Raw genomic sequence first — 51,888 nt, forward strand, 5'->3', positions numbered from 1 at the left:
CGACCGCCGCGCCGTCCCGGCTCGAAACCGCCACCGAGCCGGCCGGTCCGGACCGCGGTGCCCCCGACGACGACGCCCTGTTCTGACACCACCGAGACTGGGAGGACCCGATGCCCGCGCACGTCACACCTTCCCCGGAGCCGGGCCTACCGCCGCCGGCCGGGCCGGCGCAACTGGTCGACCACGTCACCTCCTGGATCCGGCAACGGCCCTGGCTGGCGCTTGTTGCGGTGACTGCTCTGGTCGCCTGGTTAGTGGTCTCCTCGATTGCGGCGCGGCGTCGGCAGTTGCGGATGGCCCACGGCGCACAGCAAATCATCGTCACCACTCCGCCGCAGGTTGAGCCGGCCGGTGCCGCCCAGTTCTGGATGACCGTTTACGGCACCCTGCACCGGGTCTGGTGGCGGCGACTGCTGGCCGGCACACCGCACCTGGCCTACGAATACCGGTGGACCGGCCGAGCCCTGACCATCGTGGTCTGGGTCCCCGGCACCGTGCCCGTACCGGCGCTTGCCGCAGCCGCCCGGGCCGCCTGGCCCGCGGCCACCGTCACCACCCAGGCCGCCACCGCCCCCATTCCCGACACTGTGACCGCCGCCGACGGCGGTGCGTTGCTGCCGGTGCTGGCCGAGGCGTATCCGCTGCGTACCGACCACGCCACCGACCCGCTGCGCCAGGTCATCGGCGCCGGTACCGGGCTGCACCACCACGAATACGCCTGCGTGCAGATCCTCGCCCGCCCTGCCACACCGCGGAGGGTGGCCCGGCTACGACGAGCCTCTGTGCGGCTCCGCGCCCCCGCTGGGGCGGTACATGGCCTGCTCGACCTCGCCACCCCCGGATTGTCCGGGACCAGGCCGCGGACACCGGCAGCGGCGCCGTCGCGGCTCGACCCGGCCGGTGAACGGGACCTGCGGGCCAGCATCGACAAGGCCACCGGCGGCCCGCACTGGGAAGCATCCATCCGGTATGCGGCAGCCACCGGCAGCAGCCGCGGCGCCGACAGCGACAACCTCGCGGTGCGACTGTCTGGCATCGCCGGTCGCCTCGCCGGCGCCTACTCCGTGTACACCGGACCCAACCGGCTCCGCCGGGTCCGTGTGCGTCACCCGGTGGCGATGCTCGCCGGCCGCCGGCTGAGCCACGGCTTCCTGCTGTCCACACCGGAGTTGGCCGCTCTGGCCGGGTTGCCGGCCGACGTCGCCGTACCCGGTCTCGCCCGCGCCCGGGCCAAAGCCGTCCCCGCCCCGGTGCAGATACCGACCGGCGGTCGGAACACGGTGCCGCTCGGCCGTGCCGTCGTCGGCGGACATGCTGTCGCCCTGCCCGTGGTCGACGGCCGCTACCACTGCCATCTCATCGGCTCCACCGGCTCGGGCAAGACCACCGTTCAGCTGAACCTGGCCCTCTCCCACGTCAACGCCGGCCGTGGTGTCGTGGTGATCGACCCGAAAGGTGACCTCGTCACCGACATCCTTGACCGGTTGCCGTTCGAGGCCGCCGACCGGCTCGTCCTGCTGGACCCGGAACAGGATCCGCCACCGGCGTTCAACCCGCTCGAAGGCGACGACGACGACCTGGTCGTCGACAACATCGTCTCCATCTTCGGGAAGATCTTCTCCCAGCACTGGGGGCCGCGGATCGACGACATCCTGCGCTCGGCGCTGTTGACGCTGATGGGTCGCGCCCACCCGATGCTCACCATGGTCCCGCCACTGCTGACCGACAAGCAGGGCCGCGCCGCGGTCACCGCCGACCTGCACGACCCCGCCGGGCTCGGCGGATTCTGGACCTGGTTCGACTCTCTCCCCGAAGGCGTACGGGCTCAGGCCAGCGGACCCGTCCTGGGCCGGCTGCGCAAGATGCTCACCCGCAAGTTCGTCCGCCGGGTGGTCGGCCAACCCACCTCGTCGTTCAGCATGTCCGACATCCTCGACGGCAGCATCCTGCTCTGCCGCCTGCCCAAAGGTGTCCTCGGCGACGAGACCGCCCGGCTCCTCGGTTCGTTCGTCGTCGCCTCGGTCTGGCAGGCCGCCACCGCCCGCAGCAAACAACCCGAAGCCACCCGCCGCGACGCCGTCCTCATCGTCGACGAGTGTCAGAACTTCCTGAATTTGCCGCGCTCCATCGACGAAATCTGCGCCGAAGCCCGTGGCTACCACCTCGGCCTCGTCCTGGCCCACCAGGACCTCACCCAACTGCCACGCGAGACCGCAGCGGCGATCTCGGCGAACTGCCGCAACAAGATCGTGTTCAACTGCTCGCCCGAAGACGCCCGCGTCCTGGCCCGCCACACCTGGCCCGAAATGGACGAGCACGACCTGTCCCACCTCGACCGGTACACCGCCGCCGCTCGCCTCGTCATCGACGGCGCGGAAACCTCGGCATTCAGCCTCGTCACCAACCCGCCACCCGACATCGTCGGCCACACGCTGGAAATCCGGGCCCGCTGCGCGCAGCTGACCCAGGCCAAACTCCCCACCACCCAGCCCGCAAACGCCCAACGAGCCGGACTGCCCGCAGACGGCAGCCAACGCCGGCGCCGCCCCGCCCCCGGCGACCGGGACCGCAGCGGGCAAGGCCCGACCCTCCGGTCCGTTCCTCCGCGGCACAGGTAGCAGCAGCCCCGACCGCGGGATCCACGATCGGGTCGGCAGCCGGGTCGGTCACACACCGCCGACCCCACCGCCAACCCCGGCAGCGGTGAACCAGCAGCAAGGAGCAGCCGATGAGCGAACCGCGTCCACCGCGACATCCCCCTGCGGGGAAATCCCCGGCGCTGTCAACCGGCGCGTCGCCGGCATCGCGGTCGACATCGCTTCGCTCCGCCTCCGCATCGCCGGTGTCGGCCGCCTCGCAGCCGGCCGCGCTGGACGTGCTGGCGGTCCAGTCCCGGCTCACCGCCCGGGACCGGACGATCATCGACTGGCTCGACCGGCACGGGGTCCTGACAACCGGACAGATCACCGGCGCGCTGTTCAGCAGCCCCGTCACCGCCAGCCATCGCCTGGCGAAGCTGCGCGCGATGGCCGTCGTCGACCGGTTCCGCCACCCGGCACCCGCCGGCGGATTCGGGCCCTGGCACTGGGTGATCGGACTCCTCGGCGCCCGGATCGCTGCCGCCAGCCGCGGCGCCAAGCCGCCCACACGCGCCGCGCTGCAAGCGCGGCATGACAAGCTGACGGTCAGCCCAAAGCTGCCGCATCTGTTGGGCACCAACCAGTTCTTCATCAACCTCTACGTGCACACCCTGTCGCACCCGCATACCCGGCTCGTGCGGTGGTGGTCCGAGCGCGACACCGCCCGCCGGTACAACGCACGCATCCACCCAGACGGGCACGCGCTGTGGCGCGACCAGGACATCGTCATCGGCATATTCGTCGAGTACGACCGTGGCACCGAAGACCTGTGGCGGCTGGTGCGCAAACTCGCCGCGTACGACCAGATCGCCGCCGAAGGGGGCGTCTGCTACCCGGTGTTGTTCTGGCTGCACAGCACCCGCCGAGAGGCCGCCCTGCACGCCGAGTTCGCCCGCCGCCGCCCAATCGGCCCCGTGCCCGTGGCCACCGCCGTGCATGACCCGGCGGGGCCGGGGCCGGCCGGCTCTGTGTGGGCCCTGGTCGGCGCGCCTGAGCCTCGGCGTTGCCTCGCGGAGCTCCCCTTCGATCACGGCGATCCGCTCCAACTCGCCCCCAACCTGTGCGACCCTGACCTCGATCCTGAGCTCGGGCAAGATCTGCAAGCCGGTTAACACCGGACTCGGCAGACGACCACCGCATTTGACAGCCCGGTGGTTCTGTTCACGAGTCGCCGCCAGACGTCGCTGAATTCGCGCGTCCGTCGAGACTTGCCGATCTAGATGTCGCGAATTCGGCCCACCGTTGGCCCAGCGGCGGCGCCTGTCGTGGAGACGGCACTCCGCTCACGCAATCGTCGTGATCGCCGCGGAAGCCGCACAGCTCGCATGGTTGCCGACGCAGGTGCGAAGACGTTCCTGTTCACCAGCTTGCGGCGGCTCAGTCGAAGTCAGCCGGCCTACTCACCAAACGAGTTCATTCAGCTGGCGGGATCAGGCGGAAGTTCACGAAGCTGGACGCCCTGCTGCAGCAAGGGCTGTTGACACCGGCCGAGTTCGAGGCGTAGAGAGCGAGACTCCCACGGCATGGCAGCACGACATGATGATTTCAGGCCCGCAACTTGCCAGTACAGCCACGGGCATAGTCGCCGCGTGGTGACATCCTCGAGGATCACTCCCAGTCTAGGTATCCATCCTCGTCAATGACGGGTACCAGTCCGGCGAACTGGCTGCCTGACTGCAGAGCAGTCGCGATCCCTGGGACGATCGTTGCGAGGTTGGGCCAGGACGGCCGCAGTCGGCTGCGCCCTTCGGTCGGGTCGAAGTGGAAGACCTGCCCGGTGATGTGCGGTCCGTGGTCTACGACCAGTTCGAATCCGGTGTAGTCGGAGGCTACTGGGATCCAGGTCGGTTCCCACCAACCCTGCATGTCTTCTTCGTCACGGATCTGGGTCGCAAGCGTTGTGAGTCGTTGCCACGTTCCAGCTATCTGGGTGGTGCTGTTGATCGGAAAGCCGGGGCTCAAAGGGAAGCCTCGGTCGTGGCGGCCGCTGCCGTTATGCCATCGGAGCAGTGCTGTCACGTCCGGGTGAAGCTGGAGACCGACGGTGTTCTCCAGCGCCGCGATGTGGTCTGGACCGGCTGGTGGACCCAGATCGGCGAAGGTCGCGGGTGCGTGGTGGCGTAGCCATTCGTCGATTTGGTTGAGGTTGTCGTCGATCGCCACCTGTGTGCCATCCCGCCTAGTGTCTGAACTGTTCGCAAAGCCCAAGGCGCGGCCGGCTTGATCGTGGTGCCCGGGCGCGCCCATTACTGCTGCGGTTACTGCCCCGCGCACTACCGTAGCGTCGACGGTTCCTGCGAGAGGCACGACGAGGTCGCTCCCAAGGCAACGGACCTCTCTTGACACTCGGAGATGTAACCACCCCGGATCCCGCTCTCTCCGCAGTTTCACACGAAATCACATGCGGTCACACCAGCGCTGTGGAGCTGGAATTTGCCGGCCGTCGCTTCTACCGTCGAAGGCTCACAACCCTTTCCCGATAAGCGCCACCCTGGCACGCCCGCTCGCGCAGCGCATGGGCACGTCGGCGCCGTACACAGGCCCACCCGCCACCTCCGGCCGGTCGGCCGCGGCACCACTCCGACGCCCCCCTTCTACGCCGCCCGCATCCGCCGACCTGCCCCACGCGCCGGACCGATCCGGTGCACACCACAGCCCAACACATGGGCACCCCGGCACAGGATCACCTGTGTCTCCACTCCAACGCCCGTCCTGGGCACCTGTCGCAACTCCGCGCCCGGCGCCGCTGCGCGCTCGACATCACCGGAGGACCACGTGATCATCGTTGAACCCGACGGAGAGCCGACTCACGTATCGGCATCCACCGGCTGGCCAGATGGCTGCGCCGTCGCCCACAAGCATCGCCTGTATTGGTCGTCCCGCGCCCGTCGCGCCGCGTCACGTCTGCGTGAAGCGCTGACCGGGCTCAGCATCCGTGCCGTCTCGGCACCGCTCCGCCTGTCCTGGCGACTAGACGTCACAGTCGGAGTCGACGCCGAAATCGACGCCGCCGACGGCGATTCGGCGCGAGCCGCCCTCCAGCGGTTCCTCCACGCCCCACAGACCCGCATCGTCATGTACGCCCCCGACCGCGGACCGACCGGCTGGCGCGAACTGGCCAACGGATCCGTGGACAAGATCCACCCGATCGTCGCCGAACCCGACGACATTTACGATCCGCCGACCATCTGGATGGTCAGCACCACCGTCACGTCCAGCATGACTGCGGCCCCACACGACGCCGCTCACGTCGACCGTGACAGCGACGTCGACATCACACCGTTCGTCGTCCCGTCGCCGATCCGCCACGTCATCGCCAGCAATCAGACAATCCGGCGAACCCCTGTGCGCCGGATCCCCCACCCGGTAGCAGCGGCGCCGATGTCGCTGCCGCACATGCCTGCCTTGGAGGTCGTTGATGTACGTCAACCTGACGCCGCACCCGCTTCACATTTACCCGCTCGACACGCCTGACCGCATTGAACCCGGCAGCGTCGCCGCGGCGCGGATCATTCCGCCATCGTCGGCGCATCCGCCTGCACGGCTTGGCCAGACCGTCCTCGACTCCTGCTTTCGCCACGACGGCATCGTGGTCGAAGACGTCGCGTTCGGCCCCGAGGCCGGGCACACCGCCGCCCTGCCGGATCCAGTGGCCGGGACCTGGTACATCGAGTCACTGGTCGTCGGCCTCAGCGCCTCCACACGCGACGACCTACTCGTCCCACACGCGTACGTACGCGACCTGGAGGGCTCCATCATCGGACCTCGCAAGCTTGCCCGCCCCAGCCGATTCCTTCGGCCAGAACCAACGGCCGAAGCCTCGGCACAGCCGACCGCCATCGCGATGGATCCGCTGACCGATCCCATCCATGGCCCGTACACCGACGCTGATCGCGACGACCTGTTCATCGAGGTCCTACCGGACCGGTGGGGCCGAAACTTCGTTTGCGCGACGTCGCGATCGACCGGAATCCAGGACGCCATCGGAACCCGCTGGGGGCGACGCCGTGCCACCACGGCCGCTCGCCGATACGCCGCCCGATGGCAGCTCCAGTTCGGTCCGCCCGCCCCGCCGGCACCCGCCTTTGACGCCAGCTTGTTGACGGAGAGCCGGACTCTGCACACCGACGACGAGAGACGACTCCGTGACGACAAATCAACTCTCTGACAACAAGAAGGGAGCCATGCGATGGCGACTCATCAACCCAGCGAACACGACCACATCACTCTGGACAGCGGTGACGCCGAGCCAGTCGGACTGCTGTACGTCGGTGACGTGCAGGCTCTGCGTCGCGCCGAGACCGTCGCGTTCCACAGTGGCGACGGGAGCTCGTGGATCGACGCCGGGCTGTTCTCGGCGCCGGTCGGGATACCGCGGATCTACACCGCGACGGAACAACGGCTGTTCCCCGACGCCGATGCGCTCGACCGGCGTCGCCGGATCCCGGTCGTTGGCGACATCGCCGGCTTCGACGAGCGGCAACGCTGGCATGAACACCACCTCCCCACCGCGACGGCGTACGCCACAATCGGGGCCGCCCGGCTCGACGAGGTGTGGCGCTCGATCTCCGCATTCGTGCGCGTCGGCGACATGGTCCGCCTGCACTGGCGCGCCGACAACACCAGCGACGGACTCGTCGATCCCGAGTGGCACCGCGACGAGTTGAGCATCGGAGTCCACCGCGGCCGACGCCGGTGGATGTTCCTCCTCGACGTCCAGATCCGTCCCGACCCGGCTCGGATGATCACCCGAACGCCGACCTGACTCCACCCCCGGCGCGGCCCACCAGGCGCGCCGCACACATCAGCCCCTTGGCCACACCACGACGGTGTGGCCGTTTCCATATGGAGGTAACGATCATGAGAGACCGAAGAGCAACCGGGACAACCCGGCCGGTCGACTGGAGCCGGTTCGACACTGCCGTTCACCGGGCGGCTCAGGCCAACTGTCGGCACGTGATTGCCTGCGCTGTCGATGCCGCCACGCGCCAAGCCGTGGCTGAAGACATCGACTACGCGCGCCGGGTCGGCGACGTCCGCGTACTGCCGCTACTGATCGCCCGACTCGGCGGACCCTCCACCCTGGCTCCGGTCCAGCCCTCGCCCGACGAGCCGGTCGGGAAGAACGACACAGACGGTGCGGCTCGTGTGTAGCCGCGCCACGCACCGATCACCAGGCTGACCGTCCGCTCCGGACGGCACCGCCGTCTCACGGCCGCTGCCCGGCCCACCTCGCGTCGCGTTCACGCACACACGCCCGGGCACGGCTACAAGGCCGCGCCCGGGCTCGACTCCGTTGTCACGGAAGGAGCCCATCCATGGGCCTGATGCATCAACCCACCGACCTTGCCGCCAAGCAGGAGCTCAGTCCGGACCATCCCCCCTCAGCCGCCATCGCGCCGGCGACGGGATCTCAGCCTCACATCGCGGTGGTCGGCGGATCGCTGACCGGGCCGGTGCTCGCGCTGCTGCTGTTGCAGGCCGGCCTGGAGAACGTCGCCGTCTATGAGGCCAACCCGGATCTGGCCGCCGCGACCGGTGGCGTGCTCTCGTTGGAGCACACCGCACTGGACGTGCTGGACCGCCTCGACATCCCTCAGCACGAGTACGTGAAGGAGGGGTTCGAGACCATCACCCAGTTCCGTGGCTACGGCCCGGCCGGTGGGCGGCGTCGGCAGCGGACCTATCCGGGCCGGTTCACCACGTGGACCCTGCTGCACCGTGCCCTGGCGGCTCGGCTGCCGGCCGAGGTGGCCCACCACGGACGGCGGATCAGCGCGATGACCGCCGAGGCGGGCCGGCCGGTGCTGCACTTCAAGGACGGCGACCGGGCATCGGCCGACCTGGTGGCGTTCTGCGACGGCCGCTCGTCGGTCGGCCGGCGACTGCTGGACCCCGCACGACCGCTGCACTACGCCGGGTACGTCGCCCACCGTGGTACCGCCACCGTCCGGCCGGCCGACCTGCACGACTTTCAGCGCTGGGAGCCGTGCCCCGGCGTGCAGTTCAATATCGCGCCGGTCCCCGGCGGCGCCGACTGGATCTTCTTCCTCAACGCCACCGCCGTCCAGTACACCGCCTGGTTCGGTGCCCCACCACGCCAGCGGGCCTTCGCTACCGCACAGCACGTCAGCCCGGCCGCCCGAGCCTACGTCGACCAGCAGGCCGCCACGCACCTGCCGGCGCCGCTCGCCGACCTGGTCCACAGCACCGCCGGCCGGGCGGCAGCGCCGGTGCTGGACATCGCCCCGCCCACCGGCATGGCCTGGCCCATCGGCGATGGATACGCCTGCCTACTCGGCGACGCCCTAGCGCCGCCCCGCGCACACACCGCACGCGGAGCCGTCAACGGCATCGAACAAGCCGACGGCCTCGCCGCCGCACTGCGCCAGCACATCCACCACGGCGCCGACCTGACCGGCGCACTGCTCGGATGGCGGCGCCGACACCTGCTCACCGCAGTCGACACCGTCCGGCAGGGACCGGTCATCGGCGCCCGGCTCGGCCTCGGCACCGCGTCGTAGCCGCTGCCTCTCACGGCCTGCTGACATCGCCGCGGCGCGCCCTGCACTGAAGGAATCACGGTAGTCAGCGCATCTGCACCACCGCACAGCACATCCGCAAGCATCCCGGGTCAGGACCAGCCCCACGCCACAACCCGGGAGCGACCCGGACTCGCGTGTGGTTGGTCCGGCCCGGCCACTGTGGCTGGAGGAAGCCATGTTCGAGCCGTCCACACAGATCGCGTCCATTCTCACCGCCATCGCATCGAACCCGAACGCCGGTGCGGGAATGCGATTGACACAGCAGCGAGAGTCCGAATTCGCAAGCCCGGTGCAGGCACAGCTTGCCGGTATCGCCGCGGACCCACAGGATCGCACGGTCGCCGACCGGGTCCTGGACGCCTCCTGGTCCGACGCAGCCGGCCAGCTGGCGCTGCTGCGCGCCACCGGCACCGACCGCGAGGTCATCATCGGTAGCGGGTTCCACGCCGCTGTGTACTGCGCGGTCCGCGTCTTGAGCGGATATCCGAAGCCACTCGTCCTCGAGCGTGGTCCGCGCATCGGCGGTGCCTTCGCCGTCACCGATTGGCCCACCTTCTACCTCAACTCCCGCAACCGGAGGGGATCCGCGGGCCTTGCCGGCGACCACGGGGCGAGCCTGAACTACCTGCCTGGCGCGCCGATCCAGGCGGCGAACCTGTCCATGTCGGAGTACCAGACGAACACGGACATGGCGTTTCTCATCCGGCTGACGTTGGCGCAGTTCGCCGATGTGGTGTCCAATGCACGGGTTGTGTCGGTGATCGGTACCGGCGCCGCGGTGCAGATCGAGATCACCGACCGCGACCCGCTATTCGCCGGACGGGTGATCGACGCGCGAGGCCTCGGTGACCCGTCCGGTCAGGACGTCGCCAACGGCTCCACGATTCTCACCTTCGACCAGTTCATGCGGCGCATGGCCGGTGTGTGGCCCCTGCGTGGGCTACGGCGCGTCGCAGTCATCGGCGGCGGCGACTCGGCCAAGTGCGCCGTCGAGTCGTTGCTGGGCATCGCGCCACAACCGCCGATGGCCACCGCCGCGCTGGACAGCGTGGACCGTATCGACTGGTACTCGTACGAGGTTCCGATCACCTGCAAGCAGTGGCGCCGGGAGAGCCGTGGCCGCTACCAGGCAATCGGTCGCTACCTCCGGCCGGACCGGATGGGCGTGCGTCGGCTCACCGTGATCGGCGCCCGGCCACAGCCCATCGCGCTGCCCGGCCTGGGCCTCATCGAGGGCCGCACCTACGACCTTGTCATCGTCTGCACCGGAAACCGAGAGACGACCATCGACGGACTCGCCTTCGACTCGTTCACCGAGTACGGAACCCCGGACAGGACAGTCGTCGCACGCAAGCACGAGAACATGCCCGTGTTCCGCATCGGACCCCATGCACGACTGCCATTCACGCCGCAGGAGCGCGTGAGCGGAATCGCGAACATCCCGGCCAACGCGGTCGCGATGTTCCGGACCGCAACCAAGACAGCCGCGTTGGCGGCGACCCTTCCCGCCGTGACCCAGGGCTGACGCAACCCCCGCAATCGCGCCGACGAGCTACGGTCTGGGGCCGGTAACCCGGACCCTCCAACCATTCAAATCGATCCCTCCGGGACCTGATCGGCCGCGCGCCGTCCCCGGGATCACCCCGGATGGCGCGCGGCCCAGCGGTGTCCCGGCGAGTCCTCGTGAAGGAGGACCCGTGCGCCGCACGGGACCAACCTTCTACCTCGCGATCGCGCAGGCGTCGCGATGACCACGACCGATACCACCACTGCCAGCGCTGGGCGCGATCCGGTGACGTTCGCCGAGCACGAGGTGCTCGACGCGCTCAACTACGCCGCGAACGACATTCTCGACGCGGTCGACGCCGGCGACGAAGGGCTGCGCGACGACATCAACCTCATGGTCAACGCGACCATCGCGTACCTGCGCGGCGACGCTTCCGACCTGGACGACGTCGCTGAACGCAGCTACGGCGAGAAACTCGACACCATCCTCGACTGGATCCGGGCGGCGACCCGATGACCTGGTGGGACGAGCAGTCCGACGAACGCCGTACCGCACTGGCCGAGGCCCTCAAGACGGAGCGGGGTCGGCGGGTATCTGCGGTACGCCGACGGGTCGGTGGGTTTCGTCGCCTGGCTCCTGGTCGCCGACCGGACCTGCGTGCGTCATCTCGGCGTGTCCATCTTCGACCTGTCGGACTGGGCATGGCGCGACGCCTACGACGCCGGTGATCCACCAGGCGCGGCGGTCCGCGAGACTGTGGCGGCCGACGACATGTTCGGGACGCTGCTCGGCGGAACGAAATGACCCTCCAGAGGATGCTGCACGTCGTTCAGTACTCCGGCGGTATTGGCTCGCGGGCCGTTGCGACGCACGTGGTGCCTGTCGGGCCAGCGCGAGACGCCAGGTTTGATGTCACGAGATTGCTAACAGTCACCATACTGAGAGTCATGGCAACGTCACCTGAAGATCCGGTCCCCATCCCCGCGCCCCGCAATGGCATCTGCCGAAGCTGCGGCGGCTCCGGCTACGCGGACGACGGACCGCGTCGCACGACCTGCCCCAACTGCGGCATGGAGCTCGGTCCCCGCATGCGGTACTCGGTCCACGGCACCGACAGTGCCGACGTGATCAAGGTTATGAAGGAGATCGAGCGGCAGCGGCTCGCCACCCAGAGTCCATGGCGCGCCGGGCTGTTCTACCTGACTTGCCTCTCCGTCGTGACTGCCCTAGTGCTGGTCGTGGCGCGACTTGTCGATTGGTGGATTTTGCCGATCGTTATGGTCACGGCTCTAGTCTCCGTGGTGGTCCTCGGCGCCCTGCAACTGCGACAGGACGGAAAGATCACCGAGCGGGGTCTGATCAGTTTGATCGCCGCGTCGTTCAGGACGGCAAAGTCCGTTCTGCCGCAGTCACAGGGCACGCCGCCCCCGCAGATCTGACGCAGGAAGTTGTCGGCACCTCAGGTCGTCGTCGAACTCGGCGCTAGGGTAGTCATACCCCCTCCGCGATGACGCTCAGTATGTGAACCCCCGAGACGAGGCAGCCGCCTATCGCGGGTCGAGCGCCCCACACTACCGATGGCCGCTTGAGCTGCGGATAGACCGGGGCTGCGTTGGCTTACTACACCAGTCAGGCTTAGCTGGCGCGAGGCGACCGCACGCTCTGTCTCATGAGACACCTAGATTATGGAAAACGGCGGCATCGGCAGCTGGGCGGCGACTCAGCGGGTCATTGCCGGCCACGGTGCCTCGAACTTGGTCCCGCTCATGCGAAATGCCTAGTCACTGTGGAAGACCGGCTAGTAAATTGGATCGCTTGCTAGGTCAGAGTGTTGCACCGTCCATCCGAAACCATATTGATCCACGAGGCGCCTGATCACTTTCAAGAACCACCCTGGCGCCTCCGGTGAAACGAAGACCTGCTCAAAAGCCTTCGACAGGTCAACCTTCTCGCGAAGGAACGTGGGCGTGTCCTGCACGTCCAGCATAGCGACCATTAGCCTGTACTCCTGTTCGTGCTGGAAACTGAGGCGCTTGTGCATATACGGCAATAGAAGGTTCCGCTCGGAGATAAACTGCACCGAATAGTCGGTGTATTCGACAGGAAATCCGTGGACCTTCTGATCGCCCACTAGGCCGGCAAGCAGGTCGGCCTTCCTAGCCTTGACCGCTATGCCGCGACCTTCACGGTCATAAACGCTCCACATTGCGGCGGACTCTGAATCGGCAATATGCCAGCAATTCAGAAATACATGCGTTCGCGCATAGGATGCAATCCGAGGGAATTGGTCTTCCATAGTCGCGTAGTGCTCGCCGTAGATATCTGGACGAAGCGCAGTGTTGGTCGGACCATATGCCCCTTCCCACTTGTCCTGCATTTGATCGACCCGCGCCAGGTGCAATTCCGACGTCTGAAGTAGGTCGACGAAGCGCGCAAGATCCATGTATCGCCAGAGGGTTGCGTCGTCGCTAAGGGTGTCTTCCAGGTCCGGATGAGTCTCGTGCACGGGTAAAAAATACAGCAATCCGCTCGGAAGGGGGAAAGCTACCCATACGGGTGACGCACTTACCTCGCCGCAATCCGCGCGTCCTCGGCTCCCGCTGGTAGCCCAGCGAGGGTCATGGACACAACGTTGTTGCGACGGCTGGTGTGCTGGTGCACGAACTACGCCTGCTGCCGCAAGGACTTCGTCTGTAGAGCGACAACAGCGATGACTGTCGAACCGTGGTAGTCGGCGACGATCAGAACGAATCACCAGCCCGTCTCTCGTAGCGCCGCCGTGCAGCCCAGACGAACCAGGACGGAGCACGCTCTGTGCCCACCGGCTGACTTCGGTCACCACCGCGGTCGGCGGCCATGCTCATCGAGCGTGCGTCCCCTCCGTTGGCGCCGGTGTCTCAGGAGACATCCAGATTCTGGAGAACGGCGGCATCGGTAGCTGGGCAGCGACTCAACGGGTCATCGCCGCACACGGCACCGCGAACCTGGTCCTGCTGATCGCGGACACCCGGGTCGAAGATCCGGACCTGTGGCGGTTCGTGCACGACAGCACCGCCCGCATCGGAGTCGACCCGACCCTCGTGGCGGACGGACGGACCCCGTTCGAGGTGTTCCACGACCAGCGGTTCCTGGGAAACTCCCGGCTGGCGCCGTGTTCGGCGATCCTCAAACAGCGTCCGGCCCGGGCCTGGCTGACGGCGCACACGGATCCGGCGGACACGATGCTGTACGTGGGCATCGACTGGTCGGAAGCCCGCCGAACGCCGGCCATCGTCAACGGGTGGTCGCCGTGGCCGGTGCGGTTCCCGATGTGCGAGCCACCCCATCTGTCCAAACAGGACATGCTCGACGCTGCCCGCGCCGCCGGGCTCACCCCACCACGGCTCTACGAGCTGGGGTTCAGCCACAACAACTGTGGAGGCGTGTGCGTCAGGGGTGGGCAGAAGCACTGGCTGAACCTCCTGAACGTCTTTCCTGACAGGTACGCCGAGGCCGAACGCCGCGAGCTGGAGCTCCGCGCCGAACTCGGCGACGTGGCCATCCTCCGCGAACGCCGCGGCGGGGTGACCCGGCCGCTGGCCCTTACCGAGCTTCGCCGCCGGCACGAGGCCGCCGCCATTTCCTGAACCACCGCCTGACCAAACCGTGCCGCGACGCGCCTCGGACCCGCCGGCACTGCCGGGCGGCGACGATCCGGTGCGGCAGTTCCGTAGGAGGCGTCATGCCCAACATTCGTGACCTGCTCGACCTGTCCACCGCCCACCTACCACCGCACGTCTGCGACCGGCTCAGCGCACAGCCAGGCGTGATCGCCTACCACACCATTCACGGCTGGCTGCTCCAGGTACCCGACGACCCCGACCAGGCGTCAACCACCAACTGCGAACCCGTCCCCGACGTGGTGCTCGCCATCCAGCGCTATGCCCGCGCGTTGGGTTGCGACTACGTGTTGTTGGACGGCGAGGCCGACAAGGTCGACCACCTACCGACATGGACCCGGTGACCGGTGACCAATCAGAGCTGACCGGCGTGGCATTCGCGCCGCCGATGGTCCCCGCGTCATGCCGTTACGGCTGCTGCCTGTGGCGGGGTGCGGCCCACCGCCCGGAGTCCCGATCGCCACCCAGCCGGGTGATGTTCGCGCACCGAAAACAAGGAGGAATTACGTGCACCACAACGTCAACGAGTCCGCGAACCGGGACCGGGATTCGCCACCGGCACAGGAGAAGGTCGCGATCCCGCCGATTCCGGTGCGTCTCGCGCACCGTCCCACCCTCGGCGGCCTCGTCGTCCCGTTCATCACCCCACGCACCTACGACGGGCGGTACCTGTTCGGCGGCGTCGACCCGCGGCGGCAAAGGCAATGCCTGATCCGCCGGCTGTGCAGCGTATGTGGAGACGCGCTGCTCGCTCGGCCCGTCGACCGGCTCGTGCTGCTGATGCGGTTGTCCGACCTGCCCTTCCGGCGCACCAGCGAACCCGCCCTGGATCCGGTCTGCGCCGCCTACACCCAAGCCGCCTGCCCGATGGTGGCCGGCCAGCTTTCCAACTACCGGTCCGTCCCGATGCGGCTCGGCGTCGGGATGGCCCCGGCGGCCGACCAAGCCGCCCGGCTCGGCGCGACGGCCGAGCCCTGGTTCGCGGTCTGGCTGCCCCGTTACGACACCGTCATCGAGCCGCGAAACGGGCAACCAGCCGCCTCATACGCAGGTATCCGGCCGCTGCGCATCCGACCCATCACCTGGCGGCACGTTGTGCCGTGGTGACCGGCACCGCCGAGCGGCGCCGCGGCCGCGCGGCTTGTCGCAATGTCGACGCCGAGACGAACCGATCCCTCGCCCGCGACTGAAGGCGAACGTCACGGTGTCGGCGTCCCAACTGACCGTCTGTCACCGGCTACGCCATGTCCTCACCCCGGAAGGCGCAGACATCCGTCGCCGGCTCCAGCGACGACGCGCCAATCGCGCCGGGGTCACACGAAATTCTTGAGGGGAACTGTGATGTCAACAAGCTCCAACCGCCACGTGCTGTGGCTGGACAGTCCGGCCGAGTTGCTCGCCCTGGTTCCGTACGTGATCGGCTACCACCCCACCTCCAGCCTCGTCGTAGTCGCCTTGGCCGACCAGCGCGTGCTCGTCGTCGCCCGCCTTGATCTGCCCACCACCGACGAAGAGACGCAAGAGGTGCTGGCCTCGGTCCACCGTGCCGCCGACGTGGCCAGCGAGGAGGGCGCGACCGCCGCGATTCTGATCGGCTACGGCCCCGACGATCTCGTACGGCCCTGCATCGAGGCGATCACCGACCTGTTGACGCCACGATCGTTGCCCGTCATCGAGGCGCTGCGAGTCGCCGACGGACGGTACTGGTCCTACCGGTGCGACAACCCGGCCTGCTGCCCGCTCGAGGGAGCACCGTTCGACCCATCCACCAGTGCTGCCGCGGCAACTGCGACCGCCGCCGGAATGGTCGCCCTGCCCGACCGCGCGGCGGTGGCCGATCGGCTGGCCCCGGTCACCGGCGACGCCCGCGACGCGATGACCCGGGCCACCGGCGCCGCCATGCACGCCATAATCGATGTTGTCGAGACTTTCGTGCCCAACGCCCCCGAGGACGAGGACACCCGAGCCACGCGCCTCGGGGTAGCGCTGCTGCTGGTCGGGCTCAAGAGCCTGATTCTGGCAGAGAAGTTCTACGAAGCCGGCACGCCCGTCGACGACGTGGATGCCGCGATACTGACCGTGCTACTCACTCTGCCGTCGATACGCGCCGCCGCAGCCCGGCGCACAACCGGACAGCCGTGGGAAATCGACATGTGGGTCGACCTGGTCCGCCGCGCCGAGCCGACCCTCACCGCCGGCCCAGCCACCATTCTCGCCGTGTCCGCGCTCCACGCCGGCGACGGAACTCTCGCCAACCTCGCCGCGGACCGGGCTCTGCAAGCCGACCCGACCGACAACCTCACCAACCAGATAGCCACGGCTGTGGCCGCCGGCGTCGACCCGCGATCGGTCGCCGCGCTGCTGATCAGCTGATAGACACCTCGGCTACCCCGACAAATCAACTCGCCCCGACAGGGACCGCGCCACTGTGCGTCCGCCTGTCCGGCGGGCGCACAGAGCGGTCCTTGGAACATCCGAAGGGAGATCCGCCGTGCGAAGCACCATCAACCAAGCTTTCCGCGAGATGCGCGGTCTGCGTACCACCGACGCCGGCCGGCTACGCGGTGTCCACCTGCGCAACAGCTCACTTCACCCGCCCCACCGAGCGTTGGCCGGCACGCCACAGCCATGGCGCGACCAGCTTCAGGCAGCCATTCAGGCACGCGATGCCGGGACGGTGACGCCGGACAGCCCCGAGTACCTGGTGATCTCCGACGGCGCCGTGATCGCCGTCCTCACCGCGGCCGCCCATGTCGTGATCCCGGACTATCCACTGTCGACACTTCAGGCCAGGCACCAGCGCGCTGCCGCCGACGCGGTCAACGATCTGCACCGGCACACCCTGCGGGACCTGGCCGATCGACGCGCCACCCGCGACGGACGCGACGACGACGTTACAGCGGAATACGAGGCCTACCCAGACGGTGCTCTGCGGGTTGCGGCGCTGCACGACATGACCAACACGCGCTGGGTCCACATCAGCGCCGACCTCGCCCAAACCCGGAACACGGTATGCACGGCGTGCGGCGTGGCCGACCCGCAGCAGGTGGTCATCGTCACCGCCGTTGGATACGGCAAGTACGGCCGGGACCGGCACCGGTTGGACCTGGACCTGTTGGCCACGATGCACGAGATCGCCGACGAGCACCACGTATCGCTCCGGACAGTCGGTGACTGGCTCGACGCCAGTGGCGCCACCACCGCCACCGACATCGAGCCGTGCGCCGTCCGGGAGGAGTTCGCCGCCGCATACATCGGCCCGTTCCAGGACGAACGGGAGTACACCCGGCACCGCATGGCCGAGCTCGGGTGGACCCACGCCATACGCGCCGCCGGAATACCCGCCAGTTACCTCGACATCGGCGCCATCAACCGCGACTGGTTCAGCCGGCAGGTCCGCGGCGTCGAATCCGGGACGTGGGGCCGAATCGAAGTATTCCGCCGCGGCGTCGACCGGGGCGATGAGACCGCGACGGCTGAGCACGACACGCCGCCCTCGGAACGGAGGCAACCGTGAGCGCAAACCCGAACGATTCAACGACACCGGTCCGTCGGGTTCTCGGGTCCGATGACCTTGACCACATCTTCTGTGCGATCCGCGCCGCAACCGGCACCGGGCATCTGCTCAACACCGTCCTCGCCGCCCTGTACGTCGCGCTCACGGGCAAGCCCGGGGACGGCGACGCGGGGATGACCGCCTCCGGCGTCCACCCGGACCGCTACGCCATCCCCACCAGCCAATGGCAAGCCATCACCACAGCGATCACCAACCGGGCACAGGCATGGGGCACCGCCGCCGAGGTCGCTCTGGAACTGGCCATGAACCTGATGCCCACCCAGTACGCCGACCCAGCCGTCCCCGCCCCGAACTTCGCCCTGCCCGACTACCGGCCAAACGAATACCGGCTGACACTCACCCGGGACGCAGTCGACGTCATCTCCGCATGCGAACTCCACCTGGAACGGCTACGCGCCTTCTACGGCCCGGCATCCGACATCTACCAGACCGCGATGCACAGCTGGCACCGCAACCTGACCAGTCTGTTGACCATGAACACCGGCGGTCACACGACCGTTAGCCGTGACGGTGACCTGTCCCTGTTCATTCGCGCAGCAAACGGACTGGTCTTCGCCCTCATCTTCCACGGAGCGACCCGCCGGTGCACCGGTAAGGGCTGCGCAGCACTGATCGACGACGATGGTGCTACGCGCCCGGCCGGGACCGGTGCGGCCGTTCGTGTCCACAAGCACATCCCGACCTACCCGGTCGGCGCGCCGCGCCCGGGCACGTGGACGTTCCACTCGTAGCCGAGGGCCTGCTTCCACAACGCACGGCATTGACCTGGCCCGACATCACGCCGGTCCCCCGCCTGTTCGTTTCCCTCGATGCGCAAGGGAGTAACGCAAAGTGTTCCGCCACATCGGCCGAGCCCGGACGACGCTGGCGTCGGCAATGTTCGGCTACCGCACGCGCACGGTCATCGCCGCCATCGCTGCGGCGACCGTTGGTGCGATCGCCGCCCGGCGCTGGCGGCGACGGGAACTCGACGCCGCGCGCAGCGCCGTCGCCGCTTGGCGGTCCGACGCCCTCCACGACCCGTTGACACACCTACCCAACCGGCGTGCCGCCCTCATCGAAGTCAACGCCCGCCTCTACACAGGCGAACGGTTCCTGTTCGTTCTGGTCGACCTCGACGACTTCAAGGCCGTCAACGACACCTATGGTCACCCCACCGGCGACGACCTCCTCACCGTCGTCGCGGCCCGTCTACGCGCGGCCGTCCCGTCGGACGGGTTGGTCGCCCGGTTGGGTGGCGACGAGTTCCTGGTCCTGTTGACCGACGACGGCGGCGACCCCAGCGCTGCCATCTCGCCGGTGCTGAGCCTCCTCACCGAGCCCGTACAGATCGAGGCGGTAGCCCTGCAACCCCGAGCAAGCGCTGGCGTGGCCCAGCCACCCGCCGGCGCACCGGCGAACTGGCGGTACCTGATCGTCAGGGCTGATCGGGCGTTGTACCGCGCCAAGGCCACCACCGACGGTGTGGCTGTCTACGACTCCAGCCTGGACACCGTCGACGCCAGCGATACTGCGCGGCCACACCATCGCCGCCGCGACCGTCAACGCGGGCCGACTGGCTCCGACGCCATCGGTCCAGACACCGACTGAGCTCATGCGCGTGCCCTCTCCCGGGCATCACGCGCCTGCCGCACCTGCGCCTCCGGACGCTGGGGCGGCGGTGGCGCGTCCAACACCTGGAGGCCACCGTGGAACCGACGCCCCGCCACGGAGTGGCCGACAAGGCCACCCGCATCGTCGCCGTCGTCACTGTCTCCGGCCTGGCCGCCCTGGCCGGCTGGATTTCCTACCACCACATGCTCCTGTTGGCCCGCCGGTCCGGCCAGACCGGTGTCGACGCACATGCCTTCCCGCTCACCGTCGACGGGCTCGACCTCATCGGCGTCCTCGTCCTGCTCGCCGACCGGCGCACCGGTCGCCGCAGCGGCTGGCTGCCCTGGACCGTCCTCTCCGTCGGAACCATCGCCAGCATCAGCGCCAACATCGCGGTCGCGCCGGACAACCTGGTCGCCCGCGCCATCTCCGGCTGGTCCGCCGTCGCCCTGCTTGCCGCCGCGAAGATGCTCGCGCACCTCTTCGAACCCGCCGAGCCCGCCCACCGGCATCCGCTGCCGGTGACGGTTACACCCGATCCTTCCTCCTCGCAGATTTCAGAGCTGCCCGCGTCCGAGCCGCCACCGGACGGCGCCACTCCCGTAGGCGATCGCGAGTGGCGCCTCAACAACGGCAATGCCGCCGGCCGGGTTCCCACGACTCCCGCCGCCTACGCCCGCTGGTGCGCCATCTGGGCTGCCACCCGCGACCTCCCCGCCGCGACGCGCGACGTCGCTCGTGCCCACGGGGTGTCACTACGCACCCTGCAGTTCATCCGCTCCGCCGGCGAAGCCGGCCAACTCACACCACCGCCACCGGACCGACCCGACCCGGTATCAGCCGGTCCAGCGGAGCACGCCCAACGTGATCTCGCAGATCCCGTTGGTCCAGAACCAGATCCGCAACCCGACCTCACCCGGCAGCCCGTCTGACCCGCGCCCAGCCGCGCCGGGCAGGGTCCAACAACCCGAAGGAGAATCAACATGCCCACACCAATCCGAAGCGCGCCGACCGTTGCCAGACCAGCAACCGCCCGTCCGATCCGGCGAAACTCGCACCACCGGTGGTCACGGTGAGCGGCAAGGCCACTGCCGGAGTCGCCATACTGCTCGTCGCCGTCACGACGACCTGTCTCGCCGCCGTCCTCCTCGGCGCCGGTACCGTCGCCATCGCCGCGTGCACCGACCCGGCGTTCGGCCCGAGCAGTTCGTCACCGACGCCTGTCGCCGGATGGTCAGCGATCGGGCGGTGGAACCGTAGCCAGATCGGCAATGCCTCGATCATCGTCACGGTCGGTCGACAACTGCGCGTGCCGTCCCGCGGCTGGGTTGTCGCTGTGGCCGCGGCCATGCAGGAGTCGTCACTTACAAACGTTGGTGATCTGGGCTCCGACAACGACCACGACAGCCTCGGTCTGTTCCAACAACGACCATCCCAAGGGTGGGGAAACCCCGCCCAGCTCATGGATCCCGTCTACGCCGCCACACAGTTCTACACCCATCTGCTCCGTGTCCCGCACTGGCAAGATCTGCCCCTCACCGAGGCGGCTCAGGCCGTTCAGCGCAGCGCCACGCCGGACTCCTACTCGATCTGGGAGGGCGATGCCATCGCCGTCGTCGCCGCCGTCAGCGGCCTTGGCCAGGCCGGCCTGACCACCTGCGGCGGTGCCGGCACCTGGACCCAACCGGTCCGCGGCCCGATCGTGTCCGGGTTCCGAACCGCGAACCGACCAACGCACCAAGGTGTCGACATCGGCGCCCCTCGCGGCGCCGTCGTACGCGCGGCCTCTGCCGGCGCCGTCGTCCGGGTCCGGTGCGACATCGAACCCGTGTCATGGGGCTGCGACCGCGACGGTCACCCCACCCTGGTCCGTGGGTGCGGCTGGTATCTCGACATTGCCCATGCGGCAGGCATCATCACCAGGTACTGCCACCTCAGCACCCACCCCCTCGTCCAGGAAGGACAGACCGTGGCCGCCGGTGAGCCTATCGGCATTGTGGGCTCGTCCGGCCACTCCAGCGGGCCACACCTGCACTTCGAGACGCATCATGGCGGTGACCGCAGCAGCGCCGGGGCAGAAGATCCCGTACCGTTCATGCGTAAACGCGGCGCCCCCATCGATTGAGGTCCGCCGTCGTGTAGGTTCTCATCCGCGATGACGGATTCTCACGACCGTGGCAGCGGCACTGGCGCATCCGGCTATTTGTGACAACCAGTTGCACATTCCATTGGCTCACGTCACTACCTCGACGGGCCGGCGGCTGGCGTAGTCAGGCGGTGGTCGGTTGAGTGGCGTAAGGCTTGTCTCCCACGCATCCGGCCGGTAGTCCCAGGCCAACCCGTGCTTCAGACACCAGTTCCACGTCTCCAAAGGAATCTCCCAGGGAGACACAAGTAGCTTGCCTTCGAGGAGATCCGGTTCCTCATCCCAGCCAGGGATCTCGGCGGGTAGGTCGGCGCAGAGCAAGGAGACCAGCTCGGCGTATCGCGGACTACCCCACCAGTCGTGGGCCACCATGTTCCCCCACAGGGCAAGGGAGATCGGATGAAAGCTGCGCTCGTCCATGCGCCGGCCGACCTCGGTACGTACGGATCGCCAGTGCCGCCCCAAGAGCTGTGCTGCCCTTCTGTCGCCGATTAGCGTCGGCGGCCGTCCTGCAACACCTCAGTAATGCCAATGACGTCGGCTGAGTCCTCGGTGATGAGCGGGAGGATGTCGCGCGTGGTGACCATGCTCATGCGCGACATCTCCGCGTCGCTGAAGAGTCGGTGAAACGGCTCGATCGTGTCGCGCCAGATCTCCACGACGAGACCAGCGGCCGCAACGGAGATCAGGAGTGGTCCGGCAATGCCGCGCTGCGCCAATAGCTCGCGACCGCCCTTGAGCGCCGCCTCGTAGTCCAGTTCCTCGTGAGACGTCATGCGACCAGTCTAAGGATCGCCAAGATCGACTATGAGCGACCGGCTTCTAATGGCACGCCCCGCTCATCAGACCGCTGCAGGTCGTCTCCTGACATACATGACTTTGGAAAGACGGAGTCAGGCCCACGTCGGTCGTCTGCCGGCCGACAAAGATCGATGCGAACCCACCCCTGTGAGAGCCGATTCCCGGCAGCAAGGTCGCTCTTTTTTTGTGTCCTGCAAACGTTTCCGTAGCTGTAAGCCAGGTCCCACAGCCAGCCGTCATCTCGTGAGTATGAGGGCGAGGAGCCCACCGACGAGTAGGGCGGGGCCGAACGGCAGCGCGGAGCGGCGGTCGATCCGTTTTGTCGCGAGCAACGCGAGGGCGACAGGCGCCTGGAGCAGGAACGGTCCAACGGCCGCGATGGTAAGAGCGGCCGGGCTCTGCCAGCCGGCCAGCATGGCGGTCCACGTGGCGGCCTTGACGTCGCCCAGTCCGAGTCCGCCGGTCGCTGTCGCCAGGACGAGCAGGATGATGCCGACGCTGGCGCCGCTTGCGAAGGCTCGCAGCGGCCGATGGAGGTCGCCGACGACGACGCCGTGAGCCGCGATCGCGGCTGCGCACATGGCGGCCGCTGGCAGGATCAGAACGTTCGGCAGCCGACGGCTACGGAGGTCGACAAATGCTGCGGCGACCGCGAGTAGTCCGCTGATCAGCAGCACGGGCAGGAGGGGGCTGTGCAGGAATCGAGCAGTCAGTAGTCCGCTGGTGGCCGCTGATGCGAGGCAGATGGTGTGACAACGACGGACCCTGTTCGAATCCCGCGGTGGCGAGTCGATCGGGCAGCGCGGGAGGTCACTGGTGGTTGGCGTCGCTGATGCGTTCTGATCGGGTCGGCTGGCGCTGAGGCGGTGGACGACCGACGACAGGTTTCGGCCGATCAACCCGCCGAGCACGGTGGCGGCGACAACGGCCAGGGCTGGTGCAATCAGCACTGCTGCTCCTCCGCTGTCGAATCAGCTATGCGGCGTTGCCCCGGTTACGGCGCCGGGCATCGAGCTTGGCCAGAAGTTCGGTAGCGATCTGCTGAGTCTGGGGAGAGACCTCGATTTCCAGGTCGGCAAGGCGTTGGGTAAGGGCGCGGAGGGTTCGGACAACACCGTCGGCGCTGTTCAGCGTCGCGTGGAGTTGCATGGCTCGTTGGTAGACGTCCTCGTTGTAGGGGTCGACGCGGATCGCTTCCTGGACCAGCGCGAGTGCGGCGGCGGGGTCAGGGGCGTTGTCGGCGAGCCCGATGTATGCGTCCAGGATGTGGCGGCGGACCCGTTCTCGGTACGGGGCGAGCCACAGCCAGTGGTGCCCTTCGGCGACGGATCCGGTGTAGAGCTTGATGACCTGACGGAGTGCCGCCGCATGATGTGCGGGGTCGACCGCGGTGGCGGCGTCGTCGGCTGCGGCGGTCAGTTTCCATAGATCGACTGTGATATGCGCGGGATCGAGCCGGTAGCGCTCATCGGTGCGGGGAATGGTTTCTGCGCCGACGGCTTCGGCCAGGGTTTGCCGCAGTTCGGACATGGTGGTGTGGAATCGGCGGCGGGAGACATGCGGGCGGGTTTCGGGCCACAGCACGGCCATGAGCTGGTCGCTGGTGGAGCCGTCGGGTTCGACGGCGAGGTGGACCAGGATCTGCGTGCCGTCGGTGCGCCGTATCCGTATGTCTCGACGGCTCCCCTCACTCACGAGGTGCAGGGTCGGTTTGCCGAGGACGCTGAACCGCAGCGTGCGGACGTCGGTCGTGCCGGTCGGGTTGTGCGGGTTCGGTGACCGGGCGGTGGTGGACGTCGTCGGGGCGGGCGTGCCGTCCTGGCGGGTGGCCAACGGGTCGGTCCGGCTAGCCGCCGCCGCAGTGTGCGAGGCCGCGCGGCTCGGCGGTGGGGGGATGTCGTTGCTGGTCGGGCGGGCCTGGCGAAGGATGTCCAGGATATCGCCGGCGGTTGCGGTGTCGAGGACGTTGAGCCGTAGTCCGGTCGTGTCGGTCGCGGGGTCGGGTCGGCTGGTGCCGTCGCTGTTGACGTGCCAGGTTGCGCCGCCGTTCCACCGGCCGAGCAGGACGCCGGCGATGGCCAGGCGGGAACCGACGGCGAGGATCGCGGCGAGGGCGGTGGCGATGGTGTCGTCGGGTGCCTGGGTGAGTAGCACGATCGGCGCATGCGCCTGATCGTGCACCGTGCTCAGGTCGCTGTCGTTGCGATCGTCGGCTTGCCGGACGCGGCGCAGCAGTTGCCGTTCCAGGTGGGTGAGGGCGCTGTCGAGGGAGTCGGCGATGTGCAGCTGGCCGAGTTGGTCGCGGTCTGGCGCGGTCGGACCGAGCAACGCGGCCAGGTCGGCGTCGGTGGTAACGATCGCCGCTTCGGCGCCGGGAGCCCACGGCCCGCCAGCGGACAGGACGGCAACGAGCACGCCGCGGGCGGCGGCCCGGGCACCGGGACCGACCAGGCCGACACCGGACGGTGGCAGGTCGGCGAGGCGAAGCGGCCGGTCTGCGCGCGTGCCCAATGTCGCCGTGGTGACGGTGGTGGCCTCCAGCGCCTCGGGCGCGAGATCGTCCATGTCGTCCTCGATCGGGGATGGTGGGCGCGCGTGATGCAGGGCGGCGATGCTCGGGGGAAGCGGGGTCAGGTCCGGGTCGTCGCGGCGGCCGTTCGCCGGTGGGCGGGGCCGGTAGCGTCGGCGTCGCTGGATCCACACGAGCGCGGCGGCTGCGGCGACGGCTGTGGCGACGGGCACGACGACCCACCCACCGGACAGTTCAATACCGAACCCGCCGTCCCTGTCGCTGCGTGCCGGCGCGGCGCTTGCGGACGGTTCCGACGGCGCGGGCGACCCCGACGACCTCGGTGGCATTCCGACGACACCATCGTCGATCGCGTCCCCGCTCGGGCTGGACGGTGAACTGGGCGATGAGCTCGGTGGGGCGGTCGGGGTTCCCGACGGGTTGTTGTCCGGCGGGACGGGGTTGGACGGGGGCGGCGGAATGGGTTGGGCGCCAGCTGGTGGTAGGGCATCTGCGGGGAGGATCAGGACCCAGCCGGGTTCGATGTGGTCGCCGTGCTTCATCCGGCCGTTGTGGTCGTAGCGGTCCTGGTTGAGGTGGTAGATCTCGGGCCAGCGGTGCGGATCCCCGAGCCACACTTCGGCGATCTTCCACAGCGTGTCGTGCCGGGAGACGGTGACCGTGTAGCGGTTGTCGCCGACCTGCAATGTGAGTGCACCGTCGACGCCGCACGCGGCGAACCGCGGCATCTCGTCGTGGGTGAGTGCGGCCGTCGCGCTGTCCGCGGGTTGCCACGCCCTGGTTGTCGGGGTGGCCGACCGGGCATCGCCGACCGTGAGGATGATCCGCCCGCCTCCAGCAGTGATGGCTTCAGAGGCGGTCGCGTTCGCCGTCGGGATGTGGGGTGCGACCGCCGGAACCACCGGCCGGGCCGGGTTTGCGACGAGGACGGTGGCAGGCCCAGCCGTCATCCCGGCGATCAACAGCGCCGCGACCGCCTGCAACGGGGAGATCAGCCGACGCCGAGTGGCGAGCTTGCCGCGCCGGGCTGCGGCGATCTCGACGGCGACGCTGTATGCGAACGCGGCCCACACGATCCACAGCGCGATGGCCAGGACGTTGATGACGGCCTCGTCGGGAATGCTGGAGGTCAGGATCCGGGCCCACGCGTCCCACGTCGTCGGCAGGGTGCGCGGCAGGGGCGATCCGACAAACCAGCACAGGCCGGCCGGGACTCCAACGAGGATGCCGAGCAGAGCCACCGTCGATGCCAGCCGACCCGTGAACCGGAGCAATCCGCTCATCATGGCGGCGGACCAGCGACCGGGGTGGCCGACGCCGTGGCGGTGACCGACACTGTGGGGTGGCCGAACCCAGCCAGCATCGGGGTGTCCTGCTGGCTGGTGGCGGTGACCGTGATCTGCGCGGCGGTGACCGCGACGGTGCCGGTCGCGCCCGCGGCGGCCAGGAACCGGTTGGCCGCGGCGGCCGCCCGCGCCGGATCGAGCCGCAGGGTGCCGTTGGTGCGGTAGGCGGCCAGGTCGATCTCCTGTGCACCGGCGCGGGCTGCTTGCTGGGCGAGGTCGTAGCCGTGGGTGCGGGCGCCGAAGACGACTCCGCCGCCGAGCACCACGCCGGCGAGGACGACGACGATCAGCCCGGTGTACAGCATCCAGACGGTGGCCATTCCGTCGTCGCGACGAAGGCGGCGTAGCAGCGGCTGCCAACAGCGTGGCCGAGAACCGGTCATGGCGTGACGCTCCGGTACACGTCAATCGGGCTGGTCGACCGGGCTTCGGTCGTGACGCTCCCGGGCAGGCTGAGTCCGGTCAGACCCTGGGTGGCGACCCGGCAGGTCACGGCGACGGTGACGCTGCCGCCACGGCGAAAATCGTTGGTGTCCACCGTGACCGACACGTTCGTGCATCGGTTGGACACGTTCGCCGTGGCCGCATCCTGGGCTGCGACGGCGGCGCCGGCGGCGGTGCGTGACAGGGAGGCGGCTCGGGCGCCGGCGGCGGCAGCGGAGTTGACGTCGATGGTGGTGCGGCCGAGGTTGAACGCCGCGACGACGAGGAAGACCAGCATGACTCCGAACGGCACCGACAGGGCGACCTCCACGGCGACGCCGCCGTCGTCGTCCACGATGGACACTGGTCTGCTGCGACGCAGGTAGGGTCCACACCGCATCGTCTGTCCTATGTGGATCGTCATGATCCGGCTCGTTCGGTGGGGGCCTGCACCGTTACGGTGATGGCGGGTTGGACGCCGGGGATGATGGCACGGGCGTGGCCGCGGATGGTCACGGTGGTCGTGGCGGCGGCGCGGGTTACGGTGATGGTCGGCTCGACGACGAACTGGCCGCCGAGCTGCTCCAGCAGCGCGACGGCGTCCTGGTAGCCGGCCGCCTCGGTGCCGCCGACCACGCGGCTGGCCTGTAGGGCGTGGTTGGCCGCTTGCCGAGCCGCCAGGTCACCCAGCGCCCACAGGCCGACCTGCACAGCGAAGGTCAGCAGCAGCACCAGGATCGGCGCACCCAAGGCGAACTCCACCGTCGCCGACCCGCGCTCACCGCGACTACCGGCGCGTTCGCGGCTCACCCGAAGAACCATCGCGAGACGATGCCCGCCAGGCCGGTCCGGAACGCCGCGTAGAGGGCGAGGACGACGGCAGCGCTGGCGCCGATGCCGATGGCGTACTCGGTGACGTGGCTGCCGCGTTCGGGTTCGCGACGGAGCAGCCGTAACCGCTCCCGCAGCGTGGCGACAAGTGAGGCCAGGTCCATGATTCGGTTCCTCCGTTGTCGAGTCAGGGTTGGAGCGCGGCCATGGTCGGGTAGACCAGGAACAGCAGAAAGATGCTGGTCAGGACCATCAAAGGGATGCTCATGCGTTCCGTCGCGGATTCGGCGCGCGCCTCCATCTCCGCGGTGAGCCGTTCGGACAGGGCGTCGCCGCGGTCGATGAGGGCCTCGCGGATGCGGCTGCCCTCCCCCGATGCGAGTTGCAGCGTGCCGGCGAGCTGTTGCAGCTGCACCACGCCGGTGGTCTCCCCGAGTTCCTTCAGCGGTTGCCACAGCGGAACCCGTGTCACCTGGGCGACGGTGAGGGCGTGCCGGATCCGTCCGGCGGCCCAGCCCGAGGCGATGCCCGCGGCATCGGTGAATGCCTGCTCCACCCCGGCACCGGCGGCCAGGGCCGAGGGGACGATGTCGAGCAGCGCAGCCAGCGTGTGGCGCATGTGCAGCCGCCTTTCCTCGGCCTCCTCATGCAGCGACACGGAGGTCACCAGGAACCCGCCGACTGCCAAGACCAGGCCCAGCCACAGCGGCACGGTCCATCCGATGCGGGCGCCCATCAGGTTCAGTCCCGCGACCGTGGCGCCCGGTGCGAGCAGGCCGAGTGCGGTCACGCCGAGCAGGCTGGTCAGGTACCGGGTGGGATCGCGGTCGAGGATGGCCAGATCCTGCGCGACGTTGTCGCGGTGCAGGCCGAGCCGGTACAACGGTCGGGCGAGCGCGTTCAGGACCCGCTCGCCTCGCGGCACCGGTACCGGCGGAGGGCGACGAAGCGTTTCGAGGGCGGTGGCCAGCCGCGGGCGCGCCGGGCGCAGTCCGTACGCGACCAGCGTGACGCCGAGGCCGATGCCGGCGCCGACGAAGACCAGCGAGCCGATCACGGTGCGGCCTCGTCCGGGTTGGTGAGGATCCGCGGCAGGTCCGGGACCCGACTGGTCCGCACCATCCATGCCAGCGCCCCGCCGAACGCGACGCCGAGCACGGCCAGGATCAGTTGACCCACAGCGGTGCTGTACGGGACGACGATGTCGTCGGCGAAGACGAGCAACAGCCCGACCGTGGCCAGGATGACCGTGATGACGATGCGGGTGGCGGTGCGGATGCGGACCCGGCCGGTGGCGATGCGCATCCGCGCCGAGGCCTTGCGCCGGGCCTGGCGGCCGACTCCGGACAAGCCGGTGGCGATGTCCCGCGCCTCGTACTGGGCCGCCAGCAGCAGCACGTTGACGACCATGTCAGCGGTGGGATCCTCCAGATCGGCGGCGAGAGCCCGCAGCGCCGGCGCCAGGCGCGTGCCCGCCCTCAAGGACGCCGACAGCGCCTCCAATTGCGGGCGGATCTCGACCGGGGCGGATTCGGCGGTCTTGATGAGGGTCTGTTCGATGCCGGCCGCGGACCGCAGTGTGCCGGACAGGTCCTCGGCCCACGCCGCGATCGCTTCCACGCGGTCCAGGGCACGGCGGTGGGCCCGGTCGGGGCCTAGCACCTTCGGTAGATTCCACGCGGCGACGCCGGCCAGTACCGCCCCGACCGGCCAGCGGGTCGCCGCGCCGACCACTGCGGCGGCGGTCAGCACACCGGCGACCCGGACGGCAGACACCCTGCCCCGGACGCGGCGGAACCGAGCGTCTGGACGGGGTTGTGGCCGTAGGCCGGCGGCCAGCATCAGAACGGCGGCGCCGAACCCGGCTCCGAGCAGAGCGAACAGTGCCCGCATTCGATGCTCACCACCCCAGGGCCTGGTCCGGGTTGAACCCGGCCGCGGCGAGTTGGTCCATGGTGTCGGTGCGCATCGGCGCCGCCGCCGTGGCGCGGCGGTCCGGTCCCGGCCGGAAGAGCTCGTTGGAGACGATCTCTCCGGCGTCGGCGTGGTGGATTTCGCGGACGGAGGAGACGACCCGGTGGCCGTCGGTGGTCTGGTCGAGGTGGATGACGAAATGGACCGCGCCGGCGATGAGCAGGTTGGCCGCCTCGAACGACAGACCTTCCGGGGCGAGCATGGCGTAGGCGGCCAGCCGCGACAGCGCCTGTCGGGAGCTCGATGCGTGCACGGTGGCCAGCGAGCCGTCGTTGCCCTGCGACATGGCCATGCACATCGCGAGCGACTCCTTGCCGCGGACCTCGCCGACGATGACCCGGTCCGGTGACATGCGCAGCGCGTCGCGGACCAGCTCGTCCAGGCCGATGGCGCCGACGCCCTCGATGTTGGCCTCGCGGGCCTGCAACGCCTCGACGTCGACGCGGGACGGGTCGCGGTCGAGCGCCAGCTCGTATGCGTCCTCAACTGTGATCAGCCGCTCCCACGCCGGGATGGCCTGGGCCAGGGCCCGCACGAACGTGGTCTTGCCGCGGCCGGTGCCACCCGAGACGACGATGTTCTTCCCCGCGAGCACCATGGCGGTAAACAGGTCCCGTAGGTCGGTCGTAAGTGTGGCCATTCCGACCAGGTCGTCAAGAGACACCTTCAGGAACCGGTGCCGGCGGATCGAGACGCACACCCGCTCGGTCACCGCCATCAACGCGAACAGCCGCGACCCGTCCGGCAACTGCACACTCAACCGCGGTACGCCGCGGTCGAACCGGCGCTCCTCCGCACCGGAGCGAGCGGCGATCGTGCGGACCAGGTCGACGAGCTCGTCCTGCGACCCGACCACCGGGGGCAGCCGTTCCCGACGACCGTCGGCGTAGCGGACGATCACGCCGTCGGCGCCCTTGATGTTGATGTTCTCGATCTCCGTGTTGTCCAGCAACGGCTGCAGGCCGCCCAGGCCGGTGAGTGCGTCAAGAACCGTCCGGGCGACGTGGGCCTCCACGGGCGGGTCCAGCGGCATCCGTCCGTCGCTCAGGCACTCACGGGCGTGTGCATCAAGTGCCGCCCGGATCAGGTCACGGACCAGTTGCTGCCGGGCCGCGCCGATCACGGTTTGGCCAGCGGAGGCCAGTTCAGCAACAACCTGGCTGCGGACCCGCGTGACGAGGTCCTGATACGGCTGGGCGCCGCCGTTTCCGGGCATTGGCGTCGTCAACGGTTCACCTCCAGCGCACCGTCACGGACCCGCCAACCACCGGCCATGGCGACGTTGCCGGTCGGCTTGCCGCTCAGCGTGTGTGCGATCCCGGCCGCGGCCCGGGGCAGCTGCTGCCGCCACCACCCACGGCCCACCAACCGGCCGGACAACACCCCAGCACCCGACCGGTCGTGCGGAACCTCACCGGCCACGTCGACGCCCAGATCACGGGCCATCTCCACAGCCGAGTACCGGCCCGACCCCACCCGAACCAGCCACAGCCGGCCGCGCAGCGCTTCACGCAGCCAGCCCAGCCGGGCGCCGACCTGGGCCAACTCCGCCAACTCGGGCGCGACCACGAGCAACACATGATCCGCTGTCGCGGCCAACTGCAGACCGGGTCCGCCGCGGGTCAGTCGGCCGACGTCGGCCACCACCGTCAGGACCGTGCCTGCCCGTGCCAGGACCCCACCGGCGGCGTATGCCAGCGTCTGTACCGATGCCGCCGCCGCGTCGCCCGGCGGGGCCAACACCACGTCCACGCCCAACCCCAGCCGCTGCACATGCCGCGTGAGCGGCTCGTCCACGGCGCCGGCCCGGCAAGCGGCAGCCAGGCTCGACAGACCGGGATCCGGGTGGTGCCCGAAGCGGTAGGCCAGATCACCGCCGTCGGCGTCGCACTCGACGAGCACCGCCCCCGGCTGCGTCCACCGTGCCGCCAATGCCAGCGCCAGCGTGGTCGCTCCATGCGATCCCTTCGCCGATGCGACGGCCACCAACACCCTGCTCACCCACCCCCGCCGAGCTGAACCAACGACACGTCACCGGCCGCCGACGCGACCCGAGTCGCATCCGGTTCGGCCAGCAGCAGCGTCACCACCGTCAGGCCCGACTGGTCCACCGCCGTCTCGATCGACACCACCACCCCTGCGGCCTGCACCACCTGACCGACTGCACCCGCCGGCGCGGCCCCGGCGTTCGCCGAGACGACCAGCACTGACACCCGAGCGCCACGGACCAGGCTGGACGGGGCGTGGCCGGCCTTCACCGCCACCGCTATCACCGCCTGCCCGGCCGGGGGCCACGCAGGCTCTCCGATCTGCCCAGGGGCCAGCAGACTTCCCGCCGCCAGCGGCACCGCCGCGGCACGGCCCTTCACCGACGACACGTGTGATGCCGGGACCGTCGCCACGCGGGCCTCGGCGGCCACCCGGACCACCGTCACATCCGCGTCGCCGATGATCTGCCCTGCGTTGATCGCACGGGCGGCCGCGAGGACCGGTACCCGCCGATCGATCCGGTCCGCCACAACGGTCCCGGCCAACGCGAACCCGAGGATCAGCACGGCGCCGACGAGCACCCACGGCACGCTGATCCGACGACGGGTCACCAATGCGGGCGACGCAACGGGGCGGATCCGCCCGTCGGACGAGTTCGGCCGCTCTGTACCGACCCTCGACACCCCGTTCACCCCGCGACGCTGCCGTTGAGGGCCGGCGCCTCGATCACCTGCACGGCTAAAGTCGCCGTCGTCGTCAGCGGCGCAACGGCGCCCGTGACACCGCCACCGGCCCAGGTCACCGTCCAGGTCACCGTGGCCCGCAGCGCGAACACCCCGGCCTGCTGGTAGGTGTGGCCACACGGCGAGGTTGCGGTCGCGTCCATTCCGGCTCGCCACGGCGTGCCGGGACCGTCGCAGGTGACCGTGGTTCGATCGCCCGTGTCGAACACCAGCTTGGTGGCGCGAGCCGTAGCGGTCACGGCAAGCCCTGGCACCGATGCCGTCGCCGAACGGACTCCCCACGACGCGGACTCGACCCAGAACCAGGACGGCACCGAGACGATCTGAGAGGCAGGTGGTGCCGGATTGATCCTGATCACGGGTGTCGGCAGGTTCAGCCGCGAGATCGCCTGTCGTGCAAGCACTTCGGGACTGATCGGCACAGCTCCGTTCGGCAGCCACACCAGCGTGCCATCGAGCGGCATGCCCAGCGGTCCGAAGTTCCTGGCCTCGTGACAGCTGCGGACGTACCAGCCGCCCGGTCCACCACTACCCGCCGGCGGCGGACCGTTGTCGACGTGCTGGTAGTAGCAGCCGTCCGATCCGACGGAGCCGCGTCCCTCGATGTAGCAGGGCACGACCGCTCCGGTCGCGTCGTGGCAGTCCTGCGAACCACCGGCCGCGGTGCCGACGTTCCTGTCCTGGCCCGGTGTCCGCGCCCGCACCGTGCATCCGGGCGTCGGGCTCTGGTCGCAGTACACCGGGACCGGCGTGTACGGATCCGCCCGCACCATCTCGGCCGGGGACACCAGCACGGCAGCCGCCGTGGCGGCCGCGAACGCAATCAGCCGAGTCAGCATGTGCCCACCGCCATGGGGACGAAACTGATCACCTTCCAGACGTCGCCCGTCCTCTTCGCCGTCGCGATGACTACCCGCCTGCCTCCCGGAGCGTCGACGAACGGTGAGCCCTCCGGGGATGCCTTGACCCGCGTGGCGCCGGAGGTATCAAGGCAATCCCGGATCTTCGCCGTTTCCGGTGCGCTCGGCGGGCTCAGCTCGGTGACCTGAGGGTTCAGCACGACCTCACCCTTGATGATCAGTCCCTGCTTCTTGTTCGCCTCCAGCCCAGCCGTCAGGACGCTCAGCGCATCTCCTTCGGCGTAGCGGGACAACTCGCCGTACTGCGGGTCGGTGGTTCGTCCAGCGGTGATGTAGGCCTGCTGCATCCCCCGGTACGCCGCAAGTGCGCTCTGCTCGACCGTATTGTTCGTATTGGCGGATGAGGAACGCAGCGACGGCAATTCCGGCTGGGACGGCGGCGAATCTTGTCCGGACCCGCACGCCCCGCCGGACACAAGCGCGACGGTGATGATCGACAGTATTGCCGCCCTGCGCAGCACCACGCACCTCCCCAGGGAATGGCCAAATCCGATTAAAGACCTCCACCCCGTACCTAGCGCAACCTGCGCATCTCAGGTGCGCATCCACACATGCGCACCTCTTGGTGCGTACCTCGAGGCGAGCGCCGGCCTGTTCGGCACGCGCATATGACCGCACGAGAATGTCGAACAGGCGCCAGACCGCTCTGCCACGCTTGACACTGCCCGCTGATCTCCGCTTCAGTGGGCATTTCCGGCGCATCGAACTCCCAACATCAAGTAAGGGCCGATCGAGCACGGGGGTGAACTTCAACGTGGCGCTGATCCTGGCGGGCGAACAGAACCGATCCGAATCAATTCCGAGGGCCAGTCGTATCAGCCCAGGTCGCGCCAACGGCGCCGCGAGGGCTGGCGGGTGAGCGGCCTGGACTCGGACGGACTTCGCGAGAAGCTACCCGTGCTCAGGCGTCGGTGGGATCCTGTGGTTCTGACGGTCCTCTGTAAGGACGGTCCTCAACGGCGCCGCAATCTCAGCCAGACGGTCGTCGACGAGGGTGAGCGCATCGCCGATGGTGTGCTCTCGGAGGTCCTCAACCGACTTCAACAGGAAGGGTTCGTCGCCAAGGAGACGAGGAGTCCCAACGTCGTGCTCTACGAGGCGACGGAGGCAGCGCGCGACTGGGTGGAGTGGCTCCGACGCGTCACCGACCTCAGCGCAAGGGCGGGAAAGGGGGCGATCGCCGTGACCGACGATTCGTCAACCCACAGCGCAGTCGACACGACCAAGCCGAGTAGTGCCCGGGTGTGGAACTATCTTCTCGGCGGCAAGGACAACTTCGAGATCGACCGTAAGGTAGGCGACGAGGTCCGCGACGCAAACCCCCAGATCGCGACTCTCGCGCTCGAACAGCGGAAGTTCCTTGTCCGTGCGGTCACCTACCTGGCCGCCGAGGCCGGCATCGAGCAGTTCCTGGACGTCGGCACCGGCCTGCCCACCGCCAACAACACGCACGAAGTTGCCCAGCGAATCGCGCCGAAGTCCCGCATCGTCTACGTCGACAACGACCCGCTGGTGCTGGTGAACGCCCGCGCGCTGCTCGTCAGCAGCCCGGAGGGTGCCACCGACTACATCGAGTCCGACGTCGAAGATCCCGACAAGATCCTGCGACAGGCCGCCCGCACGCTGGACTTCAGCAAACCGATCGGGCTGACGATGCTGGGCATACTCGGCAACGTCGCCGACTACGACGAAGCGCGCTCGATCCTCAAACGGCTGGTCGACGTGCTGTCGGCCGGCAGCTATGTCGTCGTGTGCGATGGCACGAGCACCAGCCAGGAGAACGTCGATGCGGTTCGGATCGCGAGCGAGCAGGGCCATCCGTACAACCTCCGCACCCTCGATCAGATCACCGGCTTCTTCTTCGGACTCGACCTGCTGGAGCCCGGCGTGGTCCCGCTGACGCATTGGCGGCCGGAGGTAGATCCGCTCCCACCGGCGGTGGACTGCTACTGCGGGGTCGCGCTCAAGCGTTGATACGCCGGCGGTTGCCTGTGATGGTCGGAGTCGAGCTCCTTGGCCGCCTCCGGAGCCCGGCAAGGAACTCGAACGCCGGGCTCCGTTGCGCGAGTTCCTCAGCCCGTCTCCTGGTCGGACATGCCGAACTCGAGAAAGATGATCTCGGCGTCTTCGGGCTGGGTGAAGGACTCGTCGACCGCTTCAATGGGGAAGTCGCCGTCGTCGAATCCCACGATGGTTCCGTGCCCTGGGCGGTGGCTGACGTCCTGAAGCTGCCTCGTGGGAAACACGTACAGGCGGCAGTCACCTCTGCCCTGTTGTTCCAGGCGTTCTAACTCCTCGCGGAGCATCGTGACCTTCATCGTGGCTCTCTTTCGTAGGTGTGGCTTCATCGTGGGCCGCGGCTCTGCCTACGTCTGCGGGGCCAGGTCGAATGCGGCGACGCGGTCGGGGGTGAGGCCGGGTTTGATCAGGCCGATGCCTTGGATGAGGGCGATGCAACGGTTTGTTCGGGCTTCGTCGAGGTGGCCTACGTGGGGAGCGTTGCCCCGTACATAGGTGACAGTTTCTCTGACTTCGGCAGCGGCGACCTCGGCCCTGTACGTCGGGTTGTGTCGGGCCATGATTCGGCCGGCCTCGTCGGGATTGTCGATCGTCCACCGCAGCCCACGCAGGGTGGCGTCGCGGAAGCGGCGCACCAGGCCCGGGTTGTTCCGGATGAGGTCGGTCGAGGCGCCCAGCGCGTTGCCGTAGAGATCCCGTACGACGTCGGAGTAGGGCAGCATGGTAACCCTCTGCTTCGCCGCTGCCTCGACCGCCGGCCGGCCGACGACGATTTCGGTGGCGGCGTCGAGCTGCCCGGCGACCAGCGCCGCCCGGATCGACGGCGGCGGCAGCGCCACCCACCGCACGGTCGACTCGTCGAGGCCGGCCAATTGGGCATAGGCGGGGAAGATGGTCTTGTTGACCCCACCTTCGGAGTAGCCGATACGCTTGCCGGCCAGATCGGCGGGGGCGTGGATGTTCGCCGCGGGCAGGGCGACGATGCAGGACACGGTCGACTGGTAGATCGCGGCGAACACCCGGAAGTCGGTGAACGTCCCGGTGTTGATCTCCAGCAGGCCACCGGTGAGGTCGATGACCGCGAACTGGGCGTTGCCCTCCTTCAGGCGTTGCAGGTTGCCGCGGGTACCGACCCCGGGCACCACCTTCACGGTGAGGCCGGCGTCGCGGTACCAGCCGTGCTCGATCGCGGCGAACACGAACGAGTCCTGCCCGGTGATGTTGAACCCGGTCACATAGGTGACGTCGTCGACCGCGCCGCTGTTCGCCTTCTCCTTCTCCTCGCCACAACCGACCAGGCCCGCGATTGCCAGCGAGCCGCCGGTCAGCATCGCGCGCCGGGTAAGCACCACCGGGGTCAGCCCGCGCTTTTGTGGCCGACGATCGACCAGGTGAGGTTTCCCAGCAGCACCACCCGCGGGTCGGTCAGCTGGGCGCGGAGGACGTCCAGGTCTTCCTGGTCGAGGCTGTGTTCGAGGAGCCGTTCGCGGACCTGTCCGGACACCTCAATCGGCAGTTGGCAGCCGGCCGTGCCCCCGGACCAGGACCGGGCCCGGACGGTGGTGCGTACGTCGCCGAGCCCCGCAGCGGTCATCACTTCGTGGACGCGGGTCGACCAGGTCGGATCGTTGCCCGCGGCGGCGAACATGGCCATCAACGCCTGCTGATACCGCTGGTACAGCTCCGCCGTCTCCGGCCACGGCGACGACAACACCTGGCCCGGACCCGCACCGCCCCATTCCTCGATGACCAGCACCCCGCCGGGCGCCAGCACCTCTGCCACCACGGGTAGCAGGGTGTCGCGGTCGCCGAGGTGCGCGAACAGCAGGCGGGCGTGCACCACGTCGAAGGGACCGGTGGGCAGCGGGTGGTTCCGCAGGTCGTGTTGGAGTACCTCCACCCGCGGATGGCTCATTACATCGGCCCGCACCAGTTCGGGCTTGATGTCGGTGGCCACCACGCGCCCGTTCCGCCCGACGATGTCACCGAGCCACCGGGCGATGCTTCCGTTGCCGGCGCCCAACTCCAGGCATCGCGCGTGCAACGGAACCAGTGGAGCCAGCAACTCCATCGTCGACTGATCGAGAATCGCCGACAGACAGTCGAGCATGCCCGCCGCACCCTCGCGGGCGTTGTCGAGCGCATACCGGTCTGGGGCAGTTTGGCCTGGGGCCGTCGTCATCAGTACTCCGTCTCGGTCAAGGGGTTGGTGGGGTCCGGCAGGCGCGGTTGGACGCCGGAAGAACTCGATGGGCAGGGCGCATCGACCGACCGGTGGCCGGTTCGGTGTGGGCAGCGGCCGCGACTCGCACATGCGACCGCCACACCCATGTGGATGGAGAGCGGCGGCGCCGACGGTCAGGCGATTCGGGGGCTGTGCGGCGCCGCCGCCCGGGACGGGCGCGGCGGCCGTCTGTGGCCCATCGCGCGGGCCGCCACCACACCCAGATAGTGCCGGCGGCCGTCAGCAGACGGTGACGATCGCCGTTCCTACTCCGAGGGCCCCCGCGCCATCGGACGCCACGACCGTATGGCGCGACAACGAAGCCAGGAAAGAAGTTGACCGTTAACGAAACGTTTGCTGACACGTTTCCGTCTACCGGCAGACGTGCACGGACAAGGATCAGACGGGCGCGGGTGCCATTGAGGTGTGCAACAATCTCAAGGTGAGCTACCGCGGTTTAATCGTTTGGGACGTGGATGGCACCCTTATTCCCGCCGACCTCCGATGGCTTCGCAGAGCGATCGCGCGCACCTATCAGCTACCGGAGAGCGCCGTGGTGTTTCCTCCCCAGCGTGTTCACGGCTACACCGACGAGTCCATCGTCATCGACACTGCAGTTGCGTCCGGAGTCCGCCTTCAGCAGGCGGAAGCGGAAGTGAGCCGATTTGGCGACGTATTGCTCGAGGTGATGGATGAGGGTCGAGAAGAGCTTGCTCGGGAACAGGCGGCTTATCCTGGCGTCAGAGACACAATCGAGGCGCTTGACCGCGAGGGGTTCATTCAGACGGTCCTGACCGGGAACCTCGCGCAAGCCGCGACTGTCAAGCTCGACGCGGCAGGGCTCAACCAGTACATCGATCTTAGCATCGGTGGATTCGGGTCAGATGCTCGCGACCGGTTTGAGTTGACCAACGTGATCTCGCGCCGCTTCGCGGAACGACATGGCGAACAGCTTGATCCGGGCCGTGTCGTAGTAATCGGCGATGCACCGAATGATGTCGCATGCGCGAGGCAGGCCGGGTTTCACGCGATCGTGGTTACGCATCGGGCCAGCCGCGAAGAGCTGGCACAATCAGAACCGGACGTCATTCTCAGTGCCCTGGAGCCCGATGTGGTCGTCGCGGCTGCGTCGCGACTAATCGATTGATTGCTCACCTCGGTCGCGGCCTACGGTGGCGGACTCAATCTGGGCGTCAAGGTCGCGGACGCAATCTTCCTGGTTCCATCGCCGAAGTCGTTGTCTAGCGCATAGTGCTCGCTGGATACCTCGGCGGCTCCCCCTTTCGAGAAGCTGCGCGTACGTTGCACCAATGACCCTGCACCCTTGGTCAAGGTGGCCGCTCTCGGCGTACGCGCTACCAAGATCGACTTGCGCTGCCAGGCGCACGTTGACGTTTTCGGGGTCGGACTCGGCTTCACGTACGGCCTGGGTCAGCGTCTCTGCTGCCTCCCCCGCGTTGCCCAGGAAGAGTGCACATGTACCTTCGTATACCTGTAAACGAGATGGGTTCCAGTCGCTGAACAATCCGTGGCGATCACTTTCCCCGATTCGTTCGGCTGCGTCTCGTGCACGAACAAGTGCTCGTTCGCATTCTCCCCGCAGCCCCAGGACCGCGTACGTTTGTGCTTGCTCAGCAGCGATCCTGGCTCTGGCCGCTGGGGTGAGGTGCTGTTCCATGCATGCCGCCTCATCAAGCATTCGCAGTCCCAACAGCACGTTTCCGTCGGTTCCTATCAAGGTGGCGGCCTCTGAATGCAGATTGCTCTCAAAGATTCGCGCGGTAGCGCCCAACATCGGTGCGTTCATGCGATCGGCCAGTTGCCGCGCGTAGGCGCAACTTGCGACGGCCATTGAGCGGTTTCCTTTGGCGCTCCACAGGCGGCTCGCGACGATTGAGGTCTCGCCCAGAAGGAGGGCTATTTCGAAACGAAGAGGGTCGGAATTCGCCTTACTGAGAAGTCGCGCAAGGCAGGCGCGATGGGCTTCGACCAGGCTGAGTAGAACCTCTGGCGCGATGGCCTGCCGCTGGCTGGCGAGGAGTCGCGTGACGGTAAGGAAACTACTCCACTCAACAGGACGTTCGTTCAGCACCTCGCCCGCAGGGCTTGCAATCTCCACACCGATGTCGCCGTCTTCGCGTGCCGCCGGAGGCAACGTCAGCGACTGGCCGGCGATCAAAGCCGGCAGCGCTGAAGGCAAGCCGGTGAGGGATGAGCGACGCGTGACCAGGTATGCCACGACGCCATGCTCCGTCTCAACGGGAATGCCGACAAAGTCCTCTGACGCACTTTCGATTACCGTGTCTAGTCTTGCCAGCCGCTTCTCTTTCAAAGATGAATGGCTGAGGCGAGCGAGTTCAACCAACCTGCCGTCGGCATCGAGCGCGCGGTCAATTGCGGCCGCTACCGATTCTGAGGCTTGCTTGGCGCCAGTTTCCAACTGCCAAAGAAAGCCATGGGAATAGTGGACAACGCGGGCAAGTTGTCGATACGAAAGTCCTTTTCGACGTCGTAGGTCTTTCATGACTTCTTCGAACGTCGGCCCATTTGTGCCGCGATGAGCAATTTGATTTGCTCCACTGGTGGGGACCAAGCTCACCAGAAGGTCGTCGTCCAGTTCGGGTTCGACGCCTTCTGCCCCCGATCCAGACAACGGCTCCGCGGAATTTGTCTCGATCCGCTGAGCCCGCTGCTGCGAGGCGCCCGCACAATCGTCGACCATCGAGACCTCGCCTTGGCAGTGGTCGGAGGCGTCGTGGTGCGTCATCGCTGCCCTCCGCCGCGTCGACCGTTGTCCACCGATGGACGGCTTGTAGCTCTGCGGGGTCGGCCGTCCACCAACCCTAACGTCGCACATGTCCACACGATTGGTCGAGGCTGTCAGCAAACACTGGTATGCAGCCGAACACGTACCCCACGACTCAGTCTCTGGCCGCACAGCCGGTCACCGCGGCGTGGAGTGGCTCCAGGGGACTGCCCAGCTCGAAGTAGCGTTGCCCTCCCGCTGAACCCGGTTCGGTCACAGCGAGGAGGCGTTGCGTGGGACGAGTTGTCATCGGGATGGATCCGCACAAGCGGTCCAGCGACGATCGAGATCATCGACGATCAGGAGACCATTCTGGCGGGTGGCCGATTCGGCACCGACAGGGACGGCTACCGGGCGATGCTGGCCTGGGCCGACGCCACCCGGAGCGGATCTGGGCAGCCGAAGGCTGCTACGGCGTGGGCCGGCACATCGTCCGACCGCGCTCACAGCGATGGCGACATGTGACTGTCCTCCAGCGGCAATTGGGACGGCGGCTACGACAACTCCGGGAAGCACGCGGCGTCGAACCGGTCGGTGGTACCGGGTGACGGGCCGTTGGCCCGCCTGGTCGAGTAGCGGCACGAACGTGAAGCGTCCATGCCCTGCGACAGGTTACGTCGTCGCCCGGTGCCTCGATCGCGATATCCTGATCGCGGGCGCCCCGGGGCGCCCGCGATCCGCGCGAAGGGCTCAGCCCACCCGACCGCGCCACGGCACCGCCGCCCGACCTCCTTTCGGCCTGCGCATGCGGATACCAGGCATCAGCGAGAGGAGGCCGTCATGCCGGCCCGCGATCTGCCCAACAACCCCAACCTGGAACACCTCAAACACCAGGCCAAAACCCTGCAGGAGACGGTGCGGTCCGGCGACGCCGAAGCCGCCGGCCTGGTGCGGGAGTTCCACCCGCGACTGACCGACATCCCGGACGGCGCCGCCGCACTGACCGCGTTCGCCCTGGCCGACGCGCAGCTCGTCGTCGCCCGCCGGTACGGCTTCGCCAGTTGGCCCCGGCTGCGTGAGCACATCGACACGGTCACCCGGTACACCCGCTCGCCGCACCACCAGCCGATCGGCGGGCCGATCACCACCGCCAGCGAACTCGCCGACGAGTTCCTCCGGCTCGCCTGCCTGACCTACGGCGGTGACGACCTGACCCGCCACCAGCGGGCCCGCGACCTGCTGACCGCACACCCCGAACTCGCCGCCGCCAGCATCTACACGGCCGCCGCGGTCGGCGACACCGCGGCGGCCAGCATCCTGCTGGCCGCGGATGCGTCGCTGGCCAACCGGGAGGGCGGCCCACACCGCTGGCCGCCGCTGCTGTACCTGGCCTACTCGCGGGTGGACAGCACCCGACCCGGCCACTCCACGGTCGACGTCGCCCGGCTGCTGCTCGGCCACGGCGCGGACCCGAACGCCGGCTACCTGTGGGAGGGTCTGACATCGCCGTTCACCGCGCTGACCGGCGCGTTCGGCGAAGGCGAGGACGCCGTCAACCAACCCCGCCACCAGCACAGCCACACGCTCGCCCGAATGCTGCTTGACGCCGACGCCGACCCCAATGACAGCCAGACCCTCTACAACCGGCAGTTCAACCCCGACAACGACCACCTGGAACTGCTGTTCGCCCACGGCCTGGGCCGCGGCTCCGGCGGCCCCTGGCATGCTCGGCTCGGCCCCGCCCATCCGACACCGGCGCAGATGCTGGCCGACCAACTGCTGTGGGCCGTCCAGCAGAACCTGCCCGAACGGGTACGGCTGCTGCTGCACCACGGCGTCGACATCACCGCCACCTGCACCTTCCCGCACCCCGCCATCGGCGACCGGACCGCCCACGAACTGGCGGTCCTACTCGGCAACACCGAGATCGCCGACCTGCTCGCGGCAGCCGGAGCCGCACCGGTCCCGCTGAACCCGATGGAGGCGTTCGTCGCCGCCTGCATGCGCGCCGACCACAACACCGTCCAGCGGCTGACCGGCGAAGACCCCACGCTCGCCCGACGGGTGATCGCCACCCTCCCCGAACTGATCATCCGGGCCGCGGAGCTCAACCGGCCCGACACCGTCCGACTCATGACTGCGGTCGGCTTCGACGTCAACACCCGACGGCGCGTCACCCCACTGCACACCGCCGCCCACGACGGTCACCTCGACCTCGCCAGAGTCCTCATCGAACTCGGCGCCGACCCGACCATCCGGGACACCGAATTCAACTCCACCCCGCTGGGCTGGGCGCAACACGGTCACCAACATGACGTCGCCGCGTACCTGAGCGGGCTCGGCAACGGACCGGCCACCAGCGACAAAGGCGCGTCGTAGTGTCAGCCAATACCCTGCGGATACGGTACCGACTGGAAGTCCCTGTCAAGCCGATCCGCACTGCGAGGCAGCCATTGCAGGGCGAGGCGTATCACCGTCTGTCGCGGTAGTGGCGGGCTCACGACGTGCTGGTTGGGCTTGGCGACCGCGAACACCGCCCAGCTGAACCCGTTGAGAGGCGCGATCTCTGCCCACCGTCGACGGTCGATGCCGAGGAACATCATCGCCCGCAGGTAAACGTGCCAGAGGTGGTAGGCCTCCGGGTAGTCCATCGTGTGCACCTCTGAAGCGATGTCCGCGCGTCGAGGATCGAACAGCACGCCCTGCCCGAAATCGGAGAATGCCGCCACCAGTCGTGGATCTCGCCGCTGGTAGAAGGCGTCGAAGACGCGCAACTGGGCCCGCGAGAGCACAGTCAACTGCTGTCGAAGCGGTGTGACGAACGATATGAAGTTCTGCGGATACTCAGGCAGCTTGCTCAACTCGAGCCACTTCTCGCGGAAGGGCCGCTCCAGATCACCACCGAGATACTCGATGATCGCGGTGTACGCGTCGTCGAGTTCCTGCGAGCGGTTGAAGAACATGGTGTCGTCGAACTGGTACCAGAACTCGTTGGCCCACCGGTCACCGAGCATCCCCGGTACCTCGGGAAGCTCCGGGTGCCGAGAGCTCGCGGAGCCGGCATGGCCGGGCGACGCGGCCGCCGGACGATCCGTCGCGAACACCGTCGCGGCTGCCGCGGTGACCGACGTGAGGAACAGACGCCGACGACTGATCTGTGGTGACACGGGATTCTCCGATCGGTCGGACTCGCAGTTCTCGTCGAACCACCGACCACAGCGCTCGCCGGACGCCACCCACGCCCCGAGCATCACCCCGTCGTTCTTGACGGTAGCTCGGCCTCCACACGGATGGAAGCCCGTGAATCATTTCGATGTCCCGCCGTGGTCTACCGGTACCGGTCGATATCTGCCATCGTGTTTGACATCAGCCCGGGGGCGCTGGCGTGGGACGGGGGCCGCTCATGCGTTTGTCGATCAAGACGCTGATACACGAGGCGAAGCCGGCCGCGCGTCGTCGACGCCTCGCGGAGCGGGTCAGCCGAAACGCCTTCGCCCGCCTTCTTGACGGAACTCCGCCGCCGGTCGGCGAGGTCACCGCAACGACACGCGGTCCGGCCGGTCAGGTCGCCGGCGCGCTCGACAAGCTCGTCGAGCGTGGGTATGCCGTGGTGGAGGACGACAGAGTCGTCGGCATGCGTGGCCTCACGGTACGACCTACGCGGAACACGCTGACGATGAACGGTCACGAGCTCCACACCTGGTGCGCGTACGACCTCGTCGGCATCACCGCCGCGCTCGCGGCCGACGCGACGATCAACACAAGCTGCGGCCACTGCGACAAGCCGATCGAGGTGGACATCCGCAAGGGGGAGCCGATCGGCCACGAGGCCGTCGTCGGCTGGCTTCCGTGCCGAACCGGTGGTCGGGTCATCGACGAGTTCTGCCCGTTTGCCCATCTCTTCTGCGAGGAACAGCACCTGACGGCCTGGCGCGAGGGTATGGGCGACATCGACGGCGAGGTCGGTGACCTCAGGCAGCTCGCGGAACAAGGTCGTAGAGACTGGGCCGACGTCGCGAGAAAGCGATGACCGGTCCGGCTACAGCCGGTTGAAGAATCCGATCAACGTTCCGTTCACGGCTTCGGGACGTTCGAGGTAACCGAGGTGTCCGCAGCCGGCAATCTCCACGTACTCGCTGCCGGCGATGACGTCGGCCACCTCCCGCCCGAGGGCCGGGGGCGTGATCAGGTCGTCGGCGAAACTCAGGACAAGTGTCGGCACACGGATCTTGCGGAGCACGTCCAGCCGATCGGTGAGGTCTTCCAGCGGTAGGTACGCCGCGGCGCTCGACTGTTCCGCCGGGAATCGCCGGAACGTGTCGATCCACAAGGACGCCTGCCGGTCGTCGTTCAGCGTCTGCGGTGAGAGCATCTGGAAGGCGCGTACGACGGCCGCGTAGTCGTTCGGGAGTTCGACGCCGGCCTCGGTAAGGAGTCGCTCGGCCTCGTTCAGCGCGGTGCGCGCCGCGTCGTTGCGGCCTCGGGTTCCCATGAGTGCCAGTCCTCGAACGAGGTCGGGCCGGGCCACGCCGAGTTCCTGGGCCACCACGGCGCCCAAGGAGACGGCGGCGATACGGCACGGAGCGAGATCCAGGAACTCGATCAGCCCGATCGTGTCACCGACGAGCTGTTCGACGGTATACGGACCGGCAGGCGTCGCCGAAGGTGGCGTACCACGGTTGTCGAAGGTCACCACCCGGTAGCCGGCCGCCACCAGCGCCGGCACCTGGAACACCTGCCACACCCTCGCCCGGGCACCGGTACCCATGATGAGCAGGACCGGCTCGCCGTCGCCTCGCACCTCGTATTCGAGATGCACGCCGTTCACCACCGCTGCTGGCATCGCCCTCTCCCGGGATTTGTCGCCCATGATTGTCCAACGGAGCGGACAGCGCCACCACCAACCTCGATTCGGAGCTGCTCACATCGACCCCGATCTCACAGGAAATCCTGATACCTCTAGACGGGCCGAGGGGGGTGGGGGGAGGATGCCAGAGGTGAATGGTGATGGTGGACGCGCCGCCGATCGGGCACCGGCAAAGCCGAACGGCGTCGACGTCACGACCGACGGGGAACAGCCAGCGGCCGCTCCCCCGACGTGCCACGACCTCACAGACGCGGCCTCGCGTACTCCCCGCTCGCTGCGCCAGTTTCCCCGCCTGTGCCGGGACGCCATCCGTCTTGTTCATGTAGCCGCACCGCGCGAGTTCTATCTGTCCGTCGTCTTCAAAGCGCTCAACGGCGTCGGGCTCGTTCTCGTTCTGCTGATCGGCGGCGATGTGGTCGCGAAGGTGTTGGCCGCCGACCGCGACGACGGCGCCTTCGCCACCGTCGCGCCAAGACTTGCGGCCTTGACCGGGGTCACGATCCTGCTGACGCTCGTCTCCGCCGCCGGTCGGGAGCTGCGGGAGATTATCGGGGCGCTCACGGCCCGCCATGCCCAGCAGAAGATCATTGAAGTGTCCTCAACCGTGGAACTCGTCGCCTTCGACACCCCGTCGTTCCACGACCGCCTGCTGCGCGCGACCATGGGCGGCCAGATGCGCCCCATCCAGCTCGTCGAAGGCCTGCTCGGCATCATCGGCACGATGATGGGCGTGGCGGCGATCTCGGCGACGCTCCTCGCGTTGCGGCCGTGGCTGTTGCCCCTTGTTCTCGCCGCGGCCGTCCCTCTCCTCCTGGCCTCCGCGCGTGCAGGCGAGGCCTTCTTCGGCTTCCAGAAGCGCACCACGCCGGCACAGCGGCTACGCGGATACCTGTTCACCCTCCTGACCGGCAAGGAGCCCGCGAAAGAGGTTCGCGCATTCGGTCTCGCCGGCTATCTACGTGATCGCTACGACCGCATCTACGCCGAGCACATCAGCGAGTTACGCAAGACCGCCTGGAAGCGGTTGGGGTTCACGCTACAAGGCACGCTCGCCATGTCGCTCAGCTTGATGCTCACGGTGGGCGTGCTGTTGTTTCTCGCTCTCGACGACCGGATGGAACTCGCCCAAGCAGGCGCGGCGGCGGCTGCCGTACTCGTCCTGGGTGAGCGGATACTCTTCACCGTCCTGCACGCCGGCCAACTGTACGAGACGACCCTGTTCATGGCGGACTACACGTCCTTTCTCGAGCTTCGGCCGGAAGGCCGTGAACCGATGGCGCACCAGGAGCCGGCCCGCCGGACGGCCAGTGCACGCCTGGAGGACGTCACGTTCACCTATCCCAGCGCCGCCGTACCAGCCGTCCGTGGGGTGTCGATGCATGTCGACGAGGGCGAGATCGTCGCGCTGGTGGGCGAAAACGGGTCGGGCAAGACGACGCTGGCAAAGCTGATCTGCCGGCTGTACCTGCCCGAGTCCGGCCGCATCCTCTGGAACGGCCAGGACGGCGCGGCTCTGGAACCCGACGACGTGCGCGCCTCCATCGCCGTCATCTTCCAGGATTTTCTGCACTACTCGCTTTCGGCGGGCGAGAACATCGGCCTCGGACGGCCTCAGGACCTCGCGGACCAGCATCGCATCGAGCAGGCCGCGCGGCATGCGAGGGCGCACGACTTCCTCGCCCGGCTACCGAAGGGCTACGACACGCTGCTCGGCCCCGAGTTCGACGGTGGAACCGAACTGTCGATCGGCCAATGGCAGCGCGTCGCACTCGCTCGAGCGTTCTTCCGCGATGCGCCGTTCATCATCCTCGACGAGCCCACCGCATCCCTGGACGCGCGTGCCGAAGCGGAGCTCTTCAACAGCATCCGCGTGCTGTGCAAGGGACGGTCCGTCCTGCTGATCTCCCACCGCTTCTCGAGTGTGCGCGCCGCCGACAGGATCTATGTGCTCCGCGACGGGGAGATCGTGGAGCACGGCACCCACGATGCGCTCATGGGCCTGCATGGCCTGTACGCCGACCTGTTCAGCCTGCAGGCCGCCGCCTATCTCGACGGTAGCGGGGTGTCGACGCAGGAGAGCTCACCCGTCCGGTAAGCCCAACAAGGAGTTTCCGTGAGCGACGCCGCCCGCCCCACCGGACGGCCGGCGGCTGCCACGGGTCAGAACAGCCCGGCGTCTCAGCCCGACACCTCGTTCCTGGACGGCCAGGCGCTGTCGTTCCCGGTTTCATTCGCCCAGCAACGGCTGTGGTTCCTGCAGGATCTCGATCCGGACAACACCGCGTACAACGTGGTTGCGAGCCTCCGCTTGCGAGGCGATCTGGACGCCATCGCGTTGAACAAGGCCCTCGATGCGCTGGTGTCGCGTCACGAAACGCTGCGGACGTCCTTCCGCACCATCGACGGCGAGCTGTCACAAGTCGTCGGCCCGGCGCATCCGGTCACGATCGACACCGTGACGGTCGGCGGGGGAACCACCGCGGAGCAGCTCGATAAGGCCCGACAGGCCATCGCCGCAGCCGCAAGGCAACCGTTCCGCCTCAGCGAGGGCCAACCGTTCCGCGCGACGCTGATCCAGATGTCCAGTCGAGATCACGTCCTCGCCATCGTCGTGCACCACATCGTGTTCGACGAATGGTCCGGCGGCGTCCTCACCAGGGAGCTCGAGGTGCTCTACGCGGCGTTCGCCACGGGCACCCCCGCATCCCTGCCGGAACTCCCCGTCCAGTACGCCGACTACGCGTCATGGCAACGTGAGTGGCTGCAAGGAGATGTCCTGGAGTCACAGCTCGCGTACTGGCGCGCTCAGTTGGTGGACCCGCCCGTACTGGAGTTGCCCACCGACCGCCCACGATCCGAGCACCGCAGCGCTGCCGGCGACACCGTGAGCGTCGAACTGTCGGAGACCACCTCGGCCGCGCTGCGCGATCTCTGCCGGCGGGCGGGGGTCACGCCGTTCATCGCGTTACTGGCCGCCTTCCAGGTCGTGTTGTCGCGCCTCAGCGGTCAGACGGATGTCGTTGTGGGCACACCGGTCGCGGGGCGGACCCAGGCCGACCTCGAACCGCTGATCGGCTTCTTCGTCAACACGCTGGCATTGCGTTCCGACCTCTCCCGCAATCCCACGTTCCTCGAACTTCTCCTCCGCGTACGTGCCACCGCGCTGGCTGCGTTCGCACACCAGGACGTGCCGTTCGAGCGCGTGGTCGACGAGCTCCGTCCGCAGCGCGAACCGCACCGTCATCCGCTCTTCCAGGTGATGTTCACCTTCCACAACGCCCCGGGCGAGCTACCGGCCTGCGGCGCGAACTGGGACGACATGCCCACCTGGTCGCGCCGGTCAGCCGAGCTCTCGATCAGCCCGTTCCCGGCACCGCGCACGACGTCCCTGGTTGACCTTCGATTGGCGATGACGGAGGAGAACGGGACCTTCGGCGGCGAGGTCGAGTACTCAACAGAACTGTTTGACCGTGCTTCGGTCGAGGGCTTGGTGGACGGCCTGCTGGCCATTCTGGACGCGGCCGTGGCCGATGCCGACGTGCCGTTCGGTTTGCTTCCGATCGCACCGGATGCCGCTGTCGAGCGGGCGATGGCTTGGGGAGAGGCCCCCCTCGCCCGGGTCGTGGAGGGTTCGGAAGTCGGGCTGGTCGGGTTGTTGTCGGACTGGATTGCGGCGGCTCCTGGTCGGGTGGCGGTCGTTGATGGGTCCGGTGCGGAGCTAACGTTCGGCGAGGTCGGCGATCGGGTGGCGGTGTTGGCGGGGTGTCTGCGCGGGTTGGGGGTGGGGCCGGAGGCCCGGGTCGCAGTTCTGGCCGGCCGCAGTGTCGATGTGGTGGTGGCGATGCTGGCCGTGTGGTGGGCCGGCGGGGTGTGTGTGCCGTTGGACGAGGAGTTCCCCGACCAACGACTCGGCTGGATCGCGGGCGACGCTGAGGTCCAGGTCGCGGTCACCACGGGCGAACATGCCGGCCGGGCCACCGGCTGGGGTGTGCCGATGGTGGTGGTCGACGATCCGCAGCAGTGGCCCCGGTCAGAGGATGCTCGGCGGCCGGTGTCGGTGGACCGGGCCGGGCTGGCCTATGTGATCTACACGTCGGGGTCGACCGGAGCGCCACGACCCGTCGGGGTGCCCTGGGAGTGCGTGGACTGGCTACTCCGGGTCGCCGGGGAGATGCTGCCCGCCGAGCTGATCTGGGCCTGCTCGCACTCGCTCGCCTTCGACTTTTCCGTCTGGGAACTGTGGGCCGCCCTGGCCACCGGCGGGCGAGTTGTCCTCCTGCCCCGGACTGTGGTTCGGTCGCCGGATCAGTTGCTGGCCGTGCTGGCTGAGCAACACGTTCAGGTGTGGTGTCAGACGCCGTCGGCGTTCGGCATGCTCGACGCGGCCGAGGCGCTGCCGCAGCTACTCCCGGATCTGCGCTGGGTGATCTTCGGCGGGGAAGCCCTCGACCCGGGTTCGTTGCCGGACTGGGTCGGTGCCGACGGTGCCCCGGCGGTGGTCAACATGTACGGGATCACCGAAACCACCGTCCACGTCACCCACACGACCATCACCACCGCCCCCGGTGGTGGCACAGGTCGGGGTGGGTCGCCGATCGGGCGGCCACTGCCCGGCGTCCGCATCCGCCTGCTCGATGAGTGCCTGCAACCCGTGCCGGCGGGGGTGGTCGGGGACCTGTACGTCGGCGGCGGCGGTGTCGCCCGCGGCTACCTGGACCGGCCGGACGCGACCGCGCACCGGTTCATCCCCGACCCCCATGCCGGCGACGGGTCACGGCTTTACCGCAGCGGCGACCGCGGTTACTGGCATGACGGCCAGTTGTACTACGTGGGTCGTGCCGACACCCAGATCAAGATCCGCGGCTACCGCATCGAACCCGCCGAGATCGAGACCGCCCTCACCACCCACCCCGACGTCAACCGCGCCGTCGTCATCGCTCGGCCGGATCGTCGGGGTCAGGCACGTCTCGTGGCCTACGTCCTGCCCTCCGACGAGTCCTCCGACGACACGGAGCCGGAGGAGATCGCTCGGGAACAGGTTCACCAGTGGCGGTCCGTCTGGGAGGACCTGGTCGAGCCGACGACCGACGATCCCACGTTCGACATCAGCGGCTGGGTCAGCAGCGCGGACGGCGAGCCGATACCGGCTGACCAGATGCACGAGTGGGTAGACACGACAGTCGCCCGGGTTCGCGCGCTTGCTCCCAGCCGCGTCCTCGAGATCGGCTGCGGTACCGGTCTTCTCCTCTGGCGACTGGCACCCGACTGCGAGAGCTACGTCGGCACCGACATCGCACCGTCACAGCTTGCCCGGCTGTCGACCGAGATCCGTCGCCGCGGCTGGTCCCACGTGGAGGTTTTCGAATGCGAGGCGCTCGACATCGGCACGCTCGCGCCCCGCACGTTCGACCTCGTCATCCTCAACTCTGTCGTGCAGTACTTCCCCAGCGGGGACTACCTGCGCCGAACCCTCGAGGTGGCAACGCGCCTGTTGACACCCGACGGACATCTGTTCATCGGTGACGTACGGAGCCTGCCCCTGCACGCCATGCAGCATCTATGGGCGGAGCTGGCGAAGCAGGGCTCGATCGCCGCACGAGGGGACCTCCCGGCCATCGTGCGACGGCAGTGCCAGCGTGACAACGAGCTGGTGGTGGACCCACGCCTGTTCGCCCGGCTCTCCCAGCAGCTACGCCCCGGCAGCCATGTTCAGGTGATGCCCAAGCTGGGGCGGTCTGCGAACGAGATGGTTCTGTTCCGGTACGACGTCGTCGTTCACGCCGATTCCGGAACCCGCCTCTCCCCCGTTCCGTCCTGGCACGACTGGCCCGGCGCGGACGGGATTTCCCGGCTGCTGCGCGAGGACCGACCACCGAGCATCGGACTGCGCGCCGTTCCCAACCGCCGGCTGGACGCGCTCGCGGCCGCCTGGTCCCGGCTCACCGACGCCGGGGCGGCAGACCGTTCCGCCATCTCACCTGACGAGTTGCTCGCCCTCGCCGCCCGATACGGCTACCACGCCGAACTGAGCTGGGCCTCCGCCCACCCCGACGGCGCCTTCGACGCAGTTCTCACCGTCACCAACGGGCAGCCGGCGATGTTCCCGTCCCCGCCTCCGGTGCACGAAAGCGGGTTCACCAACCGGCCGCTGGGGGCGCGGCTGCGCGATGACCGTACCCGCCGCCTGGTGCCGGCGCTGCGCGAGCATGTGGCACTGAGTCTGCCAGCCCACATGCGGCCCGCTGTCTACGTCGTTCTCGACGAACTCCAGCTCACGTCCAGCGGCAAGGTCAACCGGCGTGCGCTGCCGGATCCCGACGGGAGCCGCCCGGCCCTGGAAGCCACCTTCAGGGCGCCGCGAACCGCGACGGAGGAGACGCTGGCGGAGCTGTGGGCTCAGGTGCTCGGCCTGGACCGGGTCGGCATCGGCGACAACTTCTTCGAACTGGGCGGCGATTCGATCGTCACGATCCAGCTTGTCGCCAGGTGCAGGTCAGCCGGGATCGTGATCACACCGAGGCAGATCTTCGAACGGCAGACCATCGCTGACCTTGCGGCGGTGGCCGAGGTGGTCGAGCCGGCCGAGGCTCAGGCGGAAGACGCCGGGGCGCCCTTCGCCCTGGCGGGCCTCACCGCCCAGCAGATCGATGCCGTAACGGCCATGGATTCGCAGGTCGTCGATCTCTACCCGTTGACGCCCACCCAGCAGGGAATGCTGTTCCACTCCCTGTACGAGCCCGGATCGGCAATCTACATCGAGCAACTGACCCTCACCATCGACGGCCTCCTGGACCGGGCCGTCTACCGCC

General features: G+C 68.3%; 48 protein-coding genes and 1 pseudogene. 26 read left to right on the plus strand and 23 right to left on the minus strand.

Annotated elements, in window-relative coordinates; translation table 11 throughout:
• Nucleotides 1-110: 110 nt before the first annotated feature.
• Nucleotides 111-2,618 carry a type IV secretion system DNA-binding domain-containing protein gene (locus Vau01_RS59225; protein WP_204012758.1) on the plus strand — a complete coding sequence of 836 codons (2,508 nt, stop codon included), beginning with the start codon at nt 111-113 and terminating at the stop codon, nt 2,616-2,618.
• Between the two features lie 110 nt (nt 2,619-2,728).
• Nucleotides 2,729-3,751, plus strand: a complete 1,023-nt coding sequence (locus tag Vau01_RS59230) for a replication-relaxation family protein (protein WP_204012762.1) — start codon at nt 2,729-2,731, stop codon at nt 3,749-3,751.
• A gap of 496 nt (nt 3,752-4,247) precedes the next feature.
• On the opposite strand, the gene Vau01_RS59235 is transcribed toward Vau01_RS59230, so the two are convergent.
• The gene (locus Vau01_RS59235; protein WP_204012765.1) at nt 4,248-4,802 is read right to left on the minus strand and encodes an SMI1/KNR4 family protein; all 555 of its coding nucleotides are present in this window, start codon (nt 4,800-4,802) and stop codon (nt 4,248-4,250) included.
• Between the two features lie 612 nt (nt 4,803-5,414).
• On the opposite strand from Vau01_RS59235, the gene Vau01_RS59240 reads away from it, so the two are divergent.
• The 8 genes from Vau01_RS59240 to Vau01_RS59275 all read left to right on the plus strand — a co-directional run bounded on the left by Vau01_RS59240 (nt 5,415) and on the right by Vau01_RS59275 (nt 12,130).
• Nucleotides 5,415-6,113, plus strand: coding sequence for a hypothetical protein (locus Vau01_RS59240; RefSeq protein ID WP_204012767.1), 699 nt, complete (start codon nt 5,415-5,417; stop codon nt 6,111-6,113).
• Nucleotides 6,058-6,807 (plus strand): hypothetical protein, encoded by a 750-nt coding sequence (locus tag Vau01_RS59245; protein WP_204012770.1) that lies wholly within the window; start codon nt 6,058-6,060, stop codon nt 6,805-6,807. The genes Vau01_RS59240 and Vau01_RS59245 overlap by 56 nt, the downstream gene beginning before the upstream one ends.
• Nucleotides 6,808-6,828: 21 nt before the next feature.
• Nucleotides 6,829-7,404: a hypothetical protein gene (locus Vau01_RS59250; RefSeq protein WP_204012773.1), complete on the plus strand. Its 576-nt coding sequence runs from the start codon at nt 6,829-6,831 to the stop codon at nt 7,402-7,404.
• Between the two features lie 553 nt (nt 7,405-7,957).
• Nucleotides 7,958-9,163, plus strand: coding sequence for a Rossmann-fold NAD(P)-binding domain-containing protein (locus Vau01_RS59255; protein WP_308440539.1), 1,206 nt, complete (start codon nt 7,958-7,960; stop codon nt 9,161-9,163).
• Nucleotides 9,164-9,359: 196 nt separating this feature from the next.
• On the plus strand, nt 9,360-10,709 hold the full coding sequence (locus tag Vau01_RS59260; protein ID WP_204012776.1) for a hypothetical protein: 1,350 nt from the start codon (nt 9,360-9,362) through the stop codon (nt 10,707-10,709).
• 222 nt (nt 10,710-10,931) lie between these two features.
• On the plus strand, nt 10,932-11,207 hold the full coding sequence (locus Vau01_RS59265; protein ID WP_204012778.1) for a hypothetical protein: 276 nt from the start codon (nt 10,932-10,934) through the stop codon (nt 11,205-11,207).
• A 99-nt stretch (nt 11,208-11,306) separates the two neighbouring features.
• Complete coding sequence (locus tag Vau01_RS59270) at nt 11,307-11,495, plus strand: hypothetical protein (protein ID WP_204012780.1); 189 nt, start codon at nt 11,307-11,309, stop codon at nt 11,493-11,495.
• Nucleotides 11,496-11,638: 143 nt separating this feature from the next.
• On the plus strand, nt 11,639-12,130 hold the full coding sequence (locus Vau01_RS59275; RefSeq protein ID WP_204012782.1) for a hypothetical protein: 492 nt from the start codon (nt 11,639-11,641) through the stop codon (nt 12,128-12,130).
• Between the two features lie 359 nt (nt 12,131-12,489).
• Here Vau01_RS59275 and Vau01_RS59280 read toward each other — a convergent pair whose 3' ends face one another.
• The gene (locus Vau01_RS59280) at nt 12,490-13,197 is read right to left on the minus strand and encodes a DUF2971 domain-containing protein (RefSeq protein ID WP_204012784.1); all 708 of its coding nucleotides are present in this window, start codon (nt 13,195-13,197) and stop codon (nt 12,490-12,492) included.
• A gap of 532 nt (nt 13,198-13,729) precedes the next feature.
• Between Vau01_RS59280 and Vau01_RS59285 the strand changes: the two genes are divergently transcribed.
• The 9 genes from Vau01_RS59285 (at nt 13,730) to Vau01_RS59325 (ending at nt 21,645) form a co-directional block, all read left to right on the plus strand.
• Entirely contained in the window at nt 13,730-14,317 is a 588-nt protein-coding gene (locus Vau01_RS59285) for a hypothetical protein (RefSeq protein ID WP_204012786.1), read from the plus strand.
• A gap of 95 nt (nt 14,318-14,412) precedes the next feature.
• On the plus strand, nt 14,413-14,694 hold the full coding sequence (locus tag Vau01_RS59290; protein ID WP_204012788.1) for a DUF5983 family protein: 282 nt from the start codon (nt 14,413-14,415) through the stop codon (nt 14,692-14,694).
• A 163-nt stretch (nt 14,695-14,857) separates the two neighbouring features.
• Nucleotides 14,858-15,457: a hypothetical protein gene (locus Vau01_RS59295; protein WP_204012790.1), complete on the plus strand. Its 600-nt coding sequence runs from the start codon at nt 14,858-14,860 to the stop codon at nt 15,455-15,457.
• A 234-nt stretch (nt 15,458-15,691) separates the two neighbouring features.
• On the plus strand, nt 15,692-16,723 hold the full coding sequence (locus tag Vau01_RS59300; RefSeq protein WP_204012792.1) for a DUF4192 domain-containing protein: 1,032 nt from the start codon (nt 15,692-15,694) through the stop codon (nt 16,721-16,723).
• Between the two features lie 118 nt (nt 16,724-16,841).
• Nucleotides 16,842-17,867: a hypothetical protein gene (locus Vau01_RS59305; RefSeq protein WP_204012794.1), complete on the plus strand. Its 1,026-nt coding sequence runs from the start codon at nt 16,842-16,844 to the stop codon at nt 17,865-17,867.
• Nucleotides 17,864-18,658, plus strand: a complete 795-nt coding sequence (locus Vau01_RS59310; RefSeq protein ID WP_204012796.1) for a hypothetical protein — start codon at nt 17,864-17,866, stop codon at nt 18,656-18,658. Before Vau01_RS59305 ends, Vau01_RS59310 begins: the two co-directional genes overlap by 4 nt.
• Before the next feature lie 100 nt (nt 18,659-18,758).
• On the plus strand, nt 18,759-19,517 hold the full coding sequence (locus Vau01_RS59315; RefSeq protein ID WP_204012798.1) for a GGDEF domain-containing protein: 759 nt from the start codon (nt 18,759-18,761) through the stop codon (nt 19,515-19,517).
• 98 nt (nt 19,518-19,615) lie between these two features.
• Nucleotides 19,616-20,452 carry a DUF2637 domain-containing protein gene (locus Vau01_RS59320; RefSeq protein WP_204012800.1) on the plus strand — a complete coding sequence of 279 codons (837 nt, stop codon included), beginning with the start codon at nt 19,616-19,618 and terminating at the stop codon, nt 20,450-20,452.
• Between the two features lie 140 nt (nt 20,453-20,592).
• Nucleotides 20,593-21,645 (plus strand): M23 family metallopeptidase, encoded by a 1,053-nt coding sequence (locus Vau01_RS59325; protein WP_204012802.1) that lies wholly within the window; start codon nt 20,593-20,595, stop codon nt 21,643-21,645.
• A gap of 108 nt (nt 21,646-21,753) precedes the next feature.
• Here Vau01_RS59325 and Vau01_RS59330 read toward each other — a convergent pair whose 3' ends face one another.
• The 15 genes from Vau01_RS59330 to Vau01_RS59400 all read right to left on the minus strand — a co-directional run bounded on the left by Vau01_RS59330 (nt 21,754) and on the right by Vau01_RS59400 (nt 33,687).
• A complete protein-coding gene (locus tag Vau01_RS59330; RefSeq protein ID WP_204012805.1) occupies nt 21,754-22,086 on the minus strand; it encodes a hypothetical protein in 333 nt (110 codons plus the stop codon).
• A 71-nt stretch (nt 22,087-22,157) separates the two neighbouring features.
• Nucleotides 22,158-22,442 (minus strand): hypothetical protein, encoded by a 285-nt coding sequence (locus Vau01_RS59335; RefSeq protein WP_204012821.1) that lies wholly within the window; start codon nt 22,440-22,442, stop codon nt 22,158-22,160.
• Nucleotides 22,443-22,703: 261 nt separating this feature from the next.
• Nucleotides 22,704-23,144 (minus strand): prepilin peptidase, encoded by a 441-nt coding sequence (locus Vau01_RS59340; protein ID WP_204012824.1) that lies wholly within the window; start codon nt 23,142-23,144, stop codon nt 22,704-22,706.
• Nucleotides 23,145-23,442: 298 nt separating this feature from the next.
• Nucleotides 23,443-26,271, minus strand: a complete 2,829-nt coding sequence (locus tag Vau01_RS59345) for a BTAD domain-containing putative transcriptional regulator (RefSeq protein ID WP_204012827.1) — start codon at nt 26,269-26,271, stop codon at nt 23,443-23,445.
• A gap of 8 nt (nt 26,272-26,279) precedes the next feature.
• Entirely contained in the window at nt 26,280-26,726 is a 447-nt protein-coding gene (locus tag Vau01_RS59350) for a hypothetical protein (RefSeq protein WP_204012830.1), read from the minus strand.
• On the minus strand, nt 26,723-27,130 hold the full coding sequence (locus Vau01_RS59355) for a hypothetical protein (protein WP_204012833.1): 408 nt from the start codon (nt 27,128-27,130) through the stop codon (nt 26,723-26,725). Before Vau01_RS59355 ends, Vau01_RS59350 begins: the two co-directional genes overlap by 4 nt.
• Nucleotides 27,131-27,186: 56 nt before the next feature.
• The gene (locus Vau01_RS59360; protein ID WP_204012837.1) at nt 27,187-27,588 is read right to left on the minus strand and encodes a TadE family protein; all 402 of its coding nucleotides are present in this window, start codon (nt 27,586-27,588) and stop codon (nt 27,187-27,189) included.
• Nucleotides 27,573-27,761: a hypothetical protein gene (locus Vau01_RS59365; RefSeq protein ID WP_204012840.1), complete on the minus strand. Its 189-nt coding sequence runs from the start codon at nt 27,759-27,761 to the stop codon at nt 27,573-27,575. The genes Vau01_RS59360 and Vau01_RS59365 overlap by 16 nt, the downstream gene beginning before the upstream one ends.
• A 23-nt stretch (nt 27,762-27,784) precedes the next feature.
• Nucleotides 27,785-28,654 (minus strand): type II secretion system F family protein, encoded by an 870-nt coding sequence (locus Vau01_RS59370; RefSeq protein WP_204012852.1) that lies wholly within the window; start codon nt 28,652-28,654, stop codon nt 27,785-27,787.
• Nucleotides 28,651-29,490, minus strand: a complete 840-nt coding sequence (locus Vau01_RS59375; RefSeq protein ID WP_204012854.1) for a type II secretion system F family protein — start codon at nt 29,488-29,490, stop codon at nt 28,651-28,653. Before Vau01_RS59375 ends, Vau01_RS59370 begins: the two co-directional genes overlap by 4 nt.
• 7 nt (nt 29,491-29,497) lie before the next feature.
• Nucleotides 29,498-30,799, minus strand: a complete 1,302-nt coding sequence (locus Vau01_RS59380) for a TadA family conjugal transfer-associated ATPase (protein ID WP_204012856.1) — start codon at nt 30,797-30,799, stop codon at nt 29,498-29,500.
• Nucleotides 30,796-31,572: a CpaE/TadZ family protein gene (locus Vau01_RS59385; protein WP_204012858.1), complete on the minus strand. Its 777-nt coding sequence runs from the start codon at nt 31,570-31,572 to the stop codon at nt 30,796-30,798. The genes Vau01_RS59380 and Vau01_RS59385 overlap by 4 nt, the downstream gene beginning before the upstream one ends.
• Nucleotides 31,569-32,171 (minus strand): SAF domain-containing protein, encoded by a 603-nt coding sequence (locus tag Vau01_RS59390; RefSeq protein WP_239152990.1) that lies wholly within the window; start codon nt 32,169-32,171, stop codon nt 31,569-31,571. Before Vau01_RS59390 ends, Vau01_RS59385 begins: the two co-directional genes overlap by 4 nt.
• A gap of 77 nt (nt 32,172-32,248) precedes the next feature.
• Nucleotides 32,249-33,142: a hypothetical protein gene (locus Vau01_RS59395; protein ID WP_204012859.1), complete on the minus strand. Its 894-nt coding sequence runs from the start codon at nt 33,140-33,142 to the stop codon at nt 32,249-32,251.
• Nucleotides 33,136-33,687, minus strand: a complete 552-nt coding sequence (locus tag Vau01_RS59400) for a hypothetical protein (protein ID WP_239152992.1) — start codon at nt 33,685-33,687, stop codon at nt 33,136-33,138. The genes Vau01_RS59395 and Vau01_RS59400 overlap by 7 nt, the downstream gene beginning before the upstream one ends.
• A gap of 433 nt (nt 33,688-34,120) precedes the next feature.
• On the opposite strand from Vau01_RS59400, the pseudogene Vau01_RS65120 reads away from it, so the two are divergent.
• Together Vau01_RS65120 and Vau01_RS59405 are read left to right on the plus strand one after the other, a co-directional pair.
• Nucleotides 34,121-34,363: pseudogene (locus Vau01_RS65120) on the plus strand (winged helix-turn-helix transcriptional regulator); the annotation flags it as partial.
• 36 nt (nt 34,364-34,399) lie between these two features.
• Nucleotides 34,400-35,197, plus strand: a complete 798-nt coding sequence (locus Vau01_RS59405; protein WP_308440541.1) for an SAM-dependent methyltransferase — start codon at nt 34,400-34,402, stop codon at nt 35,195-35,197.
• Between the two features lie 98 nt (nt 35,198-35,295).
• Here Vau01_RS59405 and Vau01_RS59410 read toward each other — a convergent pair whose 3' ends face one another.
• Genes Vau01_RS59410 through Vau01_RS59420 form a run of 3 tightly spaced genes read right to left on the minus strand, consistent with a single transcriptional unit; the run spans nt 35,296 to nt 37,424 of the window.
• Nucleotides 35,296-35,541: a hypothetical protein gene (locus tag Vau01_RS59410; protein ID WP_204012864.1), complete on the minus strand. Its 246-nt coding sequence runs from the start codon at nt 35,539-35,541 to the stop codon at nt 35,296-35,298.
• Between the two features lie 48 nt (nt 35,542-35,589).
• Nucleotides 35,590-36,594, minus strand: a complete 1,005-nt coding sequence (locus tag Vau01_RS59415; protein ID WP_204012874.1) for an ABC transporter substrate-binding protein — start codon at nt 36,592-36,594, stop codon at nt 35,590-35,592.
• Between the two features lie 5 nt (nt 36,595-36,599).
• A complete protein-coding gene (locus tag Vau01_RS59420) occupies nt 36,600-37,424 on the minus strand; it encodes a class I SAM-dependent methyltransferase (RefSeq protein ID WP_204012877.1) in 825 nt (274 codons plus the stop codon).
• A 484-nt stretch (nt 37,425-37,908) separates the two neighbouring features.
• Between Vau01_RS59420 and Vau01_RS59425 the strand changes: the two genes are divergently transcribed.
• Entirely contained in the window at nt 37,909-38,613 is a 705-nt protein-coding gene (locus tag Vau01_RS59425) for an HAD family hydrolase (protein ID WP_204012880.1), read from the plus strand.
• On the opposite strand, the gene Vau01_RS59430 is transcribed toward Vau01_RS59425, so the two are convergent.
• Complete coding sequence (locus Vau01_RS59430) at nt 38,602-40,233, minus strand: helix-turn-helix domain-containing protein (protein ID WP_204012883.1); 1,632 nt, start codon at nt 40,231-40,233, stop codon at nt 38,602-38,604. The two genes, Vau01_RS59425 and Vau01_RS59430, sit on opposite strands and share 12 nt — an antisense overlap.
• 819 nt (nt 40,234-41,052) lie before the next feature.
• Between Vau01_RS59430 and Vau01_RS59435 the strand changes: the two genes are divergently transcribed.
• A complete protein-coding gene (locus Vau01_RS59435) occupies nt 41,053-42,591 on the plus strand; it encodes an ankyrin repeat domain-containing protein (RefSeq protein WP_204012886.1) in 1,539 nt (512 codons plus the stop codon).
• 2 nt (nt 42,592-42,593) lie between these two features.
• Here Vau01_RS59435 and Vau01_RS59440 read toward each other — a convergent pair whose 3' ends face one another.
• Nucleotides 42,594-43,379: a hypothetical protein gene (locus tag Vau01_RS59440; protein ID WP_204012888.1), complete on the minus strand. Its 786-nt coding sequence runs from the start codon at nt 43,377-43,379 to the stop codon at nt 42,594-42,596.
• A 440-nt stretch (nt 43,380-43,819) separates the two neighbouring features.
• Here Vau01_RS59440 and merB point away from each other — a divergent pair, with 440 nt between their 5' ends.
• A complete protein-coding gene (gene merB / locus Vau01_RS59445; protein WP_204012890.1) occupies nt 43,820-44,242 on the plus strand; it encodes an organomercurial lyase in 423 nt (140 codons plus the stop codon).
• A gap of 9 nt (nt 44,243-44,251) precedes the next feature.
• On the opposite strand, the gene Vau01_RS59450 is transcribed toward merB, so the two are convergent.
• Entirely contained in the window at nt 44,252-45,055 is an 804-nt protein-coding gene (locus Vau01_RS59450) for an alpha/beta fold hydrolase (RefSeq protein WP_204012892.1), read from the minus strand.
• A gap of 154 nt (nt 45,056-45,209) precedes the next feature.
• On the opposite strand from Vau01_RS59450, the gene Vau01_RS59455 reads away from it, so the two are divergent.
• Together Vau01_RS59455 and Vau01_RS59460 are read left to right on the plus strand one after the other, a co-directional pair.
• Nucleotides 45,210-47,174 carry an ABC transporter ATP-binding protein gene (locus tag Vau01_RS59455; protein ID WP_204012894.1) on the plus strand — a complete coding sequence of 655 codons (1,965 nt, stop codon included), beginning with the start codon at nt 45,210-45,212 and terminating at the stop codon, nt 47,172-47,174.
• An 18-nt stretch (nt 47,175-47,192) separates the two neighbouring features.
• The coding region (locus Vau01_RS59460) for a non-ribosomal peptide synthetase (RefSeq protein WP_204012896.1) at nt 47,193-51,888 on the plus strand (4,696 nt) is incomplete at its 3' end.

The organism is Virgisporangium aurantiacum, assembly GCF_016863635.1.
GTDB lineage: Bacteria > Actinomycetota > Actinomycetes > Mycobacteriales > Micromonosporaceae > Virgisporangium > Virgisporangium aurantiacum.

What these genes read in the sequence shown, in the direction of transcription:
- Vau01_RS59250 (WP_204012773.1), top strand. Translation starts at nt 6,829, where the DNA reads ATGGCGACTCATCAACCCAGCGAACACGACCACATCACTCTGGACAGC.
- Vau01_RS59375 (WP_204012854.1), bottom strand. Translation starts at nt 29,490, where the DNA reads ATGCGGGCACTGTTCGCTCTGCTCGGAGCCGGGTTCGGCGCCGCCGTT.
- Vau01_RS59265 (WP_204012778.1), top strand. Translation starts at nt 10,932, where the DNA reads ATGACCACGACCGATACCACCACTGCCAGCGCTGGGCGCGATCCGGTG.
- Vau01_RS59435 (WP_204012886.1), top strand. Translation starts at nt 41,053, where the DNA reads ATGCCGGCCCGCGATCTGCCCAACAACCCCAACCTGGAACACCTCAAA.
- Vau01_RS59330 (WP_204012805.1), bottom strand. Translation starts at nt 22,086, where the DNA reads ATGGACGAGCGCAGCTTTCATCCGATCTCCCTTGCCCTGTGGGGGAAC.
- Vau01_RS59260 (WP_204012776.1), top strand. Translation starts at nt 9,360, where the DNA reads ATGTTCGAGCCGTCCACACAGATCGCGTCCATTCTCACCGCCATCGCA.
- Vau01_RS59335 (WP_204012821.1), bottom strand. Translation starts at nt 22,442, where the DNA reads ATGACGTCTCACGAGGAACTGGACTACGAGGCGGCGCTCAAGGGCGGT.
- Vau01_RS59255 (WP_308440539.1), top strand. Translation starts at nt 7,958, where the DNA reads ATGGGCCTGATGCATCAACCCACCGACCTTGCCGCCAAGCAGGAGCTC.
- Vau01_RS59230 (WP_204012762.1), top strand. Translation starts at nt 2,729, where the DNA reads ATGAGCGAACCGCGTCCACCGCGACATCCCCCTGCGGGGAAATCCCCG.
- Vau01_RS59430 (WP_204012883.1), bottom strand. Translation starts at nt 40,233, where the DNA reads ATGACGCACCACGACGCCTCCGACCACTGCCAAGGCGAGGTCTCGATG.
- Vau01_RS59225 (WP_204012758.1), top strand. Translation starts at nt 111, where the DNA reads ATGCCCGCGCACGTCACACCTTCCCCGGAGCCGGGCCTACCGCCGCCG.
- Vau01_RS59395 (WP_204012859.1), bottom strand. Translation starts at nt 33,142, where the DNA reads ATGCTGACTCGGCTGATTGCGTTCGCGGCCGCCACGGCGGCTGCCGTG.
- Vau01_RS59350 (WP_204012830.1), bottom strand. Translation starts at nt 26,726, where the DNA reads ATGACCGGTTCTCGGCCACGCTGTTGGCAGCCGCTGCTACGCCGCCTT.
- Vau01_RS59275 (WP_204012782.1), top strand. Translation starts at nt 11,639, where the DNA reads ATGGCAACGTCACCTGAAGATCCGGTCCCCATCCCCGCGCCCCGCAAT.
- Vau01_RS59365 (WP_204012840.1), bottom strand. Translation starts at nt 27,761, where the DNA reads ATGGACCTGGCCTCACTTGTCGCCACGCTGCGGGAGCGGTTACGGCTG.
- Vau01_RS59300 (WP_204012792.1), top strand. Translation starts at nt 15,692, where the DNA reads ATGTCAACAAGCTCCAACCGCCACGTGCTGTGGCTGGACAGTCCGGCC.
- Vau01_RS59360 (WP_204012837.1), bottom strand. Translation starts at nt 27,588, where the DNA reads ATGGTTCTTCGGGTGAGCCGCGAACGCGCCGGTAGTCGCGGTGAGCGC.
- Vau01_RS59290 (WP_204012788.1), top strand. Translation starts at nt 14,413, where the DNA reads ATGCCCAACATTCGTGACCTGCTCGACCTGTCCACCGCCCACCTACCA.
- Vau01_RS59450 (WP_204012892.1), bottom strand. Translation starts at nt 45,055, where the DNA reads ATGCCAGCAGCGGTGGTGAACGGCGTGCATCTCGAATACGAGGTGCGA.
- Vau01_RS59410 (WP_204012864.1), bottom strand. Translation starts at nt 35,541, where the DNA reads ATGAAGGTCACGATGCTCCGCGAGGAGTTAGAACGCCTGGAACAACAG.
- Vau01_RS59245 (WP_204012770.1), top strand. Translation starts at nt 6,058, where the DNA reads ATGTACGTCAACCTGACGCCGCACCCGCTTCACATTTACCCGCTCGAC.
- Vau01_RS59420 (WP_204012877.1), bottom strand. Translation starts at nt 37,424, where the DNA reads ATGACGACGGCCCCAGGCCAAACTGCCCCAGACCGGTATGCGCTCGAC.